This is a genomic window from Candidatus Polarisedimenticolaceae bacterium (genome assembly GCA_036275915.1).
GTDB lineage: Bacteria > Acidobacteriota > Polarisedimenticolia > Polarisedimenticolales > DASRJG01 > DASRJG01.
Genome location: DASUCV010000002.1, coordinates 1 through 57,671 on the forward strand (window position 1 = coordinate 1; position 57,671 = coordinate 57,671).

A 57,671-nucleotide genomic window follows, 5' to 3' on the forward strand; every position below is an offset into this window, starting at 1 on the left:
GAGGAAACGTCGGGTGTTGCCACCCGTAGAGGCTGCGCTGTCGGAGCATTCTCCAGAAGCCACCTCACGACGGTCGCTTCCTCATCCGAAATCGGACGCTGTTCTTTCTTCCTGTCTTCGTGCTTTTTCATGCAGCTTAACGCTAGCGGTAACGCGCGCGCCCGACGGCGAGGCGCGTACCGCAGTATGCACGCGCCGTGACGGCGGAGTGCGCCGCGTTCACCGCGTAGTTCGACTGCGAGCCACCGCGGCTCGACCGTTGGATCCTGCGGAGATCGTACAGGCGCTTGTTTCGAACGACGTAGAGCAAGTCGAAGCCCTGCTCCGTAGCCCGATGGCCTCGTGCGAATCCCAATGTCGACCCCGCAATGCGCGCTGCTGACGAATCGCTGGACCATGCGACGTTGATCGAGGGGCCCGACCCAACATGAACTTCCCATAGCGAGAACAAGGGTCGCGATTCTCCAGTCGATCGATTGCGGACCTCTACCCCACAGAAGCCCGTTTGCTCATGGAGGAACCAGGACCGCTCCTCGAACAGGTCGATCTCGTAGCTCCCATCTGGTGCGGCACTTTTGTGCGACCAGAGATCATCGGTGAAAGGCGCTTGCAAGAGAGCAGCGATGGGTTCGTGCTGGAGGATTGCGCTTGGAGCCTGATCCGCGGGTGGAACAAGTTCGTGGACCCGAGATGGGCATCCTATGCCAGCCACGAGGAGCAGTGTGATCGGCATTCCCCTTTTCATGGTCTTATCGAGCAGTCGAACGTAGCGCTAACCCGCGCGCGCGCCGAGCGGCACGGGCGCTTGCCGCTCTTTGCAAGCGCCGTGACGCGAGAGTGCGCGGCGGGTTGAGCGCACTGTTGGACAGCAAGCCCCTCACGTTCACTTCCGAGCCGCGTGCCCACCTGCGGTGACCGCGCGACGTGGTTGACTGCGGGAAAGTGTACGCCGCTTTCCGTGGCAACCAGCGGAGCAAAGGAGTTGGGCATTGCGACGGCACCGCGCCGGGAGGTACGTGCACGAAGCCAGGCGATAGCTGGGCCACCTGCCCGCGACCCTTCAAGTGCGGCGATGCTGGCCCGGCTGCCGAGTGGCACCCTCTCCTGGGCGAGCGTGGTTCGGCCGCGGCAGCGACCAGAAGACCCGGCGCGTTGAAAGCTGGAGGCCGGCGCGAGACCTGCGATGCGGGGGCCAAGAAGACCAGAGCTGAGCCAAACCGAAGGCGCAGTGTGAGCGATTCTTCCGGGAGCCTGTTGTGTGTAGTTAACCCTTCCAGTTCTGGTCGTCTGTCCAACGTTCGCGGTAACGCGCGCGCCCGACGGCGCGGCGCGTGCCGCAGTATGCACGCGCCGTGACGACGGAGTGCGGCGCGTTGACCGCGTTGTTGGGCCGCATGGCTAGTTCAGTCGGGCCATTGGGAGGCACACGCTTCGCCCTCTTTGGGACTCAGCATGGAGCGTACTTCGACGATACGAGCTTTCGTCAGCCTTGTGCGTTCAGTGAGGAAACACATTGGATAGACACTCCCGTACTCGCCTCGGTCGGGATGCGGCCATTCAGCCAGAAGTTGCGCGTCCCGGTACTTGACCCATGCGTCCTGAGCGGACCGCAGCTTCGTAAGTGAATCGGCCTTCCCCGACCCTTTCGCCTCAAGAGCTTTCAGGAGCGACGTGAGCTGGGCCTCCGCGGCCTTGAGATCTTTGTCAGCTGCCTCATGCAGGCCGACTTGCGTCAGTGAGTACGGTACGTCGCGCACGGATGCGGCGCCGAGAACTGCCGCCGTTACAACCAGACGTCCCAAGATTCTCTTCATGCAGTTCTCATGACGGCCCAACGTAGCGCTAACCCGCGCGCGCGCCGAGCGGCACGTGCGCTTGCCGCTTTTTGCAAGCGCCGTGACGCGAGAGTGCGCGGCGGGTTGAGCGCACTGTTGGACAGCAAGCCCTTCACGTTCACTTCCGAGCCGCGTGCCCACCTGCGGTGACCGCGCGACGTGGTTGACTGCCCGTAAGTTTACGCCGTCTCGCGTGGCAACCAGCGGAGCAAAGGAGTTGGGCATTGCGACGGCACCGCGCCGGGAGGTACGTGCACGAAGCCAGGCGATAGCTGGGCCACTTGCCGGCGACCCTTCAAGTGCGGCGATGCTGGCCCGGCTGCCGAGTGGCACCCTCTCCTGAGCGAGCGTGGTTCGGCCGCGGCAGCGACCGCCAAACCCGGTGCGTTGAGAGCCGGATGCCAGCGCGAGACCCGCGATGCGGGGGCCAGGAAGACCGAAGTTGGACTGAACCGAAGGCCCAGTGTGAGCGATTCGTCCGGGAGCCTGTTGTGTGTAGTTAACCCTTCAAGTTCTGGTCGTCTGTCCAACAAGAAATGGACAGGTCTCGGTATCTGTTCGCACCGCGATATCGCGCAGCGATATCGCGGTCGCAAATTCTTTGAGTCGTCTGCATCGTGCTCTCCTGTCGGCGCTTCGGAGCCGGCGCGATGGTCGATGTCTTTGTTATACCGCGAAATGCGGTCTCGGTAGCATGGTTAGCGGTCAGCGATGCGGTCAAAGGGACTTCGGATGCCGAGCCCTCCGGGACGCTGGAGTACGTGCGTATAGATCATCGTCGTCGCGACCTCGCGGTGACCGAGCAGTTCTTGGACCGTTCGGATGTCGTGCCCGTCTTCCAGGAGATGCGTCGCGAAAGAGTGCCGGAGGGTGTGGGGCGTCGCGTGCTTGGCGATCCGGGCGAGGCGGCAGGCGTCGTGAAATGCCTTCTGGAGAACCGATTCGTGGAGGTGGTGCCGTCGCACGTGACCCGTCTCGGCATCGGTGTAGTGACGCGTCGCGGGAAAGACCCATTGCCAGCTCCACTGGCGGCTAGCGTTCGGGTACTTGCGGACGAGAGCGGTCGGCAGCTCGACGTGGCCGGCACCGGAGTGAAGGTCGGCCTGGTGCTGCTCGAATGCCGCTGCGACTTGCTCCTTGAGCCGAGATTCGAGTCGCGCCGGAAGCATCGTGCGGCGGTCGCGGCCGCCTTTGCCTCGGCGGACCATGATCTCGTGACGCGCGAAGTCGACGTCCTGGATGCGGAGGCGGCAGCATTCGAGGAGACGCATGCCGGAGCCGTAGAGCATGCCGGCCATGAGCGCGGTGGGGCCGGACATCTTCTCGAGGACCTCGCGAACTTCGTCGCGTGACAAGACGACGGGAAGATGGAGCGGGCGCTTCGCGCGCACGATGTCCGAGAGCCATGGGAGATCCATCTCGAGCACTTCGCGATAGAGGAAGAGGATCGCGGCGAGTGCTTGGTTCTGCGTCGACGGCGCGACGTGCCGGTCGACGGCGAGCGACGTCAAGAATTGAGTGACTTCGCCCGGGCCGAGCTCGATCGGGTGGCGCTTTCCGCTCGCGATGATGAAACGCTTGATCCATCCGACGTAGGCGCGCTCGGTGCGGCGGCTGAAGTGGCGTGCGCGCACGGCCTCCCGCACCTGTTCGAGCAGTCTGGGACGGCGCGGCTCGACGAGTCCTGACACGGGCTCCTCCCTTGGGCGGCCGATGCTCGGCCGGATGTGCGGGGAGCCGCGACGTCGTGAGGCCCGACCTACATCAACGCCCAGATCCCCATCGCCGCGAGGCCGCCCGCCAACGTATTGGCGAAGTTGACGACCTCGTTGTCCACGGCTTTGACGCGTTCGAGGGTTGCGCCGAGGTAACTCTCCAGCGTGGTGCCGATGAAGGCGGCGGCGACGACGATCGCGGCGCCGGTCGGGGCGAGGAGGCCGGTGGCGAGGGCGGCGGCGGCGACGACGGCCGAGGCCGCGATGCCGGCCAGGGTGCCTTCGAGCGAGACGGCCCCGTCGGTGCCGGGCGGCACGCGTTTGAAGCTGGTGATCAGGTAGGTCGTGCGGCCGAACGCCTGGCCGATCTCGCTCGAGACGGTGTCGGCGGCGGCGGTCGCGAAGGCGGCGCACAGGGCGACGGTGAAGAGCGCGGGCCACGGCGTCGCGACGGCCAGGAAGGCGAAGACGACGCCGGCGGTCGTGTTGGCGAACGCGTTCTTGGCGCCGCGGCGGCCGCCGCGCTCCTGCGCGATACCGAGCGCCGCCTTCTTCGCGTAGCCGATCTTCGTGCAGGCGGTGCCGAGGACGAAGAAGACGAAGAGCAGGAGGAACGCCCGCCATCCGCCGAAGGCGTAGAGGGCCGTGCCGAGGCACCAGCCGGAGATCGCGCCGGACAGTCCGACGCCGCGCGCGGCGAAGGCGCCGACGGCGAGCGCGAGGTTGATCGCGCCGCCGATCAAGGCTTGCTGCGCGATCGACGGCCACGCGGCGAGGAGCAGCTCGGGATCGACGACGGTCGCCGTGTAGAGCGCCGCGCCGCCGACGAGCGGGACGAGGATGTTGTCGTCGATGCCGGTGGGGAGCGACTCGGCGAACGCCGCCAGCAGCGTCGCCGCGAAGCAGCCGCCGAGGAGGACGTTCGACGAGAAGAACGGGCCGTGCGCGCCGACCTCGAGGAACGACGGGCCGATCCACGTGACGGGCGCTTCGAGCGCGCCGATCTGCACCCAGCGGATCAGGAATGCCGCGGCGGCGGTGCCCCAGCCGACGAAGGCGAGGAAGCCGGACCACGTCTTGCCCGGGTTCCACGGAAGCTTGGGGCCGCGCGCGGTGACGCCGACGACGCTCGCCATGCCGTCGCCGAAGGCGATGAGACCCCACGTCGCGGCGGCCAGCTCGAGGCGGTTCCGGAACACGACGAGGAGCGCGAGCACGGCCGCTGGATACAGGACGATGCCGAGCGAGAAGCCGGCGTCGCGCTCGCTCTCTCGGAGAAGACTCTTGCGCGTGAGCCGGTGGAGCACCGCGAGGTTGAAGAGCAGCGCGACGCCCGCGCAGATCATCGCCTGCCACGGCGCAAGCCAGCGCAGTGCGAGAGCGAAGCCGCCCATGCCGACGTGAACGCTCTTCCTGAGCAGCTCGCCGCGGACGCTGTTCAAGGAGCTGCCTGCGGCGCGCGCGTGCCGGTCGCGGCGGGGGGCAGCAGGCCGCGGCCGCGGAGCCACGCGACGGTCTTGGCGATCCCCTCCTCGAGCGGGGTGATCGTGTAGCCGAGGTCGCGGCGGGCGCGGTCGCTCGCGTACGCCCACTCCCTTGCATAGATGCGGACGATCTCGTCGGTCAGCTCGGGCGGTGTGCCGAGCAGCTCGGCGCGCCAGCGCTGGAGCTTGCCGATCATGCCGGCGACGGCGTACGGGATCTTCAGCTTCGGCGGGGCGATGCCGGTCTCCTTCTCGAACGCGGCGAAGAGATCGACGAGCGTGCGGTTGTCGCCGCCGAGGATGTAGGCGCTGCCATCCTTCGCGCGCTCGAGCGCGGCGAGGAAGCCGTTCGTGACGTCGTCGACGAAGGCGAGCGACATGCGGCGGTCCCCCGCCCCGAGCATGCCGGGGAGCTTCCCGCGTGCGTGGAGGAGCAGGTTCTCTACGACATGGTTGCCGGCAGTCAACGTACCGGGGCCGTAGGTGACGCCTGGGTAGAGACGGACGAGGCGCGCGCCGTTCGCCGCCGCCTTGCGGGCGAGCGTGTCGGCGGCCCACTTCGTGCGCTCGTAGTCGTTGTGGGCGAAGTCGGTCGCGCGCGGCGTCTCCTCGTCGAATGTCGTGCCGTCGGTGGGGCCGAGCGCAATGAAGGAAGATGTATAGACGACGCGTGCGGACGCCTCCTCGGCGATCGCGAGCACGTTCTCGAGGCCGCCGACGTTGACCCTGTCGAAGACCGACCGGTCCTTCGCCCACGGCTTCACCATCGCGGCGCAGTGGACGATCGCGGCGCGATCCTCCATCGCGCGGCGCAGGGACGCCGGGTCGGTGACGTCGCCGGTGGCGACCGTCGCGGCCCGTGGCTTGTCGGCCCACGCGCTACCCTCGCGCACGAGGCCGCGCACGTCGTGCCCCGCGCTCGCGAGCCGCTGCGCGACGCATCCGCCGAGGAACCCGGTGACGCCGGTGATGAGGAGCTTCAACGAAGACTCCCGAGGTATCTCACCAGTGCATCCTTCCACGGCGGGAGCCGGTGCCCAAGAAGAGAATGCAGCTTGTCCGTGCCGAGGACGGAGTACGCGGGGCGGCGGAGGTCACCGTCGCGCGGCGGGCGCGTGCGCAGCTCGACCTTCTCGCCGAGGCCGGCCACCTCGACCACCGCGCGCGCCAGGTCGAGGCGGCTCACGCCGCCGTCGTTCACGGCGTGCACGATGCCGGAGACACCCTTGTCCATGAGATCGAGCAGGACCGGCGCGAGGTCGACGGCGTACGTCGGCGACGACACGGGAAGCTCGACGACCTCGAGGGCGCCCTCGCCCTTCGCGCGCGCGGCGGCGAGGATCTTGTCGACGTACGCCGGGCGCTCGGGGAGGCCGTACAGCGTCGACACGCGGACGATGAGCGCCTTGGGGTTCGCCGCCGTGACGCCGCGCTCGCCGTCGAGCTTCGACACGCCGTAGAACTGGAGCGGGTTCACCGCGTCTTCCTCGCGGTACGGCGCGTCCTGCTCGCCGTCGAAGACGTAGTCGGTCGAGATGTGGACGAGCGGGATCTCGACCGCCGCGCAGTACTCGGCGATCGCGTGCGGTGTCTCGGCGTTCAGGCGCTGGGCTCGGACGCGGTGCTCGGGGCGCTCGGCGGCGTCGACGTCGGTGAACCCCGCGACATTGATCACGCCGGAGATCTTCATGGAGAAGCGCCACTGCCAGATCGAGTAGTGATCGAACAGGTCGAGCGCGACGTGCGACGGCGCGTCGTGGGCGATCCCGCGCCGGTCCAGCTCCGCGGTGACCGCGCGGCCGAGGCGTCCGGTCGCGCCGAGGACGAGGAGGGGGCGCTTCACTGATTCGCCTGGTTGAAGTCGAACAGCTTGCCGATCCCACGCAGGTCGACGGCGAAGCGGAACTCCTTGCGGGGCGCGGTCGTGTAGTTGTACTGGAGGTACTCGGCGAGGAAGCCGCAGCACTGCGTGTAGTACTCCATGCGCCAGCGCTGATAAGGAAGCTTCTTCTCGCCCGGCTGCGGCGTGACGTTGTAGGTCGCGTCCATGCCGAGGCGGATCCGCTCGAGGAGCGGGCCGAAGTCGCCCTGGAAGCGGAGCTGAGTCGCGTCCTTCTTCGGGACGTAGATCGTCACATACGGGCACGTCGTCGGATCGATGTTCGTGCAGTTCGGGTCGCGAATCGATGTGGGCTGCAGCCCGAGCCCGGGGTGGTAGACCGCCGAGAAGAGGCCGCGCGCGAGCCGCTCGCGGAAGTTGCCGGAGACGGCGATCTCGCTGACGTTCTCGAAGAGGACGTCGTAGCGCGTCGACAGGCTGAAGTTGGCGTAGGTCTTCGGGTTGTAGCGCCCGGTCAGCGTCACCGCCGAGAACTTCGACATGTCGTCGATCTTGCCGTCGCCGTTCCGGTCGATCGTCGAGCCGTTCGAGTTCAGCGAGTAGGTCTGCAGCAGGTCGAGGCTCGCGATCTCGACCGGCTCGAGCGGCGCGGGCGGCTGACCCTCGGCCGGGGTCGTCCCGGGCGCCACCGCCTCCGCCGGCTGCTCGGGCGGCGTCGCCTCGGCGACCTCGCGGAGCTTTCCCGACTCCCCTTCCGGGGCGAGGATCTTCTCGCCGGTGAGGCCCGGCGCCTCGGGACCGGCGCGCGGCCGCTGTGCGATGAAGCGCGAGGTGAGGCCGTACGAGAGGGAGTTCGCGGTGATGCCGAATGCGTCGACGTCGTCGTAGACGATGACGTCGGAGGTCTTGTCGAACGATTGCTGGTACGTGTAGAGCAGGCGCGGCTCGATCGTGTTCTTGAGCTTCTTCTTCGTCTTGTTCCCGTCCTTGTCGGGCTTCCCGTCCTTCTCGAAGATCTTGTAGAGCTTCGGGCCGCGGATGTCGAGCGACGCGCCGAACAGGTTCCGCCAGAGCCCTTGCGAGAGGATCGTCGGGTTGGGAAGGACCCCGGTGGTCGGATCGGCCGGCCCCTGGTCCTGCTGCTTCGTCCAGTAGGTCGAGCGGTAGGTGACCGCCGGCGTGACGTCGAGCCACGGGGTCGGCGACCACGGTAGCGAGATCGTCGGGCTGACGTCGCCGCGCATGTAGTCGGTCTCGAGGCGCGCCCCCTTCTGGCGGATGTTGTCGAACGAGCTGACGAAGCTCAGGAAGAACGGCGACTTGCCGAGACGCGTGCTGCGGCCGCGCCACTGGATCTCGGGGAGGGTCGACTGGGTGAGCGTCGACTGCTGGGTCACGAGGTTGCCCGACGCATCCACGAACGTCGTGGGGGGGAAGAGCTGCTCGCGGTACTGCTCCTGGATGAGGAGCGAGGTCCACTTGCCGCTCTTCGTGAAGCTGACGCGGCCGAGGATCGTCGGCGTCGACGAGTAGGTCAGGTTGCGCACGAAGTCGGTGTAGTAGTTGAAGTCGCTGACGACGTCGATGTCGGAGACCATGCGGAAGCCGTTCAGGAACGTCTGGGTCTGCTTGAAGAGCGCCCGGTAGCGGCCGATGAAGGGTACCGGGTCGGGGACACCCGCGCTGTTCACGTTCTCCTCGCCGCTCACGCGGTCCCAGACGTAGTTGACCGTCGCCTCCATGTAGCCGTCGCGGTTCGGGACGACGCGCAGCTTCGCGCCCAGGCCCAGCCCGCCGATCGAGTACCACTGCGGGTCGAAGGTGACGTCGGCGCTCGGACCCAAGGGAACGAACACCGGGATCGAGAGGAGACGGCCGCGGGTCGTCGCGGTGCCGAACTCGGGAAAGAGGAGGCCCGGGGCGCGGTCGCGCTTCACCGGCCACATCAGCCACGGCAGGTAGAAGAACGGCACCTTGCCGACCGCGGGGCGAAGGTTGAAGAGATGGGCGTAGCCGTTGATCTTGATCTTCGCCTTCGTCACGTGGAACGACCAGTACGGGACCGGCTGGGTGCAGGTCGTCACCTGGGCGTGGTGGAGGACGACGTGGTCCTCGCCGATCGTGTCGACCTGGCGCGCCTCGAAGTAGAACTCGGGGTCGACCTGGCCGATGGCGTTCTCGATGACCCCCCTCGTGATGCGCTTCTGGGGATCGGGATCGTCCTTGATCCCCATGTCGTAGACCATCCGCGTGCCCGAGATGCGGTTCCCGTCCCAGACGATGAGGACGTTCCCCTCCGCCTCGACGATGTGACGCTCGCGGAAGGTGACGCGGTCGGCCTGGATGCGTCCGCCGCCCGACTCGATCGTCACCTCCCCTTCCGCGACGATGGTCCCGTCCTTCGCGTCCTGGCGGATCGTCAGGGCGGAGAGGCTGACGCCGGACGGGAGGCCGACCGCCTGCGTCTTGTCGGCGGTCCCCTTCATCGAGTCGGCGGGCGCCGGGCGCGCGGGCTTCGGGGTCTTCGCCGCGAGCGCGGCTTCCGTCGCGCCGAGGAGAACGAAGAGCACGATGAGGGCGTGAAGGCGCGGCGGCATAGGCGGGCCGCAGCGATCTTAGATCAGAACTGATCCAGGTACGAGATGAACGCACCCTCGGCGGTGTCGAGCGCGTCGGGCATCGTTAAGCTCTCGGGCGGGCGAATCATCGGGATCGCGCGCAGGCGCGGCTGCAGGCGCAGGCGCCAGCTCGGCACGAGCGGCCACCACGAGCGCGGGATCCACCCCCACACCGTCCGCGCCCCCGTGAGGTAGGCGTCTTCGGCACCCGCGGCGAGGATCCGCGCGAGGGTCGCGTCGCTGCCGTCGAACGCGGCGGCCTCGCGCAGGTTCCACTCGCCGGGGCCCAGGACGGCGACGAGGTAGCCGGCCGGGGCGCCGCCCTCCTCCGCGATCATGAAGCGCCGCTCGAGCCCCGACCCGTCGACGCGGCGGAAGAACGCCTCCGCGCGGAGGAGCAGGAACTCCCAGTGCGCGCGATCGCGGATGATCGCGATCGGACGGCCGTCACAGAACCGCGCGTGGGCCTCGCCGACGCGGTCGAGATCGGCCTGCGTCATCGTGCGGAGGCGCACCCGATGCTTCGGCTGCGCCGGAGGCGCCGCCAGCGTGCCGACGGCGTCCTCGCACGGGAGCGCCGCGAAGCCGAAGCCGGCGTAGTAGCCGACGCCGATGTCGGTGAAGAGGAACGCCGGCTCCGCGTCCGCGCCCGGCTCCTCGGCGAGAACGGCGCGGATGAGGTCCGCCGCGTAGCCGCGCCCGCGCAGCAGGCGCGGGGTGAAGACGGCCCCGATCGCGCGCGAGCGGAAGACCGACTCCCCGAGGCGGAGCTGCGGCCGGTACAGCTTGAGACTCGAGAGCACGCGGCCGTCGCCGTCGACCCACGCGCGCCACGCGTAGCACGAGCGCGCCCACGACGATTCGGCGAGCTCCTCCCACATGTCGACGTAGGCGGCGAGCGACAACCCCGCGCCCCACAGGGCGTGGGACTCTTTCAGGACCGCGCGCACCTGCTCGCGGCTCGGAATGACGGCGTGAGGCACGGGCTCAGTCTAGAGGCTAGGAGCGTCCGGCGCGTCGTGCGGGCAGGCGCATCGCTCGAGGCGCTTGTTGCAAGCGAAGCAGTACCCGTTCTTCGTGAAGTACTCGACCATCTCCTGTTGCCACGCGTCGATGATGGACAGACGGTCGAGGACGGTGAGGCGCCCGGACACGGTCCCGTCGAGCAGCCAGCCTCGCATGTTCGACAGCGAATCGTGGTACGCCTGTCGAAGGGTGAAGATCGTCATGGAAGAAATCTACCGAAGACCGGTGCCGATCTCCACAACTTTGCTAGGGGTATGCGGAGCGCCCGCAGCGGTCGGTGGCGCCTGTGGAAAAGTTGTGGAGCAACCCGCGGGACGCTCGCGCTGCGTGCTTTGACCCAAACCGGAGGGGAAAACTCCGCACCCGGCTCAAGTGAAGTGAACGCATCACTTAGCGGCCAAACGGACCTCTTGTCAGCGGGTCAAGCCGCACGATGCCGCATCAAAAAGAGTTTTCCACAGGCATTTGGGTGCTGGCATCCGGTCCTCCCTCGCCGTACTCTCGAAATATGAGAAAAATAAGGCTCATCACGGTCGCCTTCACGGCTCTCGTGCTGGCCTTGCCCGCCCTCGCCGTCACGATGAACGACGGCGTCCCGCTCTACACGAACGAGGACCTGAACAAGATGTTCGGTCCCCCTCCGAAAGGGCCGTCGGTCCCGGTGGACAAGAGCAAGCCCGAGGACTGGCTCGCGATCCAGCAATTCATCGACAACCAGTACACCCGCCTCGATGCGGAGCGTGAATACGAGATGCAGCGCCAGGCGATGGCCGGGACTTCGCCGCAAGAGCCGACCGGCGGTTCGACCTCCGGCTACTACGGCGCCTATTACCCCGGCTACTACCCGGGCTACTACAACAACTACTTCCACCCGTCCGGCCGCTACTACCGCCCGAACAATCCGCAGCTCCCGTTCGGGAATCGCCAGCTTCCGCGTGCGCTCCCGCCGGGTGGTCTCTACCCGACGCTGCAGTCGCACGCGACGTACCACCCGAACCGGCCGATCGTGAACAACCGGCCGATGGTCGCGCCGCGGACGCGCTAGCTCGAAAAGAAAACGGGGACCGCTTTCGCGGTCCCCGTCTGTCGACTGTCAACTGTCGACTGTTAACTTCTCACGCAAGGAACTCGCGAAGATCGCGGCACTCCTGCGCCGACTGGATCTTCTTGAGCGCCGTCGCCTCGATCTGACGGACGCGCTCGCGCGAGAGGCCCATGACGCGGCCGATCTCCTCGAGCGTGTACGGCATGTCGCGGCCGATCCCGAAGCGGAGGCGGATGATCTCCTCCTCGCGGGAGTTGAGCACGCGGAGCGTGGACTCGATCTTCTCGCGGAGCTCACGGTCGACCGTGCGCTCGAGCGGCGAGATCGCGTTCGGATCGGCGACGAACCGGAGCAAGCCCGGCGCGTCGTCGTCCGCCGAGAGGTCCTCGAGAGCCTGAGGCTCCTGCACGACGCCGAGGATCTCCTCGACCTTGACGACCGGCATCCGGAGCTTCTTCGCGATCTCTTGCGGCGTCGGCTTCCGGCCGAGCGTCTCGCCGAGCTCGCGGGCGACGCGGGCGATCTTCTTGATCTTCTCGTTGACGTGGACCGGGATGCGGATGATCCGCGCCTTGTCCGCGATCGCGCGCTCGATCGCCTGCTTGATCCACCAGTAGGCGTACGTCGAGAACTTGTTGCCGCGCTCGTACTCGAACTTCTCGACCGCCTTCATGAGACCGATGTTGCCTTCCTGGATCAGGTCCATGAAGGAGATCCCGTGGTTCAGGTACTTCTTCGCGATGTGGACCACGAGGCGAAGGTTCGCGAGGATCAACGCGTCGCGCGCATGATCGACGTGCTTCTTGTGGTCGCGCGCCGACTTGAAGGCGGCGGTCGCCTTGGCGTCGTGATGCTCCCGCGCGAAGGCAGCGAGCTTCCCGTAGAAGGTGAGCATGTCGTCGAGCGGCCACTCGCGGCCGCGCTTCGGCCCTTCGAAGTCGCCCTCGAGGACGTACTCCTTCGCGTAGGCCGGAAGCCTGAGCGCGATCTTGGCGAGGGACTCGCGCGCTTCCTGAAGCTCACGCGCCAGCTCGACCTCCTTCGTCTCGTCGATGAGGGGGGTCGCGCCCATCTCGCGGAGGTAGATCGGGAGGATCGCCGCCGTCGGCCGGTCGGTCGTGGTGACCGGCGCGTTCTTGTCCTTACCCTTCCGGCGGGCGGCCCTCTGCGCTTCCGCGATCTCGGCGCGCGCCTCGTCGGCCTCGGTGCGGACTGCGGGGTCGAATTCGAGCGTCTCGTCGATCATCGTCGCTTTGCGGGCCATGGGAGCCTCCTGAGTCGATACCCGGTTTCCCCTTATGAAAGAACCGCGCCAGTTTTGGGTCGCTGAGCCGGGATGAACGGTCCTTCATTCAAACTCCGGGGCGACGCGCTTTTTATGGGATTTCGAAAGCGTTACGGCAAGTCGGCTTTCTCGCCGCCGCGCCGGTTTGCCCGGTCGATCTGGCCGAGTTGACGCTCGAGGCCGGCGTCTGCGCCGTTGTGGCGTGGTCAGCCGCTTCGTCCGTGTGCTACCGTCTCGGGTTCATCGAGGGGCCGGATCCGATGCAGACCGTTCGTGTCGCGCTCGCCCAGATCGCCCCCAAACTCGGCCAGATCGCCCCCAACCTCGACACCCACGAGGAGACGATCGCCAAGGCGCGCCGCGAGAAGGCCGCCGTCGTCGTCTTCCCCGAGCTCTCCATGACCGGCTACCTCCTGCGCGACCAGGTGCAGGACGTCGCCCTCACGCTGAAGTCCCCCGCGTTTCGACGGCTCGTGCGCGCGTCGCGCGGGATCGACGTCATCGCCGGCTTCGTCGAGGAGGCCGCCGGCCACACCTTCCACAATGCCGCGGCCTATCTCTCCAAGGGCCGCGTCGTTCACGTGCACCGGAAGGTCTACCTCCCGACCTACGGGATGTTCGACGAGGGGCGCGACTTCGCCGCCGGCGAGGTCGTCCGTGCCTTCCCGACCTCCCATGGGACCTCCGGCATCCTCATCTGCGAGGACGCGTGGCACCCGACCTCGTCGTGGATCCTCGCGCAAGACGGCGCCGAGATCCTCTTCGTCCTCTCGAGCGGTCCGACACGCGGCACGAAGCCGAAGCGCGGGATCACGAGCGTCGAGGTCTGGCACGACCTCCTGCGGGCGACGGCCCAGTTCCAGACCTCGTACGTCGTCTACGTGAACCGTGTCGGGTTCGAGGACGGCCTCAACTTCGGCGGCGGCTCGGTCGCGATCGACCCGTTCGGCCGCGAGGTCGCCGGGCTTGCCGGGCTCACGCCGGGGCTCACCGTCGCCGAGCTCGACGCCGAGGCCCTGCGGCGCGCGCGCACCGTCTACCCGCTCCTCCGCGACGAGAAGATCGAGCTGGTCCATCGCGAGACGCTGCGCCTGAGGGAGAAGAAGTTCCTGCTGCCGCCGGCCCGGAAGACCGGGCGCCGGTGAGCCGCCGGACGCCGGACGAGCCCGACCTCTCGCTCGACCCCGAGGCGACCGTCCGGATTCTCGAGGGGTTCATCCGGGCGGAGGTCGAGCGCACCGGCAAGCGGCGCGTCGTCCTCGGGCTCTCCGGCGGGATCGACTCCGCCCTCGCCGCGTATCTCGCGGCGGGCGCCCTGGGCCGCGGCGGCGTGTTCGCCGTCCTCCTCCCCCATCGCGCGAGCAGCGCCGCGTCGATCGCCGACGCGGAGGCGGTCGTCGGAGCGCTCGGGATCCTCGCCGAGCGGTTCGACATCAGCCCGATGATCGACGGCTTCCTCGCATCGGCCGGGGACGTCGGCCGCCACCGGCTCGGCAACGTCATGGCGCGTGCGCGGATGACCGTGCTCTACGACCGCTCGGTCGAGCACGACGCCCTCGTCCTGGGGACGAGCAACAAGACCGAGCTCATGCTCGGCTACGGCACCCTGCACGGCGATCTCGCCTCGGCGCTCAACCCGCTCGGCGATCTCTACAAGACGCAGGTCCGCTCGCTCGCGCGGGCGGTCGGCGTGCCGAAGGCGATCGTGAGCAAGGCGCCGTCGGCCGACCTGTGGCCGAAGCAGACCGACGAGCGCGATCTCGGATTCAGCTACCGCGAGGCCGACGGGATCCTGGCGCTCCTCGTCGAGGCGCGGTTGTCGCCGGCGGCGATCGTCCGGCGCGGTTATCGCAAGGACACGGTCGAGCGCATCCAGCGGCTCCTCGTCGGCTCGCAGTACAAGCGCCGGATGCCGGTGATTGCTAAGGTCTCGGTGAGGTCTTTAGGGTGGGATTTCCGGTATCCGCGGGATTGGCGCTCGTAGCCCTGAGGGCGTGGCAGTCCTTGCAGCAGCGCTCGATCCAGATGAGCGAGTTCGAGGCGTTCTCCCAGTCCTTGCGCGACGCGAACTCACGCGCGTGGCTGAGGGCCGCGTGCATCGCGACGTCCTCGTCGACCATCGCGTGCGGCCACGCGTTGGGCTCGTCGTAGCCGAGGTGCCGGCAGCCGGCCTCGACCTTGTCGAGCGCGGCGCGCGCGGCCGTGAAGTCGCCGAACATGAGCCCCTTCGTCGCGTCCAAGACCCCTCGCTCGAGCCCCTTGGCGTCCGAGTGGACCGGCGCCGGCGAGGGCGACGGCGCGGCGGCGGCTGCCGCCACGAGGAGGATGCTTCCGAAAAAGCGGCCCATGGGCGAAACAAGATACCCTAGGTCGCATGATCGCGACGCTCGTCCTGGCCGCGCTCGTGGCGCAGGCGGCCGATTACCGCATCGATCCGCAGCAAGCGTCGGCCGGCTTCGACCTCAAGGCGACGCTGCACACGGTCCACGGGACGACGGCCAAGGTCAGCGGCCAGGTGAAGGCGATTCCCGAGGACGGCGGCGGCTTGGTCCTCTCCGGCCGCATCGAGATCGCGGCCGGATCCCTCGCGACCGGCAACACGAAGCGTGACGCGACGATGCACGGTGAGTCTCTCGACGTCGCGCACTTTCCCCTCATCGTCCTCGAGCCGGAACGATTCGCGCCATCGGCCCCGCCGGCGGACGGCGGCCGCGTCGCCGGCCGGATCCTTGGCCGGCTGACGATCCGCGGAACGACGCAGCCGGTCACGATCGAAGCGACGCTCGCCCCCGCGGGCGGCGGGATCGCGGCCGACGGGACGTTCGACGTCCGCTGGGCCGACTTCGGGATCCCCGATCCCTCCTTCTTCGTCGTCCACATCGAGCCGGTCGCCCACGCGCACTTCCAGGCGACGTTCCTCCCCGCGCCGTGACGGAACGTCCGGGGGGCGTTCTCCACGTCGTCGCGACGCCGATCGGCAATCTGGACGACCTCTCGCCGCGCGCCCGCGAGGCGCTCGCCTCGGCCTCGCTCGTCGCGTGCGAGGACACGCGGCGGACGGCGAAGCTCCTCGCCCGCTTCGAGCTGACCGTCCCGATGCTTCCGGTGCACAAGTTCAGCGAGCGCGAGACGCTCGCCGAGGTCCTCGCCGTGCTCGCGGAAGGGAAAGCCGTCGCGCTCGTCTCGGACGGCGGCACGCCGGCGATCTCGGACCCGGGGGCGCTCCTCGTCGAGGCGGCCCTCGACGCCGGGTTCCGTATCAGCCCGGTTCCGGGGCCGTCGGCCGTGGTGACGCTCCTCTCCGCGAGCGGCCTCCCCGCGGACCGGTTCGTCTTCGACGGATTCCTGCCGGCCCGCGAAGGCGAGAGGCGGAAGCGCCTGCGCGCGCTCGCCACCGAAACGCGCACGGTCGTCGTCTACGAGGCCCCGCACCGGATCCGCGCGGCGCTCGACGATCTCGCCTCGATCCTCGGCGCGCGCACCGTCGTCCTCGGGCGCGAGCTGACGAAGATCCACGAGACGATCGTCCGCGGGACCGCCGTGTCGATCGCAGCATCGCTCGGCGACGGCGAGGTCAGGGGCGAGATCGTGCTCGCGATCGCGGGAGCGGATGAAACCGGAAGCACCGCGCCGGAAGGCGACGAGACGCTGCGGCGGACCTGGGAAGAAGCGCTGGCGGCGGCGGACGGCGACGAGCGCGACGCCTTGAAGGCGGCGTCGAAGGCGCTCGGCCTCAAGAAACCGGAGGTGTGGCGTCGCCTGGCGGAGCTGGGGTTGGTCCGCGCTTGACGGCGCAGCCGGCGCACCCGCCCTTCGCCTTCTTCGGCGCCTTCGTCTCCGGGTCGTACTCGTACTTGAGGCAGCACATGAGGCGGCCGCACATCCCCGAGATCTTCGACGGGTTGAGCGAGAGCCCCTGCGCCTTCGCCATCTTGATCGAGATCGGCTCGAACCCCTTGAGGAAGGTCGAGCAGCAGAGCTGCTTGCCGCATGGGCCGCAGCCGCCCTTCATCGCCGCGTCCTCGCGGTCGCCGATCTGACGCATCTCGATGCGGAGGTGGTACTGCCCCGAGAGATCGCGCACGAGATCGCGGAAGTCGATCCGTCCCTCGGCGGTGAAGTAGAAGGTCATCTTGCGGCCGTCGAGCTGCCGCTCGACGCGGCCGAGCTTGATCGGCATCCGTCGCTCGGCGATCCGCTCGAGGCAGAAGGCGCGCGCCTCATCCTCGTCCGCGACCTTCCGCGCGTACGCCTCCTCGTCGTCGCGGCTGGCGCGGCGGACGATCTTCGGCAGGCGCGAGCCGGGGTTGTAGAACGGGTTCTCGAGGATCGCGGCGACGACGGTGCCGAGCTGCGGTCCCGCCTCCGTATCGACGAGACACGTCTCCCCGACCTCGAGCGCGTGACCCTGCGGGTCGCAGTGTCGCGTGCGCGGTGTCGCGCCCAGCCTCACCCCGATGACGTCCATACGGCATGTACTATACCGATTTCTCGAAGAAGGATGCGATGGCCGGACAAAAGTCGGGAAAGGACGAGGAGCTTGTCTACGCGCGCAACCGCGCCGCGTCCCACGAGTTCCACCTCCTCGACCGCTTCGAGGCCGGGGTCGTCCTCGTCGGCACCGAGGTCAAATCGATCCGTGCGGGCCGGGCGAACCTCAAGGACGGCTACGCCAAGGTCCAGGACGGCGAGGTCTTCCTCTACAACGCCCACGTCTCGCCGTACGAGCCGGGCCACCGCGAAAACGAGGACCCGGTGCGCACCCGCAAGCTCCTCCTGAACGCGCGCGAGATCCGCAAGCTCGCGAAGGAGACGAGCGTGCCCGGCGTGACGATCGTGCCGCTACGCTTCTACGCGAAGGCCGGCCGCATCAAGTGCGAGATCGCGCTCGCCAAGGGCAAGAAGACGTTCGACAAGCGCGAAGCGATCGCGAAGAAGGACGTCGAGCGCGAGATGGCGCGCGCGCGCGGCGCCAGAAGGTAAGACTACTTCTTCAGAACGAGCTGCTTGATCTCGGCGTTGTTCCCCGCCGCCTCCGCCTGAAACAGGATCGCGGCGTTCGCACCGGGAAGCTCGGGGATCTCGAAGCCGGCTTGGACGCGTCCATCTTGGCCGGTCATCCCCGCGAAGATCTCCTTCGGCTTCTCCTTCGTCGAGATCAGCTTCACCGACACCTTCGCGCCGGCGACGGGACGCTCGGACGCCTCCGCGATGACACGGAGCAGCATCTCGGGCTTCGTCCCCTCGATGAGCGTGAGCTGCTCGGCCATCTCGAGCCGGATCTGCTCGAGGCCGACCTCCGTCCCCAGGTACTCGAGCACGACCTCGTCCAGGCTCCGGTTCGTGATGATGTTGTAGCCGAACGGCTTGGGACCGTCGGGATCGAAACGCCCCGAGAGGATCTCGCGGATGATCGTCTGGTGCTGGGCCTCCATGCGGCGCGCCAGCTCGAAGTCGGAGAACTCGGGCGACTGCGCGAGGTCGGCGTAACCGGTCCGGCGCGAGGTGATGATCTCGCCCCCGGTGTAGACGAGGCTCTCGACGACCGGATTCGAGAGGCCGCGATCCTCCGTCTGGACGTGGAAGACCCGCCCGTCGTACTGGACATCGGTGTTGAATCCGGTGACCATTTCGTCGCTAAAGCTATTCAGGCCCCCCATCCGGGTCAAGACACGGCCAAACTCGGGGGTCCAGGCCCCGTATACTCCTGGGCGGACTAGGGGAAAGGGGCAACACATGAATACGGCGATCGCGCTACGCGACGTGGTGAAAGCCTTCGGCGATTTCAAGGCGGTCGACGGGGTCTCGTTCGAGATCCCCTCCGGCGAGATCTTCGGCCTCCTGGGCCCGAACGGCGCCGGGAAGTCGACGACGATCCGCATGATCATGGACATCATCCGTCCCGACTCGGGCTCGATCTCCGTGAACGGCAAGCCGTCGCCGGAGCATGTCAGGAACCAGGTCGGCTACCTCCCCGAGGAGCGCGGCCTCTATAAGAAGATGAAGGTGCTCGACGTCCTCGAGTTCCAGGGGAGCCTCAAGGGGTCGACCCCGCGGGACGCGCGCGCCGATGCGAAAACGTGGCTCGCCAAGCTCGAGATCTCAGACTGGGCCGACAAGAAGGTCGAGGAGCTGTCGAAGGGGATGCAGCAGAAGATCCAGTTCGCTGCCGCGGTGCTCGGCAAGCCACCGATCCTCATCCTCGACGAGCCGTTCTCGGGGATGGACCCGGTCAACCAGAACCTGTTCAAGGACCGGATCCTCGAGCTGAACCGCCAGGGCACGACGATCGTCTTCTCGACGCACCAGATGGAGACGGCCGAGCGCCTCTGCAAGGAGATCGCGCTCATCAACAAGGGCCGTCTCGTCCTCTCCGGTCCGCTCCACAAGATCAAGGAAGGGTTCGGCAAGAACTCGGTCCTCATCGAGTACGACGGCGACGGCGCGTTCCTCGCGGCGCTGCCCGGCGTCGCGCGCATCGACGCGTTCGGCTCGTACTCCGAGATCCGGCTCGAGGCGGGCGCCGACCCGCAATCGATCCTGCGCGCGGTGGCGGGGCGCTTGCGCGTGACGAAGTTCGAGCTCGTCGCCCCGACGCTCCACAACATCTTCATCGAGAAGGTCGGCGGCGTTCAGGCGCCGGTCCTGGAGAGGGTCGGCGATGCATAACATTCTGATGATCATCCGGCGCGAGTACAGGGAACGGGTGACGAAGAAGTCGTTCTGGATCGGAACGGCCATCTTCCCGCTCCTCATGGTCGGGTTCAGCTTTCTCCCGATGCTCCTGATCGGCCTCGGCGGCAACGATCAGAAGACGATCGCGCTCGTCGACGGCACCGGGAAGCTCCGCGACCGCCTGGTCCACGAGCTGGCCGACGAGAAGCTGAAGGACGGCAAGCTGCGCTACGTCGTCGAGGACGTGCCGGTGGGCGCGAACGCCGACGAGGCCCGGAAGCCCCTCGAGCAGCGCGTCCGGGACAAGCAGATCTACGGGATCCTCCAGGTGAGCCCCGATATCGAGAAGGACGGCGCCTTCCAGTTCTACGCTCGCACCGTCGGCGACATCAAGTCGGTCGAGGAGTTCCACAGCGCGCTCCGGCGCGCCGTCGTGAGCCTCCGCTTCGAGAACGCCCAGATCGCCGTGGACAAGTCGGTCATCCAGAAGATCACCGCCCCCGTCGACATGCAGACGAACGAGGTCTCGAACGCGGGCGGCAGCACGAAGAAGGGGTTCACCGAGGCGTACTTCGGGACGTTCATGTTCGTCCTGATCCTCTTCATGACGTTGCTGCTCTACGGCATCGCCATGATGCGCGGGATCCTCGAGGAGAAGTCGAGCCGCGTCATGGAGGTCCTGCTCGGCTCCGTCAGCCCGAACGAGCTGATGACCGGCAAGATCCTCGGGATCGGCCTCGTCGGGCTCACGCAGGTGGCGATCTACGCGCTGACGGCGGGGGCGGTGCGGATCTACTTCGCGTCGCAGGCCAACGCGGAGATGGCCGGCTTCCTGTCGAATTTCACCGGCGGCAAGATGGCGTTCTTCCTGATCTTCTTCCTGCTCGGCTACTTCATCTACACGGCGATGTTCGCGTGCATCGGGGCCGTCTGCAATTCGGAGCAGGAGGCGCAGAACCTCCAGCAACCCGTCCAGATGTGCCTCATGCTGCCGATGATGGCGACGATCTTCTTCGTCGGCCAGCCCGACTCGACGATCTCGGTCATCGTCTCGCTCATCCCGATCTTCACGCCGATGGTCATGTTCATGAGGATCTGCGTGCAGATGCCGCCGATGTGGCAAATCGTGCTGTCGATCGTCCTCACCACCGCCGCGACGTGGGTCCTCTTCCGCGGCGCCGCGAAGATCTTCCGGATCGGCATCCTGATGTACGGCAAGCGGCCGACGATCCCCGAGATCTTGAAGTGGGCCCGCACCTAAGGGGACATTAGACCGGGAACCTCATCCCGATCAGCTTGTAGGCAAGCCGCGCCGCGGTGAAGTCGGCGTGATGCAGCCCCGGTGAGGGCGCGAGCTCGACGAGGTCGCACGCGACCACGTTCGAGTGGCGGATCAACCTTTCGAGAAAACGGAGCGTCGGCCACCAGGCGCCGCCGCCGGGCTCGGGCGTGCCGGTCGCGGGGATGATCGCGGGGTCGAAGTAGTCGAGATCGATCGTGAGGTAGACCGGCTTCTCCTCGAGATCCTCGATGACGCGCTCGATCCAGTGGTCCGGCTCGAGCTCCCAGCCGTGGACGATGCGGTAGCCGGGGATCCCTGCCTTGATCCACTTCGCCTCGTCGACGCTGTAGTTCCTGATCCCGATCGCGACGAGCGGCACGCCGTAGTCGAGGCAGCGCGCCATCGCGCACGCGTGCGAGAAGCGGTCGCCCGCGTAGCTCTGCCGGAGATCGGCGTGGGCATCGAGCTGAACGACGACGAGGTCTTCGTTGCGCTTGGCCGCCGCAGCGACCGCCCCCGGCGTGATGGAGTGCTCCCCGCCGAGCATGACGACCCACTTGCCGGCGTCCATCAGCTCGCCCGTCTGCAGCTCGATGCGGCGGAGGACGTCTTCGGCCGATCCCGACACGTCGAGCGCGGGCGCGGTCCAGAGGCCGGCGTGGAACGGCTCGAAGCCGAGCTGCTCGTCGTAGAGCTCGACCTGCGCGGAGGCTCGGAGGATCGCGTCGGGGCCGCCACGCGTGCCGCCGCCGTAGGAGACCGTCGCCTCGTAGGGAACCGGCAGCACCGCCACGCCGGCGTCGTTGAAGGAAGCGGCGGCCTCGTCGCCGCCGAACGGAGGGACGCGCGTGTCGTCGTGGGTCATGCGCGCATCATAGACAAGGAACGGACGCGGGCCGGGGCTGCCTCCTCGAAAGTGCCCCGACCCGCGTCCGGCGGCGTGAAGGTTCCACCGGCAGCGGGGGTCCCGGACCCACCACCGGCGGGCGGGAGCGAACGCTCCCTTCCGCGATCGGCGACAAGGGCAACGACGATGCCAGCCGTTGCGCCGCGCCGCGTCGCGATTTCATCGTCCATCGATCGTCCACACCGTCCGCCGCTGCGTCCGGTTGGTACAATGCGCGCCCGCATGGCGAAGAAGGCGACGATTCAGGCGCGCTCCGCGCAGCTCGGTCTGTTCGAGGCGCCGATCGTCTCGGCGTCGCCGAAGAGCACGCCGAAGAGTGCGCCGGCGCCGGTCGCGGCGAAGAAGACGAAGGCCGAGCCCAAGGAGCGCCGCGAGGACGCGACCTCGATGGCGGCGCGCCAGCGCGACATCTCGATCTCCGAGTTCTTCACGAAGAACCGGCACCTCCTCGGCTTCGACAACCCGCAGAAGGCGCTCCTCACCGCGATCAAGGAGGCGGTCGACAACTCGCTCGACGCCTGCGAGGAGGCGGGTATCCTGCCGGAGCTGATCGTCGAGATCCAGGAGCTGGGGGAAGACCGGTTCCGGATCGCGGTCGAGGACAACGGCCCGGGGATCGTCCAGCAGCAGATCCCCAAGATCTTCGGCAAGCTCCTCTACGGCTCGAAGTTCCACCGCCTCAAGCAGCAGCGCGGCCAGCAGGGCATCGGGATCTCCGCTGCCGGCATGTACGGGATGCTCACGACCGGCAAGCCGGTCCGCGCGATCTCCAAGATCGGGCCGCGCAAGCCGGCCCACCTCTTCGAGATCGCGATCGACACGCAGAAGAACGCACCGGTCGTCCACAAGGACGTCGAGACCGAGTGGGACAAGGACCACGGCACCCGCGTCGAGATCGAGCTCGAGGCGACGTACAAGAAGGGGCGCCGCTCCGTCGACGATTACGTCGAGCAGACGGCGCTCGCGAACCCGCACGTCACGATGCGCTACGTGGCGCCAAAGGAAGACGTGAAGGTCTTCGAGCGGGTCACGCAAGAGCTTCCCGTCGCGTCGAAGGAGATCAAGCCGCACCCGTACGGGGTCGAGCTCGGCATCCTCCTCCGGATGGCGAAGGACAGCGCGTCGCGCTCGCTGCGCGGCATGCTCTCCGAGGACTTCTCGCGCGTCAGCTCCGGGGTCGCCGATCAGATCTGCAAGGAGGCGGGCTTGCGCCCCGACGCCGACCCGCGCCGCCTCTCGACCGCGCAGGTCGAGGCGCTCTTCCGCGCGGTGCCGAAGGTCAAGATCATGGCGCCGCCCACGGCGTGCCTCTCGCCGATCGGGCAGGAGCTCCTGGAGAAGGGTCTCCAGACTCGGGTCCCTTGCGACTTCGCGACCGCCGTGACGCGTCCGCCCTCGGTCTACCGCGGGAACCCGTTCCAGGTCGAGATCGGCCTCGCCTACGGCGGCCAGCTCCCGGCCGAGGAGCTGATGGAGCTCTACCGCTTCGCGAACCGCGTCCCCTTGCAGTACCAGCAGTCGGCGTGCGCGATCACGAAGGCGGCGACGTCGATCGACTGGCGGTCGTACGGGCTCCAGCAGTCGCGCGGCGCGCTCCCGGCCGGCCCGGCGGTCCTCTCCGTCCACATCGCGTCGGTGTGGGTGCCCTTCACCTCCGAGTCGAAGGAGGCGGTGGCGTCGTACCCCGAGATCGTGAAGGAGATCCGCCTCGGCCTGATGGAGGCCGGCCGCCGCCTCGGCGCCTTCGTCCGCCACCGCCGCCGCGTCGCCGACGAGGAGAAGAAGCGCTCCTACATCGAGAAGTACATCCCGCACATCGCGGACGGGCTCCAGCAGATCCTCGGCCTCTCGAACGCCCGCCGCAACAAGACGGTCGACGACCTCAAGGTCATCCTCGAGAAGACCCGCAAGATCTGAAGAACGAAGAGGGGACAGCTTCCGAAACTCGCAGCTCAGAGTTTCGGCAGCTGTCCCCTCTTCGCGTGAAGCCGGAAGACGAGGACGAAGTACCCCACGGCGAGCGAGGCACCGACGCACCACCAGGTGAGCGCGATCGCGAGGCCGGGGCGATCGTTCGCGGCGGACATCACCGTCAGCGACTGCGACGGGTCGATCGACGAGCGAAGGACGTCGGGGTAGAAGAGCGCCGCCGTCGCCGCCATGAGGCCGACGAGGAAGGCGCACGACCCGAGGAACGCACGCGTGTCGCGGGCACGACGGCTCGCGACGGCCGCGATCGTCAATCCCACCATCGCCAGCACGCCGCCGAGCCACGCGACGGGACGTGACCGCAGCGGCGCGAAGAAGTCCGGAGAGGCGAGCCTCGTCGCCGCGGTGACGAGCACCCACGCGACGGCAACCACCGGGAAGCCGCGCGTGGCGACGCGGCGCGCGCGAGATTGCAGCTCGCCGTCGCACTTCCACGCGAGGAACGCGGCGCCGTGCGTCGTGAGCGCGACGAGCGCGAAGAGGCCGGTCGCGACCGTGTACCAGTCGAGGATGCCGACGGGGTTCCTCGCGGTCCAATCGGTGAAGAGTGCGAGCGAGAACCAGCCGCGCTCGTCGATCGGCACGCCGCGCACGAGGTTCCCGAGCGCCGCGCCGAGGAGGACGGCGAGGGCGGCGCTGGCGGCCGAGAAGACGACGTCCCAGAACGAGCGCCACAGCGGCGCCGCGACGTGGTTGCGGAACTCGATCGAGATCCCGCGCAGGATCAGCGTCCACAGCACGAGGAAGATCGCGAAGTAGAAGCCGGAGAGCCCGGCGGCGAGCGCCTTCGGGAAGGCGACGAGGAGCGTGCCCCCGGCGACCAGGAGGCAGACCTCGTTCCCGTCCCAGTACGGCCCGATCGCGGCGAGGATCCTCCCCCGCTCTTCGCCGTCCCGTCCCGCGACGAAGTGCAGCGCGCCCGCCCCGAGGTCGAACCCGTCGAGCACGACGTACGCCGTGAGCATGAGCGCCACGATCGCGAACCAGATCTCAATCATGCGGGCCGTGCGCGATCTCGCGTCCCACGAGCGCGACGAAGAGGAGGCCGAGGGCGAGGTAGAGGCCGCAGAACCCGATGAGGGTGAAGAGCGCGGTGCCGGAGGTCACCTCCGGGCTCGAGGCGTCGGCGGTCCTGAGGAGCTCGTAGACGACCCACGGCTGCCGGCCCAGCTCGGCGGTCATCCAGCCCGCGGTGTTCGCGATGTAGGGGAACGGGAACGCGAGCATGAGCGCCCAGAGGAGCGGACGCGTGGTGACGAGGCGCCCGCGCCAGGCGAAGAGGGTGGCCGCGCCCATGAGAGCGATGAAGATCGTGCCGAGGCCGACCATGACGTGGAAGGCGTAGTAGAGCAGCTCGATGTTGTCGGGCCAGCTCGACTCCGGGAACGCGTCGAGCCCCTGGACCTCGCTCTCGAAGGTGCCGTACGCGAGGAAGCTCAGCGCCCACGGGATGTGGATCGCGTTGTCGAGGCGGCGCGCGGGCACGTTCGGCTGACCGATCACGGCGATGCCAGCGCGGGGGCCGCTCTCGAAACGACCCTCCATCGCGGCGAGCGCGACCGGCTGATAACGCGCGACGAGCTTCGCCTGGCGGTCGCCGGTCGGGAAGGCGACGAGGAGGCTCGCGACGAGACCGGAGACGACACCCACACGCAGGAAGCGCGCGGCCGCGCCCTGGTGGCGCCCGGCGAGCGTGTAGTACGCGCCGACCGCGGCGACGACGAACGAGCCGGTGACGACCGCCGCGATCATGTTGTGCGCGTACGCCGCGATCGCCCAAGGGTTCAGCAGGAACTCACCGAAGCGCGCGAGGTGGAGCGCGCCGTCGGAGCCGACCTCGTGGCCGGCGGGGTGCTGCATGAAGCTGTTCGTCGCGATGATGAAGTAACCCGAGAGCCAGCTCCCGATCCACAGCGCGATCGCGACCGCGTAGTGGCCCTTCCGACCGAGCCGCTCCTCGCCGAAGAGGAGCAGGCTCAGGAACGACGACTCGAGGAAGAAGGCGAAGAGCCCCTCCATCGCCAGCGTGTGGCCGACGACCGGCCCGGCGTAGGACGCGAACCGGGCCCAGTTCGTCCCGAACTGGAACTCCATCGGGATGCCGGTGACGACCCCCATCGCGAAGTTGAGGCCGAAGATCCGGATCCAGAACCGCGCCGCGTCGTTCCAGGCGTCGCCCCCGGGCCGGAGGCCCATCGTCTTCATGACGGCGATGAGGAGCGCGAGGCCCATCGTGAGCTGCGGGAAGAGGTAGTGGTAGACGAGGGTGAATGCGAATTGGAGGCGGTGCCAGAAGAGCGCGTCGCCGCCGCTCATGAGCCGGAGTATACACTTGGGAGGACGGCATTTTTCGAGGGATGGACGACGGTGGCAAGGACGAGGCATCACGGCGAAGACGGCGACGGGACCGCGGCCGGAACGCGATCGCCCTCGGCGCCGCGTTTGGCGGACGGGATTCGCGAGGCGATCCTGCGCGGAGTCTACCCGTCGGGCGTGAAGCTCCGGCAGGAAGAGCTGGCCGCGCGGCTCGGCTGCAGCGTCATCCCGCTCCGGGAAGCGCTCCACACGCTCGCCTCCGAGGGCCTCGTGGAGTTCCTTCCCAATCGCGGCGCGCGCGTCAAGCCGATCTCGTCGCGCGAGCTCCGGGAGATGGCCGAGGTGCGCTCGACGCTCGCCGCCGCCGCCATGAAGCGCGCGTCGTCGAAGATCACGCCGGCGGTCGTCGCGCAGGCGCGCGCCATCGTCGAGAAGATGGACCGCGCCCGCGATCCCCTCGCCCAGGTCCGCCTCTACGCGGATTTCCACGAGGTGATCCTCGCGCCGGCCGACCGGCCCTACCTCGTGGCGACGATCCGCGGGATCATCCTCTCGGGGCTTCGTTACATGCCGGTGTGGATGCAGGCGTGGGAGGCGTCTGGCATCCAAGAGGCGCCAGGCTTCGGCCCCGTCATCGACGCGCTCGAGAGGAAGGACCTGAAGAGCGCGATCCGCCTCCTCGCGAAAACGTGGGAAGCGCAGGAAGAGCTGCTGGCCTCGTTCCTCGAAAAGCGCGAACGGAAATAAGGGGACAGCTACCGAATTTCCTCACGGCTCTTCGGCGGCGAGACGCTCCCAGGTCGCGTAGAGCTCCGTGAGACGATCCGCGATCTCGACCTTCTCGCGGCCGATCTCGCGCGCACGCTCCGGATCGCGGTAGAGATCGGGGTCGGCCTGGAGCGTGTCGATCGCGCGGGTGCGCGTCTCCAGGCGATCGATCTCGCTCTCGACCGGGCCGATCTTCTCCTCGTGTGACTTGCGAAGCCGGTAGCGGCGGTTGCGCTCCTCGGCCTCTTGGCGCTTCGCGTCCTTCTTGGGATCGGCCTTCTTCGCTTCCTCGACCATCGCGGTTTCGGCCGGCACATGACGCTCGAGGAAGGTGTCGTAGTCGCCCGGGAAGACGACGGCGGCGCCGCCGCCGACCTCCGCGATCGTCGTCGCGACGCGGTTGATGAAGTACCGGTCGTGCGAGATGACGACGAGGGCGCCTTCGTACTCGTCGAGGGCGTCTTCCAGGACCTCGCGGCTCGCGAGGTCGAGGTGGTTCGTCGGCTCGTCGAGGAGGAGGAGGTTCGACGGGCGGATGAGGAGGCGCGCGAGCGCGAGACGCGCCTTCTCACCTCCCGAGAGCACGCCGACCTTCTTGTCCACGTCGTCGCCGGAGAACAGGAAGCTGCCGAGGAGGGTGCGCAGGCGCTGGCGCTGACCTGCCTCGGCGACCTGCTCCAGCGTCTCGATGAGGGTGAGCGACGGATCGAGCGCCTCGAGCTGATGCTGCGCGTAGTACTGGAGCGTGACGTTGTGGCCGATCTCGAGGAGGCCGCCGTCGGGCGCGACGCGGCCCGCCGCCATCTTGAGGAGCGTCGACTTCCCCGCCCCATTCGGCCCGACGAGAGCGACCCGCTCCGCGCGGCGGAGGAGGAGGTCGAGCGAGGTGAAGACGGCGTTGTCGCCGTACGCCTTCGTCACGCTCTCGGCGCGCAGCACGATGTCGCCCGAGCGCGGCGCCGGCGGAAAGCCGAAGCGCACCTTCTTCGTGCGGCTCGGCGCATCGATGCGCTCGATCTTCTCGAGCGCCTTGACGCGCGACTGGACCTGCTTCGCCTTCGTGTTCTTGTAGCGGAAACGCTCGATGAAGCGCTCGACCTTCGCGATCTCGCGCGCCTGATGCTTTGCGGCCTGCTCTTGCGCGGCGAGCCTCGCCTCGCGCTCGAGGAGATAGTCGTCGTAGCCGCCCGGGAACTCCGTGAGGCGCCCGCGGTCCAGCTCGACGATCTCCTTGACCATGCGGTTCAGGAAGTAGCGGTCGTGGGAGACGACGAGGAACGCGCCGCGCCAGCCGTCGAGGAACCGCTCGAGCCAATCGATCGCCTCGAGGTCGAGGTGGTTCGTCGGCTCGTCCAGGAGAAGGAGATCGGGCTCGGCGAGGAGGAGCCGCGCGAGCGCGACACGCATCCTCCACCCGCCCGACAGGAGCGCGAGCGGCTCGTCGAACCGCTCCACCGGCACGCGAAGCCCGCTCAGGATAGCGCGGGCGCGCGTCTCGACCTCGTCGCCGCCGATCGCCTCGAAGCGATGCCGGAGATCGCCGTAGGCCGTCGCGAGGCGCTCGCTTTCGCTCCCCGCCTCCGCCATCCGCCGCTCGAGGTCGGCGAGCGCGGCCTCCATCCGGCGGAGCTCGGCGAAGCCGCCCTGCACCGTCTCGAGGACGGTCCCGTCGCCGACCGTCTCGACTTCCTGGGGGAGGTAGCCGATGCGGACCGTGCCCGCCCGGTGGATCGCGCCGGCGTCGGGGAGGTCCTCCTCGGCGATGAGACGGAGGAGCGTCGTCTTCCCCGCGCCGTTCGGCCCGACGAGTCCGTAGCGCGCCTCCTTCGGGATCAGCCAGGACAGGCCGTCGAAGACGATACGCGCCCCGAACCGCCTTTGAATGCGGTCGAGATGGATCATCCCTTCTGCCAGAGATCGCGGAAGAGTCGCGCGGAGTCCGGCGCGAATCCCGCGTAGTGATTGTTGAAATACGCGAGCACCGTTCCGCGTCCGTGCACGCGGAGCTGGCGCGCCCAGCGCGCCATCTCGGACGACTTGTCGGCGGCGAGGGCGCTCCACGCGCCGGCGCGTCCCGCGCTCTCCTGGAGCGACGCGACGTGGGCGTCCATCTTCTTGTGGTCGCCGATGAAGCGGACGTACGCCGTCTCGGTCGTGAGCAGGCCGTCCTGCGCGAAGAGGCGCTCCGGCTGCGGCATCGTGTAGTAGGCCGAGAGCGCGAGCGTGACCCCGTGCGCGCGCAAGAGGTCGAGGAGCGCAGGCCCGACCCACGTCGCGTTGCGCACCTCGACGGCGAGCGCCCGCTCGCGCGGCCACAGCTCGAGGAACGCGCCGAGCCGCGCGCGGAACGACGCCCCGGTCGCGTACTCGTCGGGGTCCTTTCCCTTGGCGACGTAGGCGAACTGCGCGAGGACCGGCCCCAGGCGGTCGCCGAGATGTCCCATCACGTCGACGAATTCCTGGACCTGGGCTCCGCAATCGACGAGCCCGCGCTCGTGGGTGATCTCCTGGGGCATCTTCGCCGCGAAGACGAACCCCGGAGGCAGCCGATCGCGCCAGCCGTCGACCGTCTTCGCCGAGGGGCACCGGTAGAACGTCGCGTCGCACTCCACCGTGTCGAATTCGTTTGCGTAATGCGCGAGAAACGAGGCCGGCACCGAGCCCTCGGGGTAGAACGGCCCGACCCAGTCGGCGGACGACCAGGACGACGTGCCGATGCGAAGCGACGCTTGGGACATGGCGCTCCTGGCCCCCGGGAAACCGGGAATTATATTCCGCGGGGATGCGTGCCTCACGGTCCCTCCTCGTCCTCGGCCTCGGCCTCGGCCTGCTCGGCACAGGCGGCGTCCGCGCGGAGACCCTCGAATACGCGATCGAGGTCAAGGACGGGCAGCCGGCGACCTTCGAGGTTCCGTTCGCGGTCCCTTACGTCGGCACCGTCGTTCTCGACGCGCAGTGGACCGGGCCGCGCCTCCTGTTTTTCGGCGTGGACCTTCCCGGTCATCCCGGTTTCGGCCGGCGCTCGGGACCGTCGCCGCAGCGCGTCCAGTTCCAGGCGACCGACCCCGATGTCGTGAACCACACCGGGTTCCGTCTGACGATCAAGGCGCTTCCCGCGCGCGGGGAAGCGACGGGCCGTCTCAAGATCACCGTGCCTGATTCGCCCGAGGTCGTCGCCGCGCGCGAGGCGATCCTCCATCCGCCTCCGCCCCCTCCCCCGCCGCCGCCGGCGTGGACGCTCGCGAAGGCGGCGCCCGCGAACGCGTCGGCCGACATGGCGGCGCTCTTCCGTGCCGTGGAGACCTACCGCGCGGGCGTTCTGGCCAACGGTGAGCACCCCGTCGACGACTGCCGGTGGCAGATCGATTTCCTGATCGACGCGACGGCGATGCGCGACCGGCTCGCGGCCGGCGGCGCGCCTCCCGACGTGCCCGCGCTCCGCTACTTCGGACGCATCACCGATGTCATCGGCTCGGTCGAGTCGCTGCGCTCGTCCAAGGACCCCATCCTCGCCGGCCCCGTGCCGGGCGACGTGAACGACCGGCGCGCGTGGCTCGTCGCCCGCTACGAGCTGACGCGCCCGATCGAGCGCTCCCTCGATCAGCTCGGCGAGCTCTTGAAGGGCGGGCACGCGCCGAGCCTGGAGAAGACCGTCTGGGTGCCGCGCCTCACCGCGTGCGTGATGGCCTCCGAGCGCTACTTCGACGAGCGTGTGAAGCTCGGGTCGGACGAGGACGCGTCGAACCGCGAGCTCACCCGCGCCCAGTGGCCGCATATCCAGTCGGCATCGGCGGTCCTGCGCGCGCTCGCCCCCTGGCTCCGCGAGCCCGAGGCCTCCCCGCGCTGAATTCCTCCGCGATTTGACGGTCCTCGCGTGGTCTCCTAAGGTGCGTGGGATGAAATCGAAGGTTGCGATCCTCCGTGTCTCCCCCGACCGCGTGCTCGATCAGATCGACCGGCTCTGCACGCTGGGCGGGATGCGCGAGGCGCTCGCACCGGGCAAGACCACGATCCTCAAGGACAACATCTCGTGGCATTTCCCCTTTCCCGCCGCGAACACGACCCCGTGGCAGCTCGAGGGAACGATCCGGGCGCTTCGCGCCGCGGGGCTGAACGATCAGGTCTGCGTCCAGAACCAGACGGTCGTCACCGACGCGTTCAAGGGCGAGGATCTCAATCACTACGTTCCCGTGTTGAATTCCTACGGCGTGCCGATCCGCTACAACTTCCGGCCGGCCGACATGACGTGGGTCCGCTACACGCCGAAGGCGAAGCTCCACGTCCTCGACACGATCTTCCCCGAAGGCATTCACATCCCCGACTTCTTCTTCGGTAAGAACATCGTCCACCTGCCGACGGTGAAGTGCCACATCTACACGACGACGACCGGCGCCATGAAGAACGCATTCGGCGGCCTCCTCCACAACCACCGTCACTACACGCATTCGTGGATCCACCGCACGCTCGTCGACCTGCTCGCGATCCAGAAGGAGATCCACAGCGGGATCTTCGCCGTGATGGACGGTACGACCGCCGGCAACGGCCCGGGACCGCGCACGATGTACCCCGAGGTCAAGAACGTGATGCTCGCGTCGGCGGATCAGACCGCGATCGACGCCGTCGCCGCCAAGCTCATGGGGTTCGACCCGCTCTCGATCGAGTACATCCGGGTCGCCCACGAGGACGGCCTCGGTGTCGGCGACCCGCGCGAGATCGAGATCGTCGGGGACGCGGAGGTCGCGCAGGAGTCGTGGGGCTTCAAGGTCGGCGACAACGGGGCGTCGCTCGTCGGCGACCTCCTCTGGTTCTCGCCGCTCAAGCGCTTCCAGAAGCTCTTCTTCCGTACCCCCCTCGTGAACCTCTTCATCTTCGGATCGGAGAGCTACCACGACTACTACCGCTGGCCGCTCAAGGATCGAAAGATCTTCGAGGAGTGGCGGGTCGGCACGCCCTGGGGCGCCTTGTTCGACCGCTATGGAAAAGAGTCGATAGTCGGTAGTCAGTAGTTACTTCCCGTCTCCTCTTACATTCCCGTAATCGCCGCGCTCGAAGAAGTGCCTAGGCAAAACTTGCACTTCTAATATCCATTCCTAGATTTTTTGACAATGTGGAATGGGCCGACAAGGACGACCTGGTTCGTCGCGGCGTGCGCTTCGCGCTCGTCGTGGCGATCGTCGTGGCGAGCGCGCGCGTGACGCGCGCTCAGGTCCTCACGACGATCACGCTCGACGGGAACATGGCGGACTGGGCGCCGATCCTCTCGGACCCGAATCAGAAATCGATCGACGGTCCCGCGCCGGGCGCCGGTGTGGATCGCGACGCACCGGTCGGCTCGACGGGGCGTGACCTCACAGGGTTCGCGTGGACGTGGGATTCGACCTATCTCTACTTCTACGTCTCCCGCGCCGCCTCGGACAGCAACCGGCAGCGCTTCTGGTACTACCTCGACACGAACGAAGACAACCGGATGGCGACCGGCGAGTACGTCGTCGGCGTGAGCTGGCAGGGCAGCAACCGCAGCACCGACATCGAGCTCTACCGCTACAACGCGGTCGCCGCAGGCGCGGGCGACTCGCTCGGCGACGCGAACGGATTCGCCGACGGCTACGACATGCCCGGCTCCGTCACGTCGCTCGGCATCGTCGAGTCCGGAACGTTCGGCGCCGCCAACGGCGTCGAGATGGAATCGCGCATCGCGTGGTCGCGTCTCGGCGTCGCCGCGGGAACGCCGGTGCGCTTCCACGTCGCGGCCTCGAACGGCACCAACATTCCCATGAGCGTCCAGGACAACATGGGCGGTCCGGGCGGGCTCGTCGGCACGACCCGCATCGTCGGCGTACGGCTCGACCCCGATCGCGCGATCACCACGATCTCGCCCGGCCAGGCGATCGCGGCGCACGTCGCGACCAACCTCGGATCGAACACCGACACGATCAATTTCTCGTGGACGGTCTCCGGCGCGCTCGTGCCGACGTCGGTCGTGCTGCGCGCCGACACGAACGGGAACGGCGTCCTCGACGCCGGCGAGCCGCTGCTCACCGACACCGACGGCGACGGGCGCGTCGACACCGGCGCGCTCGCGAAGAACGCCAATTTCTCGATCCTCGCGGTCGCGACCATCCCCGGGGCCCAGCCCGACGGGCGCTCGTGCACGCTGACGATCACCGCGTCGTCGAGCAAGAAGCCCTCGATCACCGATCCCGCGACCGACACGATCACGATCGCGACGCCGTCCGTCACGCTCGTCAAGTCGGTCGATCGCGCCACCGCGAAGCCGGGCGACGTGCTCACGTACTCGATCACCTACACCGGAGGCGGGAGCGCGAGCGCGCTCGCCGTCACCGTCACCGATCCGGTTCCCGCGCAGGTCGCGTACGTCGCCGGCTCGGCGTCGGGCGCGGGCACCACGATCACCTACAGCCACGACGGCGGCACGACGTACGACGCCTCCGACGCGGCACCGGTCACGAACATCAAGTGGGTCAGGACATCGCCGCTTGCGCCCGGGGGGTCGGGCACGGCGTCGTTTCGAGCGGCGGTCCGCTAGCCGCTCCGTCATTTCCAAGAGGGAGAACGAACGATGAGGAGCAAGGGAAGAACCATGACGGCGCTCGCCGCTCTGGGGCTCGCCGTCGCGGCCTACGCGTCGGTGCCCAAGGTCGAGGTGACCGTCCAGGCGCAGAAGGAAGTCGTCAGGACCGACGCGTCCGGCAAGAAAGCGGTCGAGCTGAAGCCGGCCGAAGAGGCGGCGGCGGGCGACACGATTCTCTACACGCTGCGGGCGAGCAACACCGGCACCGGCCCCGCGATGAGCCCGAAGATCGAGGACCCGATCCCCGTCGGAACGGTCCTCGTGCTCGATTCGGTCGCCAAGGACGGCTACGCCATCGAGGCGAGCCTCGACGGCGGGAAGACCTGGCAGACGTTCCCCGCCACGGTCACCCGCACGAACACTAAGGGCATGTCCGAGACCGTCCCGGCTCCCGCGGAGACCTACACCACGTTGCGTTGGGTCCTGAACGGCCCGCTCCAGCCGGGTGACGGCAAGGACGTGTCGTTCAAGGTCCGCATTCGATAACCGGAGGAGAAGACCATGACTGTCCGCTCGAGCATTGTCCTTCGCCTGACCGTCCTGGCCTTCGCCGGTGCGGTCCTGGCCACTCCGTCGTGGGCGATCGGGACGCGCGCCACCACGGCGATCACCAACCAGGCCCACGTGACCTTCCAGGACACGAACGGCAACCCGCTGTCCCAGAACTCGAACACCGTGACGACGATCGTCAGCCAGGTCGGCGGCGTCGACGTCGCGCCGAACAACGGCCCGATCACCCTGGCCCCGGGCACGACGCACTACTTCCCGCACACCGTGACGAACACCGGTAACTACGACGACTACGCGAACCTCACCGCGGTCTCGGCAGGCGCGTGGCCGGTCGCCATCTATCGCGACGTCAACAACAACGGGACCTACGAGGCCGGCACCGACGTCCTCCTCACGGACAGCCCCGGCGACCCGGACAGCATCCCCGATTCGGGGCTCCTCGCGAACGACGGGCTCATGCACATCCTCATCGCGGTCACGGTACCGGCGGGCACTCCCGACGGCACCGGCGACGTCACGACGACGACGGGCGTCTCCGTCTTCGACGGGACGAAGAACGACACGGCGACCGACACGATCAACGTGACCTCGCCGAACGTCTCGGTCGTGAAGTCGGTCGCGCCGGTCGGCAACCAGCCGCCCGGAACGGTCCTGACCTACACGGTCGTCGTGACGAACAACGGCACGAGCGCGGCGTCGAACGTGATCCTGACCGATCCGATCCCGGCGAACACGACGTACAACGCCGGCACGATCACGTACAACGCGGCGGCGCGGACGGACGGCGCCGACGCGGACAACGCGGACTACAACGTGACGAACGCCGGGCAGATCACGGTGAACGTCGGCACGCTCGCCGCGAGCGGCGGGACGGCGACCGTGACCTTCCGGGTCCACATCAACTGATCGATCGATAGCCAGCTCTCGTCGCGGGGCGGGGTGCGCTCGTGCGCCCCCGCCCCGCGGCGTCCGTTTCACACATCGTCGCGGACGGGGTCCGTCGGGGGGACCGTCCGCACTCCTCGGAGTCGCCGAAGCCGTGACTGCAGGACCCGTTCGCCCTCCCGATGCCGCCGGCTCCCTTCATTGGGACGCGCGCGCGGGCGTCTGCGCGCGGACTCTGTTCCGCGCGTGCGCGACGGCTCTCGTCCTGCTGCTCGCCTTCCCCGCCCTCGCCGCGACGGCGCCGGGGACCTCGATCGTCAACACGGCGCATGTGCGCGCCGACTCGACCGACGTGACCTCGAACACCGTCGCGACGACGGTGGCGACCCTGACGGCATTCGACCCTCTGCGCCTCTCCGTGTCGCCCGCCGGCGCCGTCGCCCCGGGCACGCTGCTCACCTACACCGTGACCGCGGTGAACAACAGCGGCGTCGACCTGCCCGACGCGACGATCCGCCTGCCGTTCGACACCGACCTCGTCGATCCCTCGTTCCCCGCGGGAGGTGGCGCCGCGGGAAGTCCTCCGGCGACGGGGAGCTGGGACCCGGCCTCGCGCACCGCCATCTGGACGGCCGGAGCGGTCCTTCGAGGCGCCACCGTGACCGTGAAGATCACCGCGCGCGTCCGGCCCGACGCGACGACCGACGACGCCGTCGACGAGACCGCCGAGGCGACGTCGTCCCTCGCCGCCGGTCCGCTCGCGAGCAACGCGGTCCACACGCCGATCGTCTCGCCGCTCCTGCGCGTCACGAAGATCGCCGACCGCTCCACGGTCGCGCCCGGGGACGGCGTCGGCTTCGAGCTGACGGTGACGCACACCGGCACCGCGACGCCGCTCGCGTCGGTCGTGGCGATCGACCGCCTGCCGGCCGCGCTGCGCTACGTCGCCGGGACCGCCCGCCTCGACGGCAACGCCGCGCCCGATCCGTCGATCGGCGGCGACGGGGTCACGCTGCGGTTCGCGCTCCCCGACATGGCGCCGGGCGATACGCACGTGCTCCGCCTCGGCGCGCGCGTCGGGCCGACCGCGGCCGAGGGCGAGATCGTGAACCAGGCGCACGGCGAGGCGGTGACCCAGGGCGGGAACGCCCTCGTTAGCGCCACCGCCTCGGCGGCGGTGCGCGTCATCCCGGGACCGTTCCAGCAAGAGGCCGCGGTGGTGGGCCGCGTCTTCGTCGACGACGACGGCGACGGCCGGCCGGGAGACGGCGAGCCCGGCGTCCCCGGCGTTCTCGTCGTCTTCGAAGATGGCCGCGGCGCGGTCACGGACGTCTCGGGGCGCTGGCACCTCGAGGGCGTGAGGCCGGGCCTGCACGTCGTGCGAATCGATCCGGGGTCGCTGCCACCGCCGCTCGCCCCGGCGTGCGGCGGCGGCGATTGGGCCGGCGGCTGCGACAGCCGCTACCTCGAGACCCGCGCCGCCGGGCTCGTGATCGCCGACTTCCCGGTGAAGCCGGGACACGTGCCGCGCTGCACCGTCGCGAGCGGCCACGGACGTCTCGTCGTGCCGCTCGTCTCCCTCGATCCGGCGGGGCCCGCGGGATCGGCGCGCGCGCACGCCGTTCTCGAGGCGGCCGCCGCGTACGTCGTCGACCAGGGCGAGACCTTCCCGGGCTCGGTCACCCTCGTGTGCGAGGGCGATCACCCCGAGATCACTTCGTGGCAGGAGACACTCCGCGGACTCGTCGCCCAGCGCGCGAACGCGGCTCCCGATCCCGCCGTCCACGGCCTGCAGAGGCTCGAGCCTCAGCCGACGGCTGCGGCGACGTCACCGCCGGAAGCGCCGAAGGATCCGCTGGAAGACTTGGTGCGCAAGGCGCCCGCGGCCGCGGCGATCGCGTTCCCGCCGGACGGCGCGCGCGCGCCGCGCGAGTTCACGAACGTCGAGGTCGTCTACCCGCTGGGGTCGCGGCTCGATCTCACCGTGAACGGCAGCCTCGTCCCGATGGATCTCGTCGGCGCGACGTCCACGCTGCCCGCGCGACAGATCTCCGCCTCGCGCTTCGTCGGCGTGCGCTTGAGGCCGGGCGTGAACGTCCTCGAGCTCCGCGCGTCGCCGCCGGGCGCCGATCCCGCCTCGATCGAGCCGGTGCGCACGACCGTTTACCTGCCGGGCGCGACCGTCGCGCTCGAGGTCGCGGCCGCGGAATCCCGCTGCGTCGCCGACGGCGTGACGCCGTGCACCGTCCGCATCCAGGGTCTCGACGACGGCGGCATGCGCTCGGGGGACGAGCCGCTCGTCACCGTCGTCGTCGAGGGCGCGCACGCGCTCGACGCCGACGCCGACCCGCGCGCCGAGGGGCTCCAGGTGCGGATGACGCAGGGGCTCGCCGTCGTGCGCCTGGCGCCGCCCTCGACGCCGGGGCGGATCCGCGTCTTCGCGCAGATCGAGCGAACGACGGCCGAAGCGTTCGTCGACGCGGTTCCGGCCGGCGGCGGCTGGCGCGTCGCCGGGCTCGCCGAAGGCCATCTCGCCGGCGACGCCGGTGTCGAAGGCGACGGCGGACTCCCGCCGGGCGTCCAGGACAACATCTCGGACTCCGGCGGACGGCTCGCCCTCTTTGCGCAGGGACCCGTCCTCGATCAATCGCACCTCACGGTCGCGATCGACACCGCGCGGAAGCACGACGACTACCGCCTCTTCGACCGCTTCCGCCCGGACGCCTTCTTCCCCGTCTACGGCGACACCGGCCCCACGCTCGACGCGGCGGCGCGGCAGGGCCCGCTCTTCGTCCGCTTCGACGGCCCCGCCGGCTTCGTCGCGGCGGGCGACTTCGAGACCGGGTTCACGCACACGGAGCTGGCGCGCTACGACCGCCGCCTCACCGGCGCCTGGGGACGCGCGGGGAACGACCGCGTTTCCGTCGAAGCGTTCGCGGCCGACACCGGCCAGCAGGCGATCCGCGACACCTTCTCGCCCGACGGCACCTCGGGTCCGTACCTGCTGAGCCGGCGGCCGGTCGTCGCGTACTCGCAGACCGTCATCTTCGAGGTCCGCGATCGCTGGCGGCCGGACCAAGTCCTCCGGCGGATCGTGAAGCAACCCGACCTCGACTACGCGCTCGACCCCGAGGCGGGAACGATCCTCTTCCGTGGCCCGGTGAGCCCGTTCGATCCCGACCTGAACCCGATCGACGTCGTCGTCCTCTACGAGGCGCGGACGGGAAGCTCCGACCAGATCGCGGCCGGCGCACGGCTCGTCGCGCATCCCACCCCCGACATCGACGCCGGCGCCACCGCCGTCCACGAGGGCCACGCCGGCTCCGATCTCGACATGGTCGGCGTCGACGTCGTCTGGCGCGCGCGGCCCGGAACCACGATCGCCGCGGAGTCGGCGGCGACCCGTCAGGCCGACGACACCGCCGTCGCCTATCGCTTCGACGCGACCTCGCAACCGAACGACGCCTTCCGCTGGGAGGCGCACTACCACGACATCCCCGCCGGCTTCGCGAACCCGTCGTTCCTCTCCGCCGCGGACACGGGCGGACAGCGGGCGTCGATCCTCGCCGGCTGGCAATCGAAGGGACCGTGGCGCGTCAAGGGCGAGGCGCTCTGGCAGGACGATCAGGTCAACCATCTCGAGCGCACGTCGGGCGCCGTCGGCTTCGAGCGGCACACCGACGTCCTCACCTTCAGCGGAGCCGTCCGCGGCGTCTCCTTCGACAACGCGGGCGTTTCCGACAGCTCGCTCCTCCTCGAAGCCGGCGTGAAGGGCAAGCTCGCGCCGCGCTGGACCGGCGAGCTGTTCCGCGCCCAGAACATCGCGGGCACGATCACCCCCGGATATCCGGATCGCACGGCCATCGGCGTGTCGTGGGAGATCAAGGACGGCCGGCGCTTCGTCCTCCGTCACGAGATCGAATCGGGCGGCGACTTCCCCACGCACAACCGCACCGTCGCCGGCCTCGAGAGCCGCATCGGCGCGAACACGCGCGCGCTCGTGAACTACACGCTCGAGGGAGGCGCCGCGGGCACCGCGCTCCGCGCGTCGAGCGGCGTCGAGACCGTGCTCCCGCTGACGCCGGTCAGCTCGCTCACCGCATCGGCCGCCGTCGTCGACACGTCGCGCGGCGACGGCACCGCCGACTTCGTCGCCCTCGCGGGGGGCTACGAGTACCGCGCCGGCACGTCGCTCGTCTCGACGCGGTATGAGGTCAACTTCAACCACGTCGACGTCCGACATCTGCTCACCGCCGGCGGCGCCTTCCGTCTCTCGGACCCGTGGACGCTCTTCGTCCGCGAGCAGGTCTTCCTGAGCGATCCCAGCACGGGTTCGGCCTCCGCGCGCGCCGAAGGGCTCTTCGGCACCGCCTATCGCCCGCTCACGGGCCCGTTCCAGTTCCTGTTCCGCCTCGACAACACGATCGCCGGCGGCAGTCCGATCACCGCGGGCGGCGTAACGCCGGGCGGCGTCGCCTCACAGCCCGCGGCGTCGCTGGCGACACCGCCGCGCGACCCCGGCGAGCCCGGCCTCGGCACCGATTACGCTCGTTACGGCGCCTTCGCGACGCGCGACAGCGTCGCCTTCAACTTCGCCGCCGGCTTCCGCATCGACGCGCGCAACCGTCTCGCCTCGACCCTCGTCTTCAAGCACGCGGGCCCGGAGGCCGACACCGGCATTCCCGGCTCGACGACGTGGCTCCTCTCGCTCCACTACACCGCGTGGGTGAAGGAGCGCTGGACCGTCGGCGCGAGCGCGCGGCAGTTCACCGTGCACGAGACCGGCCTGACCTCGTACGGCGAGGGCGTCGAGCTCGGCTACCTCGCGATCAAGAACCTGTGGGTGACCGGCGGCTACAACTTCGCCGGCTTCAAGGACACCAACTTCTCGTCCGCCGAGCGCACCGAGAGCGGGCCGTTCCTCTCGCTCCGCTTCAAGTTCGACGAGAAGAGCCTGGCGTCGATCAAGGACTTGAGGCTCGACAAGCCGTGATCTCACTCCGGCATCGAAGTGCCCCAGTAGTTCGCGTCGAAGAACGGGGCGTAGTCCTTGCCGGAGAGGACGCGGAGAAGGTCCGCGACCAGCTTGGTCGAGCCCGCCTTGCCGTGCAGCGTCTTCTGGTACGACTTCAGGAACGTCAGGAACTTCTCGTCGCCCAGCTCCTCGTGCAGTCGTGTCAGCAGCCACGGACCCTTCGCGTAGAGCAGGCCGAATCGGTCCTCGAAGCCCGTCGTGGGATCCTTCCACGAGATCCGGTTCGCGAGCGCGATCGGGGCGACTCGCGTGGCGTTCTTCGCCCGCAGCTTCCAGGTCGCCTTCAAGTTGTCGAATACCCCCTTGCCTTGCGCGCGCTTGATCATGAGTCCAGCGGAGTACTCCGCGAACGACTCGGACAGCCACGTCTCCTCCGGACCGGGCCATCGCAGGGCGTGTCCCCACCACTGGTGCGCGATCTCGTGCGCGAACCGCTCGTTGACGCCCTGCGTGTAGAAATGTGCGATGTCCGGCGGTAGCGCTCGCTCGAACGCTTCGTTCGTGATGAGCATCATCCCGAGCGGCGCCTGTCCCCAGCCGAGGTCGTTCACCTGCACGATGTTGAGCTCCGGGACCGGGAACGGACCCAGGAAGCGCTGCATGTGATCGATCATCGCGAACGCAAGCTCGGAGAGCTGCTCCTGCGAGCGGGCGTTTTTCCCGGCATACGTGGCGACGCGCACGGTCAGCCCGTCGCGGCTCGTCTCGTTCACTTGGTAGTTCCCGGCGATGACCGCGACGAGACCGCTCGCAAGCTCCGAGCGAACCTCGAGGACGTTGTCGTCGCCGTCCTCGCTGCGCTTCACCGTCGAGCCGGAGGCCAGCGCACGGAACGGCTTCTTGACCCGGATGACGCCGTGGGTCGTGTACTGCCGCCCCGCGAACGGCGGCTGAGGAAACAGCTCTTCTCCTTCCAGGATCCAGTAGTTGTCGCCGCCGGGTCGAACGAGATAGTCGCCTTCGATGCGGAACACGACCGTCACCGGCCGGTCCTTCGCGGCTGCGCGGCCGAGATCGACGAGGAGCCTCGAGTTCTCCTGCGCGAAGGCAAGCGGCGCTCCTTGCGCATCCGCCACGGACGCCACGTGGTAGTGCCGCTCGGTCGAGTTTCCGGGTCCCGACCGGACGAGGATCGGCCCTGGGATCTCGAACTTCAGGACGCGAAGCCGTTCCCTGGCCGGCACGATCGTCGTGCGCGCGACGATCGACACGAAATCTCCGGAGGTCGCCGTCAGCTCGTAGTCGGCTGCGGTCATGAGGAACGCCGGGGCGGCCGGTGCACGACGATCTCTTCCGATCGGCTGCTCCGAGAGCGTCGTCGAGCGCGGCCACTTGCGCCGCGCATCGTCGTCGGTTTGTGGCGCGCCGAGGATCTCCAGGGACTCCGACCGCTCGTCGACGGCGTCGTAGGTGTAGACGAGCGGCCCGTCGCCACCGCCGATTTCGACGCGCACCGTCGGCGGCGTCACGCCGTCGAGCATCGCAGCACCCACCAGACGAGCCGTCGATCCGCCGTCGTACTTCTCGAATGCGCCGCTGTGATCCCGGAAGCGATTCCGGATGGCCTCGACCGGCGGAGAGGCTCCGTCCCCCGCGAGAGGCGGAGCCTCACCCGATGTCGCCCACAGAATCGTCGCCGCGGTGCCGTCGATCGCGACGCCGCCCTCGACGTCCGCGACGTCGACGCGCCCCTCGGTCTTCGCATTGAATCGGAGAACCGGGTACTCGACGGGATCGTGGGAGACGTATCGAAATTTCGCGTTGCCCGCATAGAACCAGCCGGCCTTCGCTGACCCCAGGATGAGAGGACACACGGTGCCACCGGCGAGCTGGATCTCGAAGTTGCCTTGGGCAAGGCGACCCGTGGGCACCACGACGCACGACTCACCGAGGCTCGCCTCGGAGAGGGACGACGGCGATGACGCTGGCGGCGCGTCCGCGAGCGCGGCCGAAGCGCACGAGCAGACGATGAGATGGACCACGGCACGGTTCGCGACACGCATGAACGCCCCCTGAAAGACGGTTGGCGTTATTGTGCGCTGACCGGGGCCCCGAGTAGCGGGCTATCTGGACTCAGACCGAGAAAACGCGCCCCTCCGGCCTCAGCGTGCGCGACTCGTTCTCGTAGAGGTAGGCCTCGATCGCGTGGCGGTCCTGAGGGCCGAACTTCTCGAACTCGAGGCCCATGCCGCTCGAGGGGACGGTGCGGACGACGCGACCGATGACGTGGACGTTCCCCTGGGACGTGGGGAGCGGGAACGAGAGCGCGCAGCGCATGCCGATGTCGATGGGAGCCGGCGTGCTCACGAAGAGGCCCGAAGGCGAGAGGTCCTGCGAGTAGCCCAGGAGAAGCGGCGACGAACCGTCGAGATAGACGGGCGTGCGCAGCGGCACGCGCGGGCGGCGCGTGTAGCACCACACGCGGTTGCGGCCGAGGGCGCGCGCCTCTTTCAACGCCTCGTGCGCGCGGCTCAGGAGGTCGGTCTCATTGTCGGCGTCGGTCGGGTAGGACGCGGCGCCGAGCGAGAGCGTCACGCCGAAGGTGACGTCCGGGTCCCACAGCGCGGTGAAGCGGGTGCGCTCGACGTTCGAGCGGAGGCGCGCGGCGATCTGGCGCGCGCTGCCGCGGCCGAGGCCGGGGAGGATCACGGCGAAGTCGTCGTCCTCGACGCGGGCGACGAGGTCGCCGTCGCGCACGATCGCGCGGAGGACGCCGGCCAGCTTGCGGAGCACGTTGGTCGCAGCCTCGCGCCCGTGCGCGTCGACGACCTTGCGGAGATGATCGACGTCGGCGACGACGACGGCGAGCGGACGGCCGGTCGACGACGCTTCGCGCATCTCGACGCCGAGGCGCTCGAGGAACGTCTCGCGCGCGGCGAGGCCGGTCAGCGGGTCGCGGCCCGCCGAGCTGGGGCGCTCGGATTCGGCGCGTGAGACGACACGCAACACCGACACGGTGTAGCGGTTCGGGGCGGCGGCGCTCTGGGTGACCGTCGCTTCCACGTCGATGACGTGGCCGTCGCGACCGAGGAGGGCCATCTCGACCGAGTCTCGGGCCGCGGCCGGATCGAAGGCGCCGTCGGCGAGGAGGCGCGCGCCCGCGAGGCGGCCCACGACGTCGGCCGCCGTCCAGCCGGTCAGACGCTCCATGTCGCCGTCGAACCCGACGATCGTGCCCTTGACGTCGATGAGGAAGGAACCGCCGGCCTGAGCTCGCTCGTGACGCATCGCACCCCCCGAAAACGTAATCGCGGCGGAACATAGGTCCCGGCCGCGGTGCGGGCAACTTAGAATCCGGGCCCATGACCTGGCTCCGCCGGACGCTTTGGGCCGCCGTCGCCGTCCTCGGGGCGTTCTCGTTCGGAATGATCGCGATCGTGCGGCACGAGCCGGTCTCGGCGGGGCATCTGCTCGTGGCCGCGGTGTGCTGCTACCTGATCGGGTACCGGTTCTATTCGAAGTTCATCGCGGCGAAGGTGCTGGCCCTGAACGACCGCCGCACGACGCCCGCGGTGCGCCTCGCCGACGGAAGGGACTTCGTGCCGACGCACCGGTGGGTGGTGTTCGGGCACCACTTCGCGGCGATCGCGGGTCCCGGTCCGCTCCTGGGGCCGACTCTGGCCGCGCAGTTCGGCTACCTGCCGGGGACGATCTGGATCCTGGCCGGCGTGCTCCTCGGCGGCGCGGTCCAAGACTTCGTCATCCTCGCGGCGTCGCTCCGGCGCGACGGGCGCTCGCTCGCACGCATGACGCGCGACGTTCTGGGCCCGTGGGGGGCGGCGGCGGGGACGCTCGGGATCGTGCTCATCATGATCATCCTCATCGCGGTGCTGGCGCTCGTCGTCGTGAACCTCCTCGCCGAGTCGCCGTGGGGGCTCTTCACCTGCGCGGCGACGATCCCGATCGCGATGCTCATGGGCGGGGTCATGCGGGGGCATGGCCAGTCGACCCCGCGCGTGGCGATCGCGACGGCGATCGGCGTCGGCCTCCTCGCGGTCGCGCTCCTCGCGGGGCACGGCGTCGCGGCGCACGCGACGTGGGGCCCGGCGTTCACGCTCGGGCGCGTTCCGCTCGCCTGGGCGGTCATCGCGTATGGCCTCGCGGCGTCGATCCTCCCGATCTGGCTGCTCCTGGCACCACGCGACTACCTCTCGACGTTCGTCAAGCTCGGGACGATCGGCCTGCTTGCGGTCGGGATCGCTTGGGTGCGTCCCGAGCTGAAGCTCCCGGCCGTCACCGTGTTCGCCTCGGGGACCGGGCCGCTCTTCGGGGGACGGGTCTTCCCGTTCTGCTTCATCACGATCGCGTGCGGGGCCGTCTCCGGCTTCCACGCGCTCGTCGCATCGGGAACGACGCCCAAGCTCCTGACACGCGAGACCGACGCGCGCATGGTCGGCTACGGCAGCATGCTCCTCGAGAGCTTCGTCGCGATCATGGCCATGATCGCGGCGGCGTCGCTGCCGCCCGGGCAGTACTTCGCGATCAACTCGCGGATGACGCCCGAGTGGATCACCTCGCAGGGCTTCCCCGTGACCGCGGCTGAGATGCAGGCGCTCGCCGCCCACGTCGGCGAGGCGACGCTCACCGCGCGCACCGGCGGGTCGGCCTCGCTCGCCGTGGGGATGGCGTCGATCTTCCATGGGGTCTTCGGCGGCGATCGTGCGGCGGCGCTCTGGTACCACTTCGCGGTCATGTTCGAGGTGCTGTTCATCCTGACGACGCTCGATGCCGGGACGCGGGCGGGCCGCTACCTGCTCCAGGACGCGCTGGCCCGAGCGAGCCCGCGCCTCGCGGGGTCGAGCTGGGCGGCGAACGTCGCGACGAGCGCCGCGTTCGTCGCGGCGTGGGGCTACTTCCTGCGCGCGGGGGTCGACGACCCGAAGGGCGGCATCCGCGCGCTGTGGCCGCTCTTCGGGCTCTCGAACCAGCTCCTCGCTGCGACCGCGCTCGCCGTCGCGACGACGATCCTCGTGCGGACCGGCCGCGCCCGATACGCCTGGGTCACCGCCGTCCCGCTGGCGTTTCTCCTCATCGTCACGATGACCGCCGGGGTGGAGCTCATCGGGAGCTCCGACCCGGCGCTGGGATTCCTCGCCAAGGCGGCGCATCCCGGGACCGACGCGCGCGACGCGTGGAACGCCCGGCTCGACGCCGTGGTCGCCGCGGTCTTCCTCGTGCTCGTGGCGACCGTCGTGCTCTCGGCCGCGCGGCAATGGCGCCGGGTCGCCCTCGGGCTCGTGCCGGTCGAGCCCGACGCGGCTCCCGAGGGCGGCGGCGCGGCGTTCGGCGAGATTCCTCCGGTTGGCGGGCGGACCCGCTGTTGCTAGCATCGTCGGCCGGGAGGGGGCGATGGCTGGAAATCCTCTGGTCCGCGAAAAGATCGATCAGGTTCCCGCGATCCTCACCGAGCTCGGGCTCGATTGCTGGATGCTCTTCACGCGCGAGAGCGCGGAGATGCACGATCCGTCGCTCGATCTCGTCGTCGGCACGAACGTCACGTGGCACTCGGCGTTCCTCCTGACGCGCCGCGGCGACCGCGTCGCGATCGTCGGCAGCCTCGACAAGGCGAACGTCGCGATGCACGGGCACTACGCCGAGATCGTCCCGTACACGCAGGGGATCACCGAGGATTTGAGGCGCCTCCTCGCCCGTCTCGACCCGAAGACGATCGCGATCAACTACTCGGTCAACGATCACGCCGCCGACGGGATCACGCACGGCCAGTGGCTGTCGCTCCAGGCCAGCCTCGAGGGAACGCCCTATCCGCCGCGGCTCGTCAGCTCCGAGCGGCTCATCGCCGCGCTCCGCGGCCGCAAGACCGCCGGCGAGCGGCAACGCATCCGCGCCGCGTGCGAGGTCACCGTCGAAATCTTCGAGGCGGTGACGCCGAAGCTCAAGGCCGGCGTCACCGAGAAGCAGTTCGCCTCGATGGTCACGGACGAGATGCGCCGCCGCGCGCTGGCACCCGCGTGGGACGAGGAGCACTGCCCCGCCGTGTTCACCGGTCCCGACTCGGCCGGCGCGCACGCCGGCCCGACCGACCGGCCGATCGAGCCCGGCCACATCGTCAACATCGACTTCGGCGTCCGGAAGGACGGCTACTGCTCCGACCTGCAACGCACCTGGTACGTGCTCAAGCCCGGCGAGACGCGCGCCCCCGACGCCGTCCAGAAGGGGTTCGACACGATCCTGCGCTCGATCAAGGACGCGGCCCGCGCGATCCGCCCGGGGAAGACCGGCGCCGAGATCGACGACGTCGCCCGCGGCGTCGTGACGACCGCCGGCTACGACGAGTACCCGCACGGGACGGGACACCAGATCGGCCGCGTCGCGCACGACGGCGGCGGAGGCCTCCTGCCCCGCTGGGAGCGCTACGGGAACACGCCGATGCTGCCGATCGAGCCCGGGCAGTGCTACACGATCGAGCCGCGGCTCACGGTGCCCGGCCACGGCATCGCCACGTGCGAGGACATCGTCGCCGTGACCGACAGCGGCGCCGAGTTCCTCTCGAAGTCGCAGGATCGCCTGTGGCTCGTGGGGCCGGCCTAGTCCCGTGCGTCCCGCGGTCATCCACGGTGTCGAGCACTCGCTCCGCCTGAAGAACCGATTGCTCGGCCTCGGCTGGCACAAGGATCCCCTCCGCCACTTCGGCCCCGGGGGGATCGACGAGGCCGAGGCCGCGTGCGTCGCCGCGGGGGGCGACCTGCTCGCGTTCGTGAGACCTCCCGGTCCCGTCGCCCCCTCGGGCCTCTCGGTGCGGCCGCTCAAGAACGGCACGCGCGAGATCGTCTTCGACTCGCCGCTGCCCTCCGGGCACGGCGCCAACGACCGCGTGGTGGCGCGGATCTTCCCGGCGCGGCGCGCGCGCAAAGACAAGAAGGCTCTCGTCTTCCATCATCCGCTGCTGCAACGCCACTGGGCGTTGTGGGAGTGGTTCCTGGCGCCGCTGCGCGAGCGCTTTCCCGTCGTCATGATGGCGGCGCCGTATCACTTCGAGCGTGCGCCGTCCGGATGGTTCTCCGGAGAGGGAACGGTCAACCCGAACCCGTGGCGCCTTTACGCGGCGCTCCGGCAGTGGGCGTGGGACCAGAAGGCGCTCCACGCGGCGCTCGTCGAAGCGGCGGGCCTGACGCCCGCCGCCGTCGTGGGGTTCAGCCTCGGCGCGTTCCAGACGCTCCTCGCGGCGGCGGCCGGCGAGCTCGACGGTTTGCTCCTCGTGTCGATCGCGTCGACGAATCGGTACGCCCACGGCCTCCGCCACGGCGTCCTCGGTCGCGGCACGCTCGAGGGACTACGCCGCGCGGGGATCGACGAGGAGCGGCTCGACCGGATGGTCGACGCGATCCAGCTCGAGCGCTACGTCCCCCGCCTCAACGGGCGCCCGGTCCTGTACATCGCCGGGCGTCACGACCTCGTCGACCCGCCGCCGTCCGCCGAGCGTCTGGAGGCCGCGCTCCGGCCCGCCCGCTCGGTCTGGCTCGAGTCCGGTCACGGCACCGTCCTGCTCGAGCGCGCGCGGGTCGCCCGCGAGGTCTTCGCGTTCCTCGACGGGACGACGAGGGCCGCGACGCCGGAGTGAACGGTCAGCGCGACCGTTCGCGCGGCGGCCAGGTTCGAGAGGCCGAGCGACCCCGGGAGCAGACGCTTTCTCGAAAGCTTCCAGCGTGTCCCGCGCAAGGAGACCTGCGCCGGACCGTTGAGCGCGAAGACCGAGACGAGCCTTCGACGCGGCACGCGCAGCGTGACGTCGCGGGCCGTGACGACGACGAGGGCTCGCCGGTCGATCGCGACGACCGCGGCGAGGCGCTTCGCGGCACGCCCCGCTTCGAAGAGGTTCGCCCACTCGTGATCGATGCGGCCGCCGAGCAGGCCGGCGACGACGACCAGGCGCACGCGACGGGGGATCGCCTCGGCGAGCGCGCCGGCAAAATCGCTGAAGTCCTTCTCCCGGGGAAAGCGGATCCGCTTCAGTCCGTGAACGCTCGAGCGCACGGAATCGAAGTCGCCGGCGATCACCGCCGGTCGCCGTCGGAGCGCGACGAACGCGGCCAGTCCGCCGTCGACGGCGATGGAGAGCGGGGCGTCGTCGTAACGGCGCGCGAGCGCGAGCGCGAGGACGAGATCACGCGAGCTCGCGCCCTCGAGGGCGAGCACCGCCGTCCGCGCGGACGGGGCATCGAGCTCGATGAAGGGCAGCGTGCGGGTCATGGGCCTCAATGAAAAAGCCCCGGGGCGAACCCCGGGGCCTTTGGATTTCCGGCTTCAGTTGAGATCAGCCGACGCGAGTGACGTTCTCGGCCTGAGGACCCTTGGGCCCTTCCTTGATCTCGAACTCGACCTCCATCCCTTCGTCGAGCGTCTTGTACCCCTCGGCGTGGATGGCCGAGTAGTGCACGAAAACGTCGGGACCATCCTCACGCGCGATGAACCCGTACCCCTTGCTGTTGTTGAACCACTTCACTTTGCCCTTAGCCACTTCTGAACCTCCAATTCCTAATCGCGAGCCGATCACTTGTTCGGGACGCGGGCCTTCCGGCATCCCGGGGCGACGCCGCGTAACCCCCTGATACAAAAAGACCACCTGGTCGCCATGTCTCCCGCGCCAGGTGGTCCGATGGAACCGGGCGAAACGCTGCGACGCACCGGGGGCAGTGTAAAGCCAACCCCGGGGGCGTGCAAGGGACGGGCGGTTCTTACGCCTCGGTCGGAGCCGGGATCGTCGTGGTCGGCTCGTCCTCGGCTTCCTCGTCGGTGGTCCGGCGCTCGGGGCGATCCCCGACCGGCACCTCCGCCGCCTTCCGCGCCCTCTCGTGGAGGGCGGGGCCGAAGGCGATGTCGAGCACCTGCTCGATCTCCGAGACGAACTTGAACGTGAGGACCGCCCGCACCGCAGTGGAGACGTCCTCGAGATCCTTTTCGTTCTTGTCCGGGAGGATCACGACGCGGATCCCCGCCGACTTCGCGGCGATCACCTTCTCCTTGATGCCGCCGACCGGGAGAACCTTCCCGCGGAGGGTGATCTCGCCGGTCATCGCCAGCTCGTCCGGCACCGGCAGGCCGGTGAGGAGCGAGACGAGCGAGACGGTGAGCGTCACGCCGGCGGACGGGCCGTCCTTCGGCGTGGCGCCGGCAGGCACGTGGATGTGGAAATCGCTGCGGTCGAAGAGACCGTCGTCGATCCCGAGCGCCCTCGCGTTCGAGCGGATCCACGAGAGCGCGGCGAGCGCCGACTCCCGCATGACGTCGCCCAGGCGGCCGGTGATCGTGATCTTCCCGCGCCCCTTCATCATGGTCGACTCGACGAAGAGGATCTCGCCGCCGACCGACGTCCAGGCGAGGCCGACGGCGACGCCGCTCCGGTCGGTGCGCTCCGCGATCTCGCGGAAGAACCGCACGGGGCCGAGGAACTCGGAGACGTTCTCCTGGGTGACGACGACCTTCGCCGCTTCCCCTTCGACGACCTTCCTCGCCACCTTGCGGCAGACGTTCGCGATCTCGCGCTCGAGGTTACGGACGCCCGCCTCGCGCGTGTAGTCGTTGACGATGGCGCGGAGTCCGCTCTCGGTGAACTCGATGCGCTCTTCGTTGAGGCCGTGCTCCTCGATCTGGCGGCGCACGATGTGCGTCCGCGCGATCTCGAGCTTCTCCTCTTCCGTGTATCCGGGGAGGCGCAGCACCTCCATGCGGTCTCGGAGCGCCGGCGGGATCGTGTCGAGCACGTTCGCGGTCGTGATGAAGAAGACCTTGCTCAGGTCGAACGGCACCTCGAGGTAGTGGTCGGAGAAGGCGTGGTTCTGCTCGGGGTCGAGCACCTCAAGGAGCGCCGACGACGGGTCGCCGCGGAAATCGGTCCCCACCTTGTCGATCTCGTCGAGGATGATGACGGGGTTCCGCGTCCCGGCGCGCTTCAGGCCCTGGATGACGCGGCCCGGAAGCGAGCCGATGTAGGTCCGGCGGTGGCCGCGGATCTCCGCCTCGTCGCGGATGCCGCCGAGCGAGATGCGGCCGAACTTCCGGCCCATCGCCCGCGCGATCGACTTGCCGAGCGACGTCTTGCCGACGCCGGGAGGCCCCGCGAGGCAGAGGATCGGGCCCTTGAGGTCTTTCTTGAGCGCACGCACGGAGAGGAACTCGAGGATGCGGTCCTTGACCTTCTCGAGGTCGTAGTGATCCTCGTCGAGGATCTGCCGCGCCTCCTTGACGTCGACCTTGTCCTCGGTCTCGGCCGACCAGGGGAGCGACACGAGCCAGTCGAGGTACGTGCGCGAGACCGTGTACTCGGCCGCCTGCGGCGGCATCTTGCTCAGCCGGTCGAGCTCCTTCTCGGCGACCTTCTTCGCTTCCTCGGGCATGCCGGCAGCTTCGATCTTCTTCTTGAACTCCTCGATCTCCTGCCCGCGGTCGTCGTCCTCGCCGAGCTCCTTCTGGATCGCCTTCATCTGCTCGCGGAGGTAGTACTGACGCTGCGTCTTGCCCACCTCGTCGGCGACCTGCGACTGGATGCGGCTCGAGATCTCCTGGAGCTCGACCTCGCGGGTCGTGATCTCGACGAGCTTCTGGATCCGGTCCTTCACGTTGTTGCGCTCGAGGAGACCGATCTTCTCCTCGACGGGGATGTTGAGCACCGACGCGGCGAGGTCGGACAGGCGCGCAGGATCGCCGGCGCCGGCCGAGAGGACCATCTCGCCGAGATCGTTCGAGATGTTCTGCGAGTTCTGCACGAGGCGCTGGAACTGGTTGATGAGGCTCCGCACGAGCGCGTCGAGGTCGACGGTCGCGTCGAGATGCTCCTCGAGCGCGGTCACCGCCACCTTCATGAACGGTTCCGTCGCGACGAACCGGTCGACGCGGATCCGCCTCAGGCCCTGGATGATCAAGTTGACGTTGTTGCCATTCAGCTTGACGACCTTGAGGATCTTCGCCGCGGTCCCGATGCGGTACATCCCCGCGGGATCCGGATCGTCCTCCGACGGGTTCCGCTGGGAGACGACGGCGATGAGCTTGCTCTCCCCCACGACGTCGTCGAGGAGGTTGAGCGTCTTCCTGCGGCCGACCGAGATCGGCATGATCGCGTGCGGGAACAGCACGCTGTTCCGTAGCGGAAGAACGCCGAGCTCGGGGGGAACGCTGATGTTCTCTAAGGATGCCATGGGGCCTCTCGCGGCACGGCTCGTCGCCGGCCGGTTAGATAGTAAGCGCCCCGGGGGCGTAAGACCACCACCGGGGCGCGACCGACGTCGAGGCTTGACTCAGGCTGCTTGGATCGCCACCTTCTTCGGCTTTGCGGCTTCCGCCTTGGGCACCGTCACCTCGAGGATCCCATCCTTGTAGGTGGCCGTGACCTTCGCCCCGTCCACGTTCTTCGGCAGCGTGAAGCTGCGGGTGAACGTCCCGTGGACGCGCTCGCGGCGGTACATGTCGGTCTCGTCCTGCTTGCGCTCGCCGCTGATCGTCAGGACGCCGTCCTCGACGTGAACGTCGAGGTTCTCGCGATCGATGCCGGGCAGCTCGGCCTTGAACGTGAGCTGATCTCCCTTCTCGAAAACGTCCACGGGCGGTGCCCAGGTGCGGCTCTGAACCAGGTCCTGGAACGGATCCCAACGCACGAGTCTCATGGTTTTTTGCTCTCCCTTGTCACCCTTGACTTACTTTTTGTTGGTGACGCCTCCGGGTTAAGACGGAGGCGCGGAAGTGTCAAGGAGAGTCGACGGTCGATCACCGTCGACTGGTGACTATCCGATCAGCTTCTCGTGATGGAGCGCCGTCAAATTCGCCGGAAGCGGGCGGTAATCGAGAGGCTCGAGCGCGAAGGCGCCGCGGCCCTGGGTGTGGGAGCGGAGCGCGGTCAGGTAGCCGAACATGTCGGCGATGGGGGCGACGCCGCGGACGATCGTCACGCCGGTGCCCCCCGCCGTGTCCATGACGACGGCGCGGCGCTGCTGGAGCGTCTTCATGACGGCGCCCAGGTACTCGTCCGGGATACGGATCTCCAGGCGCCCGTACGGCTCGAGGACGATCGCTCCCGCCTGCTTGAGCGCCTCGCGGAAGGCGTGGCTCGCCGCGGAGTTGATCGCGATCTCCGGCTGGCCCGCGTCCGAGAAGGCGGCGTCTTCGATCGTGGCCTTGAGGCCGGTGACCGGGTAGCCGTAGAGGCCGCCGCCGTCAGCCGCATTCGCGACGCTGTCGACGAGCGCCGGCACGAACGACTGAGGAATCGCGCCCGGGGCGAGGCCGGAGACGACGTCGGGCCGGGCGCCGGGATCGGCGAGCGGCTCGATCCTGAGCTTGACCTTCGCGTAGAGCTGCTCCCCGGCGACCTGGCGCTGGTAGGTCGCGACGCCTTGGGCCGGCGCGCGAATCGTCTCGCGGAACGACACGCGCGGCTTCCCCCACCCCAGCTTGACGCCGAAGTCCCGCTCGATCCGCTTGAGCGTGACGTCGAGGTGCAACTCGCCCATCCCCGACAGGATCTGCTGGCCTGTGTCCGGGTCGATCGCGGTGCGCAGCGTCGGGTCCTCCCGCTGCAGCCTCGGGATCAGATCGGCGAGCTTGTCGCGGTCGGCGCTCGTCTTCGGCTCGATCGCCACCGAGACGACCGTCGTCGGGAAGCGGATCGGCTCGAGGAGGACGGGGCGCCCTTCCTCGCAGAGCGTGTCGCCGGTCACCGAGCGGTGGAGGCCGGCGACCGCGACGATGTCGCCCGCCTCGAGCGTCTCCACCGGCTCGCCGCGATCGGCATGCATGCGCAGCACGCGACGCAACCGCTCGCGGTCGCGCGTGCGCGGGTTCCACGCGCGCTCACCGGCTTCGAGGGTCCCGGAATAGACGCGAAGGAAGAAGAGGTCGGCCGACGCGTCGGCCTGGATCTTGAAGACGAGCGCCGAGAACGGCGCCTTGTCCTCGGGCGGCCTCTCGACGGCGCTCCCGTCCTTCGGGTCGGTCCCTTGAGCGGGGCCGACGTCGAGCGGCGACGGGAGATAGGCGCACACCGCGTCGAGGAGCGGCTGGATCCCCGCGTTCCGGAGCGCCGCACCGCAGAGGACGGGGACCGCCTTGTGCCCGACGGTGACGGCGCGGAGCGCGGCGTGGAGGTCGTCTTGGCCGATGGGAGTTTCCGCGAGGTACAGCTCGGCGAGCGGCTCGTGGAGATCGGCCAGCTTCTCGATCATCGAGGCGCGCGCCGCGGCGACGTCGGCGGTCATGTGCGCCGGAACCGGAGCGGCGACGACCTCACGCCCCAACGACCCCTGGTCGAAGGTGAGATGCCGCTCGGCGATGAGATCGACGACGCCGGCGAAAGTCTCGGCGGCGCCGTCGGGGATCTGGATCGGGATCGCCTTGGCGCCGAGACGCTCCTCGATCCCCCGCACCGCGGCGGCGAAGTCGGCGCCGATGCGGTCCATCTTGTTGACGAAGGCGAGCCGCGGGACGTGGTAGCGGTCGGCCTGGAGCCAGACGGTCTCGGACTGCGGCTCGACCCCCTCGACCCCGTCGAAGATGACGACGGCGCCGTCGAGCACGCGGAGCGCGCGCTCGACCTCCGCGGTGAAGTCGACGTGACCGGGGGTGTCGATCAGATTGATGCGGTGACCGGCCCACGAGAGCGTCGTTGCCGCGGCCGAGATCGTGATGCCGCGATCGCGCTCGTCTTCCCGGAAGTCCATGATCGCTTGGCCGTCATGGACCTCGCCCATCTTGTGGCTGCGGCCGGAGTAGAAGAGGAAGCGCTCGCTCGTCGTCGTCTTGCCCGCATCGATGTGGGCAACGATTCCGATGTTGCGAATGCATTCCTTCGGGAACGGGGGCACGGCCGACCTCGCACTCCGTCAGTTCAGGTAGCTGCCCCCGTCGCGATCCGACCCGCCCCCGGCCCCGTCGGCCTCGGGCTCGGCCTCGATCCGCTGGCGCTCGTCCTCGATCGCACGAAGGATCTCTTCTTCCTCGGGGATCCTGATGTTGTGGATCGATCCGAGGAGAAGCACCGCCTGCCCGACCAGCGCCGGGTCCTCGTCGAGCCATTCGCGGAGCGGGTCGATGAGCTCCTTCGTTCCGAAGAGGCTGATCCACTCGGCGGTCGACCCCGGGCCCACCTCGTCCATGAACCACTCGAGGTGCGTCGTCACGACCTCGTAGCTGCCCCGCGACCCGAGATCGCAGAGGAGGACGAGGAGGCTGTGGGCCGCGTCGGGGTCGAGCGAGCGCGCGTCGAGCTTCGCCTTGGCGGGCGCGACGATCGCGTCCCCCATCGCGGAGAGCGCACGCTCGGCCGCCCCGTAGACGTAGGAGTTCTCGTCGGAGAGGTACTCCATGACCTCGGGGATGAAATGCACCGCCTTCAGCTCGCCGAGCATCTCGAGGGCCACGACCTTGGGGAAGAACGGGCCCTGCGCCTCGAGCATCCTGAGGCACCAGTCCTGCGCCTTCGCCGAGCGCGGCTCGTCCTCGCGGCAGAGCACGGCGACGGCGGAGGGGAGGTCCGGCACGAGGAACGCGGTCTCGACCTCCGCGAGCTTGAGAAGCTTGTCCAGGTCGCCGCGCGCGCGCTTCAAGGCGAGCGCCGGATTCATGTAGCGCGCGATCGCGAACGCGGCGGAGAGCTGGAAGCCGACGACCCACTGCTGGAACTGGTGGCCGAGCTTCTCGGACTCCTCGAGCATCGAAGGCGACGCGAACGCGCCGACCGCCGCGGAGAGGCGCTGCGGAACATCGTCTTCGGGATCCGCAGGAAGCTTCGACGCGGCCGCGCGCGACCAGTCGCCGATCGCGCGGATGATCTCGGCGTGATCGCCGACACGGAAGCGTTGGGCGATCTGCTTGATCGTCGTCTCGCCCATCGCGGCCAGGACGTCGCAGTCGTAGCCGGACTCGACCGCCTTGATCGTCTTCCGAAGCTCGATGCGTCCGGACGGCCCGGTGCGGAAGCACCAGGCACAGTCGTCCACCATGAGCGCGTCCATCAGGGTGCGGAATCCCTCGCCGGCGCGATGCGCGCCGCGCCACTGGAGCGCGGTCACGAAACGCGCGAGGATCTCCGGGATCTCCTGCGCCTCGACGATCTTGAGCACGCCGCGGAATGCTTGAGGCTCGGCGAGCAACTCGCCCTTCTTCTGGACGAACTCGCGGACGAGATCGCGCGCATGCAGCGTGCCGAGATCGGCGAGCGCCTCGACGATGATCGCGACCGCGGCATCGTTGAGGTCGCCGCGATGGAGCACGGTCGCGGCGAGGTCGACCGTTCCCGGATAACCGAGGCGCGCGAGCGCCTGGAGGCAGTGGCCGGGGACCGTTCCGCGCAGGAGCTTGAACCCCCGCAGGAGGATCGCGTGATGGTTCGCCGAGCCGTGCTCGCCGAGATGGCGGGCGACGCGCTCGGGAGTGGCGTCGTGATCGTCGAGGACGAAGCCGGAGATCGCGTCACAGCAGGATTCGGGGTAGTGCCGGATGAGGCGGTCGATCGCCCAATAGCGGACCTCGGCGTCGTCCCATTTGATGAAACGGGTCAGCTCGTCGAAGCCCCAGATGAGATCGGACACAGGGCCAGCACCTCCCGGAGCGGATTCTACCAGGCGCGACCTCAGGGGGGCGTCGTACGATGGACCGCGATGCGCTGGATCGTCGGGGATGTCCACGGGTGCGCCCGCGAGCTCGAGGACCTCCTCAATCACATCGGTTTCTCGGCCGGGCGCGACCAGCTGTGGAGCGCCGGCGATCTGGTCAACACCGGACCGGACTCGCTCGCGGCGCTCCGGCTCTGGCGCGACGCGGGAGGACGAACCGTCCTCGGCAACCACGACGTCTACGCGCTCCTCGCTCGCTCCGGCAGCGCGCCGCGGCGGAGGGACCGTCTCGACGAGCTCTTCGCGGCGGCGGATGCGGACGATCTCCTGGAGCGCCTGCGCGCGTCGCCCGCGATGCACGACTTCGGCGGCGTCTTGCTCGTCCACGCCGGCCTCCACCCGCGGTGGCTCGACCTCGACGCCGTCGCCGCGCGCGTCGCCGCGCAGCCGCACGACGACGGCTGGCTCCGGAGCGACGACGTGACGTTCCTCACCCGCGTCCGGTGCTGCGACGCGTTCGGCGAGCGCGCGCGTTTCACGGGCCGGCCGGAGGACGCGCCTCCCCCGTTCAAGCCGTGGGACGCCTTCTACACCGGCGAGGATCTCGTCGTGCACGGCCACTGGGCGATGCGCGGCTTCTACCGCTCCGAGCGCACGCTCGGCCTCGACTCCGCGTGCGTGTACGGCGGACGCCTCACGGCCTGGTGCCCCGAGGAGGACCGCATCGCGTCCGTCCCCTGCCGGAGCCCGCGCGGCTATCTCGTCTAGAGCTAGACCCGCCGGATGTACTCGAAGTCGATCGGCTGCCCCTTGACGCCGCGGTCGGGCGCGCCGATCCAGTTCGCCATCTTGCCGGGCTCGAGGACCGGCTGCATGAGCTGCTGCACGTACGCGCGGTCGGAGTCCTTCGGCAGCCACTCGTACTTGCGCCGCTCCCACGCCTCCGCGTCGATCGGATGCCCCTGCGGATCGAAGTGGGATCCGGCGTAGATCCCCATCGTCCGATTGAAGCGGCGGCTCGGGAGCGTGATCGTGTAATCGATCCCGCTCTCCTTGATCATCCGGTTCCAGCGGTCGACGCCGCGCTGGTTATCGTCGATGTAGGCGTCCCGAAGGACCTCGTTCATCGCGTTCCGCAAGGGAACCTCGCGCTCCGCCATCTTGCCGTCGTCCAGGATCGGGATCCGGTACGTGCCGTGGAGCGCGATGTGGTCGCCGAACTGCTCCTCGTGCTCGCGGCCTTTCAACCCCGACGCGAAGTAGTCCGCCGCGTTCGACGAGATCTCGCCGCCGAAGAGGTCGAGGCTCGAGGAGTACCAGAAGTTCACGTACTTCTGGACGGTGTCGAGGTCGATCCCGCCCTGGCCTCGCACGTCCTCGTTCGGGTCCTGCTTCATGAGCTCGCACGCTCTCTTCACGACGCGCCCGACCCCCGTCTCGCCGACGAACATGTGGTGCGCCTCTTCGGTGAGCATGAAGCGCGTCGTGCGGGCGAGCGGGTCGAAGCCGCTCTCGGCGAGCGCGTACAGCTGATACTTGCCGTCGCGGTCGGTGAACATCGTGAACATGAAGAAGGAGAGCCAGTCCGTGATCGGCTCGTTGAAGGTCGAGAGGATCCGCGGCTTGTCGACGTCGCCCGAGCGGCGCTCGAGCAGGTCTTCGGCCTCCTCGCGTCCATCGCGGCCGAAGTAGGCGTGGAGCAGGTAGACCATCGCCCAGAGGTGGCGCCCCTCCTCGACGTTGACCTGGAAGAGGTTGCGGCAGTCGTACATCGAGGGGGCGCTGTTGCACAGGAGGCGCTGCTGCTCGACCGAGGCCGGCTCGGTGTCGCCCTGCGTCACGATGATGCGGCGCAAGGCGTTCCGGAACTCGCCGGGGACGTCCTGCCAAGCGGGGTTCCCGTAGAAATCGCCGAAGCCGATCTTCCGGTCGGGCTCGGGCGGCGTGAGGAAGATGCCCCACTTGTAGTCGGGCATCTTCACGTAGTCGAAGTGCGCCCAACCCTTCGCGTCGACCGAGATCGCGGTGCGCAGATAGATCTCGTCGGCCTGGTAGTCGGTCGGCCCGGCCTCGCCCCACCACCTCAGGTAATCCGGGAGCCACTTCTCGAGCGCGCGCAGGAGCCGCTTGTCCTGCGAGAGGTTGACGTTGTTCGGGATCTTCTCGTGGAGCTGCATCACGTTCTCCGGAAGTCGAAGGCGGGCCGCTCGGGCTTGCCGTAGAGGGTGAGCGCGCCGCGCTCGCCGACGGCGTTGGGACGCTGGAAGACCCAGTTCTGCCACGCCGAGAGGCGCGCGAAGATCTTGC

At 68.9% G+C, this 57,671-nt stretch carries 47 protein-coding genes (1 of these 47 running past the window's edge); 20 read left to right on the plus strand and 27 right to left on the minus strand.

All coding sequences use genetic code 11. The annotated features are described in order from the left end of the window. Positions 1–1,403 precede the first annotated feature (1,403 nt). The 8 genes from VFV19_00760 to VFV19_00795 all read right to left on the minus strand — a co-directional run bounded on the left by VFV19_00760 (position 1,404) and on the right by VFV19_00795 (position 10,721). The gene (locus tag VFV19_00760; protein HEX4822820.1) at positions 1,404–1,814 is read right to left on the minus strand and encodes a lysozyme inhibitor LprI family protein; all 411 of its coding nucleotides are present in this window, start codon (positions 1,812–1,814) and stop codon (positions 1,404–1,406) included. 719 nt (positions 1,815–2,533) lie between these two features. Further along, the gene (locus VFV19_00765) at positions 2,534–3,526 is read right to left on the minus strand and encodes an integron integrase (GenBank protein ID HEX4822821.1); all 993 of its coding nucleotides are present in this window, start codon (positions 3,524–3,526) and stop codon (positions 2,534–2,536) included. A gap of 68 nt (positions 3,527–3,594) precedes the next feature. Further along, the gene (locus VFV19_00770) at positions 3,595–4,992 is read right to left on the minus strand and encodes a DUF92 domain-containing protein (GenBank protein ID HEX4822822.1); all 1,398 of its coding nucleotides are present in this window, start codon (positions 4,990–4,992) and stop codon (positions 3,595–3,597) included. After that, a complete protein-coding gene (locus VFV19_00775; protein ID HEX4822823.1) occupies positions 4,989–6,017 on the minus strand; it encodes an NAD-dependent epimerase/dehydratase family protein in 1,029 nt (342 codons plus the stop codon). The genes VFV19_00770 and VFV19_00775 overlap by 4 nt, the downstream gene beginning before the upstream one ends. Further along, positions 6,014–6,877 (minus strand): NAD(P)-dependent oxidoreductase, encoded by an 864-nt coding sequence (locus VFV19_00780; GenBank protein HEX4822824.1) that lies wholly within the window; start codon positions 6,875–6,877, stop codon positions 6,014–6,016. The genes VFV19_00775 and VFV19_00780 overlap by 4 nt, the downstream gene beginning before the upstream one ends. Continuing rightward, positions 6,874–9,471 (minus strand): LPS assembly protein LptD, encoded by a 2,598-nt coding sequence (gene lptD / locus VFV19_00785; GenBank protein HEX4822825.1) that lies wholly within the window; start codon positions 9,469–9,471, stop codon positions 6,874–6,876. Before lptD ends, VFV19_00780 begins: the two co-directional genes overlap by 4 nt. Positions 9,472–9,494: 23 nt before the next feature. Beyond that, positions 9,495–10,475 carry a GNAT family N-acetyltransferase gene (locus VFV19_00790; GenBank protein HEX4822826.1) on the minus strand — a complete coding sequence of 327 codons (981 nt, stop codon included), beginning with the start codon at positions 10,473–10,475 and terminating at the stop codon, positions 9,495–9,497. A 9-nt stretch (positions 10,476–10,484) separates the two neighbouring features. Beyond that, on the minus strand, positions 10,485–10,721 hold the full coding sequence (locus tag VFV19_00795; GenBank protein ID HEX4822827.1) for a hypothetical protein: 237 nt from the start codon (positions 10,719–10,721) through the stop codon (positions 10,485–10,487). A gap of 305 nt (positions 10,722–11,026) precedes the next feature. On the opposite strand from VFV19_00795, the gene VFV19_00800 reads away from it, so the two are divergent. After that, a complete protein-coding gene (locus VFV19_00800) occupies positions 11,027–11,563 on the plus strand; it encodes a hypothetical protein (GenBank protein ID HEX4822828.1) in 537 nt (178 codons plus the stop codon). Between the two features lie 70 nt (positions 11,564–11,633). On the opposite strand, the gene VFV19_00805 is transcribed toward VFV19_00800, so the two are convergent. Continuing rightward, positions 11,634–12,827, minus strand: coding sequence for a sigma-70 family RNA polymerase sigma factor (locus VFV19_00805; protein ID HEX4822829.1), 1,194 nt, complete (start codon positions 12,825–12,827; stop codon positions 11,634–11,636). Positions 12,828–13,108: 281 nt separating this feature from the next. On the opposite strand from VFV19_00805, the gene VFV19_00810 reads away from it, so the two are divergent. Together VFV19_00810 and VFV19_00815 are read left to right on the plus strand one after the other, a co-directional pair. Next, positions 13,109–13,993 (plus strand): nitrilase-related carbon-nitrogen hydrolase, encoded by an 885-nt coding sequence (locus VFV19_00810; protein ID HEX4822830.1) that lies wholly within the window; start codon positions 13,109–13,111, stop codon positions 13,991–13,993. Further along, on the plus strand, positions 13,990–14,832 hold the full coding sequence (locus VFV19_00815; protein HEX4822831.1) for an NAD+ synthase: 843 nt from the start codon (positions 13,990–13,992) through the stop codon (positions 14,830–14,832). The genes VFV19_00810 and VFV19_00815 overlap by 4 nt, the downstream gene beginning before the upstream one ends. Here VFV19_00815 and VFV19_00820 read toward each other — a convergent pair. Next, positions 14,771–15,196: a hypothetical protein gene (locus VFV19_00820; protein HEX4822832.1), complete on the minus strand. Its 426-nt coding sequence runs from the start codon at positions 15,194–15,196 to the stop codon at positions 14,771–14,773. The two genes, VFV19_00815 and VFV19_00820, sit on opposite strands and share 62 nt — an antisense overlap. Positions 15,197–15,222: 26 nt before the next feature. Between VFV19_00820 and VFV19_00825 the strand changes: the two genes are divergently transcribed. Next, positions 15,223–15,780: a YceI family protein gene (locus VFV19_00825; GenBank protein ID HEX4822833.1), complete on the plus strand. Its 558-nt coding sequence runs from the start codon at positions 15,223–15,225 to the stop codon at positions 15,778–15,780. Next, complete coding sequence (gene rsmI, locus VFV19_00830) at positions 15,777–16,637, plus strand: 16S rRNA (cytidine(1402)-2'-O)-methyltransferase (protein HEX4822834.1); 861 nt, start codon at positions 15,777–15,779, stop codon at positions 16,635–16,637. The genes VFV19_00825 and rsmI overlap by 4 nt, the downstream gene beginning before the upstream one ends. Here the strand turns inward: rsmI and ricT are convergent. Beyond that, a complete protein-coding gene (gene ricT, locus VFV19_00835; GenBank protein ID HEX4822835.1) occupies positions 16,582–17,316 on the minus strand; it encodes a regulatory iron-sulfur-containing complex subunit RicT in 735 nt (244 codons plus the stop codon). The genes rsmI and ricT overlap by 56 nt on opposite strands. A gap of 38 nt (positions 17,317–17,354) precedes the next feature. On the opposite strand from ricT, the gene smpB reads away from it, so the two are divergent. Continuing rightward, positions 17,355–17,831 (plus strand): SsrA-binding protein SmpB, encoded by a 477-nt coding sequence (gene smpB / locus VFV19_00840; protein ID HEX4822836.1) that lies wholly within the window; start codon positions 17,355–17,357, stop codon positions 17,829–17,831. 2 nt (positions 17,832–17,833) lie between these two features. Here smpB and VFV19_00845 read toward each other — a convergent pair whose 3' ends face one another. Beyond that, on the minus strand, positions 17,834–18,478 hold the full coding sequence (locus tag VFV19_00845; GenBank protein HEX4822837.1) for a hypothetical protein: 645 nt from the start codon (positions 18,476–18,478) through the stop codon (positions 17,834–17,836). Positions 18,479–18,584: 106 nt separating this feature from the next. On the opposite strand from VFV19_00845, the gene VFV19_00850 reads away from it, so the two are divergent. Together VFV19_00850 and VFV19_00855 are read left to right on the plus strand one after the other, a co-directional pair. Then, on the plus strand, positions 18,585–19,517 hold the full coding sequence (locus VFV19_00850; GenBank protein HEX4822838.1) for an ATP-binding cassette domain-containing protein: 933 nt from the start codon (positions 18,585–18,587) through the stop codon (positions 19,515–19,517). Then, a complete protein-coding gene (locus tag VFV19_00855) occupies positions 19,510–20,784 on the plus strand; it encodes an ABC transporter permease (protein HEX4822839.1) in 1,275 nt (424 codons plus the stop codon). The genes VFV19_00850 and VFV19_00855 overlap by 8 nt, the downstream gene beginning before the upstream one ends. A gap of 7 nt (positions 20,785–20,791) precedes the next feature. Here the strand turns inward: VFV19_00855 and speB are convergent, their stop codons facing one another. Further along, complete coding sequence (gene speB / locus VFV19_00860; protein HEX4822840.1) at positions 20,792–21,670, minus strand: agmatinase; 879 nt, start codon at positions 21,668–21,670, stop codon at positions 20,792–20,794. Positions 21,671–21,934: 264 nt separating this feature from the next. Here speB and VFV19_00865 point away from each other — a divergent pair, with 264 nt between their 5' ends. Further along, entirely contained in the window at positions 21,935–23,629 is a 1,695-nt protein-coding gene (locus VFV19_00865; protein HEX4822841.1) for a DNA topoisomerase VI subunit B, read from the plus strand. A gap of 35 nt (positions 23,630–23,664) precedes the next feature. On the opposite strand, the gene cydB is transcribed toward VFV19_00865, so the two are convergent. Continuing rightward, positions 23,665–24,699 carry a cytochrome d ubiquinol oxidase subunit II gene (gene cydB / locus VFV19_00870; GenBank protein HEX4822842.1) on the minus strand — a complete coding sequence of 345 codons (1,035 nt, stop codon included), beginning with the start codon at positions 24,697–24,699 and terminating at the stop codon, positions 23,665–23,667. After that, a complete protein-coding gene (locus VFV19_00875; protein HEX4822843.1) occupies positions 24,692–26,017 on the minus strand; it encodes a cytochrome ubiquinol oxidase subunit I in 1,326 nt (441 codons plus the stop codon). The genes cydB and VFV19_00875 overlap by 8 nt, the downstream gene beginning before the upstream one ends. Positions 26,018–26,068: 51 nt before the next feature. Between VFV19_00875 and VFV19_00880 the strand changes: the two genes are divergently transcribed. After that, positions 26,069–26,764 carry a GntR family transcriptional regulator gene (locus tag VFV19_00880; GenBank protein HEX4822844.1) on the plus strand — a complete coding sequence of 232 codons (696 nt, stop codon included), beginning with the start codon at positions 26,069–26,071 and terminating at the stop codon, positions 26,762–26,764. Positions 26,765–26,785: 21 nt separating this feature from the next. Here the strand turns inward: VFV19_00880 and VFV19_00885 are convergent, their stop codons facing one another. Beyond that, positions 26,786–28,687, minus strand: a complete 1,902-nt coding sequence (locus VFV19_00885) for an ABC-F family ATP-binding cassette domain-containing protein (GenBank protein ID HEX4822845.1) — start codon at positions 28,685–28,687, stop codon at positions 26,786–26,788. Further along, positions 28,684–29,523, minus strand: coding sequence for a DUF72 domain-containing protein (locus VFV19_00890; GenBank protein ID HEX4822846.1), 840 nt, complete (start codon positions 29,521–29,523; stop codon positions 28,684–28,686). The genes VFV19_00885 and VFV19_00890 overlap by 4 nt, the downstream gene beginning before the upstream one ends. A gap of 44 nt (positions 29,524–29,567) precedes the next feature. On the opposite strand from VFV19_00890, the gene VFV19_00895 reads away from it, so the two are divergent. From VFV19_00895 to VFV19_00920, 6 genes are all read left to right on the plus strand, one after another. After that, positions 29,568–30,632 carry a hypothetical protein gene (locus VFV19_00895; protein HEX4822847.1) on the plus strand — a complete coding sequence of 355 codons (1,065 nt, stop codon included), beginning with the start codon at positions 29,568–29,570 and terminating at the stop codon, positions 30,630–30,632. A gap of 49 nt (positions 30,633–30,681) precedes the next feature. Further along, positions 30,682–31,791 carry a DUF362 domain-containing protein gene (locus tag VFV19_00900; protein ID HEX4822848.1) on the plus strand — a complete coding sequence of 370 codons (1,110 nt, stop codon included), beginning with the start codon at positions 30,682–30,684 and terminating at the stop codon, positions 31,789–31,791. A 101-nt stretch (positions 31,792–31,892) separates the two neighbouring features. Continuing rightward, positions 31,893–33,332 carry a hypothetical protein gene (locus VFV19_00905; GenBank protein HEX4822849.1) on the plus strand — a complete coding sequence of 480 codons (1,440 nt, stop codon included), beginning with the start codon at positions 31,893–31,895 and terminating at the stop codon, positions 33,330–33,332. A 33-nt stretch (positions 33,333–33,365) separates the two neighbouring features. After that, the gene (locus VFV19_00910) at positions 33,366–33,863 is read left to right on the plus strand and encodes a hypothetical protein (protein ID HEX4822850.1); all 498 of its coding nucleotides are present in this window, start codon (positions 33,366–33,368) and stop codon (positions 33,861–33,863) included. A 15-nt stretch (positions 33,864–33,878) separates the two neighbouring features. After that, a complete protein-coding gene (locus tag VFV19_00915) occupies positions 33,879–34,793 on the plus strand; it encodes a hypothetical protein (GenBank protein ID HEX4822851.1) in 915 nt (304 codons plus the stop codon). Positions 34,794–34,926: 133 nt separating this feature from the next. Next, positions 34,927–39,765 carry a hypothetical protein gene (locus VFV19_00920; protein ID HEX4822852.1) on the plus strand — a complete coding sequence of 1,613 codons (4,839 nt, stop codon included), beginning with the start codon at positions 34,927–34,929 and terminating at the stop codon, positions 39,763–39,765. Positions 39,766–39,767: 2 nt separating this feature from the next. On the opposite strand, the gene VFV19_00925 is transcribed toward VFV19_00920, so the two are convergent. Then, positions 39,768–41,810, minus strand: a complete 2,043-nt coding sequence (locus VFV19_00925; protein HEX4822853.1) for a M1 family aminopeptidase — start codon at positions 41,808–41,810, stop codon at positions 39,768–39,770. 70 nt (positions 41,811–41,880) lie between these two features. Continuing rightward, positions 41,881–43,035 (minus strand): diguanylate cyclase, encoded by a 1,155-nt coding sequence (locus VFV19_00930; protein ID HEX4822854.1) that lies wholly within the window; start codon positions 43,033–43,035, stop codon positions 41,881–41,883. 74 nt (positions 43,036–43,109) lie between these two features. On the opposite strand from VFV19_00930, the gene VFV19_00935 reads away from it, so the two are divergent. The 3 genes from VFV19_00935 to VFV19_00945 are packed head-to-tail and all read left to right on the plus strand — an operon-like array spanning position 43,110 to position 47,386. Continuing rightward, positions 43,110–45,134: a carbon starvation CstA family protein gene (locus VFV19_00935; GenBank protein ID HEX4822855.1), complete on the plus strand. Its 2,025-nt coding sequence runs from the start codon at positions 43,110–43,112 to the stop codon at positions 45,132–45,134. Positions 45,135–45,156: 22 nt separating this feature from the next. Beyond that, positions 45,157–46,356: a Xaa-Pro peptidase family protein gene (locus VFV19_00940; protein HEX4822856.1), complete on the plus strand. Its 1,200-nt coding sequence runs from the start codon at positions 45,157–45,159 to the stop codon at positions 46,354–46,356. Positions 46,357–46,360: 4 nt separating this feature from the next. Then, positions 46,361–47,386 carry a hypothetical protein gene (locus VFV19_00945; protein HEX4822857.1) on the plus strand — a complete coding sequence of 342 codons (1,026 nt, stop codon included), beginning with the start codon at positions 46,361–46,363 and terminating at the stop codon, positions 47,384–47,386. Here the strand turns inward: VFV19_00945 and VFV19_00950 are convergent. The 6 genes from VFV19_00950 to VFV19_00975 form a co-directional block, all read right to left on the minus strand. Beyond that, entirely contained in the window at positions 47,296–48,015 is a 720-nt protein-coding gene (locus VFV19_00950) for a thiamine diphosphokinase (GenBank protein HEX4822858.1), read from the minus strand. The two genes, VFV19_00945 and VFV19_00950, sit on opposite strands and share 91 nt — an antisense overlap. 64 nt (positions 48,016–48,079) lie before the next feature. Then, positions 48,080–48,283, minus strand: a complete 204-nt coding sequence (locus VFV19_00955) for a cold shock domain-containing protein (protein HEX4822859.1) — start codon at positions 48,281–48,283, stop codon at positions 48,080–48,082. Between the two features lie 217 nt (positions 48,284–48,500). Beyond that, positions 48,501–50,957 (minus strand): endopeptidase La, encoded by a 2,457-nt coding sequence (gene lon / locus VFV19_00960; protein ID HEX4822860.1) that lies wholly within the window; start codon positions 50,955–50,957, stop codon positions 48,501–48,503. Between the two features lie 99 nt (positions 50,958–51,056). Then, positions 51,057–51,422 (minus strand): Hsp20/alpha crystallin family protein, encoded by a 366-nt coding sequence (locus VFV19_00965; protein ID HEX4822861.1) that lies wholly within the window; start codon positions 51,420–51,422, stop codon positions 51,057–51,059. A 117-nt stretch (positions 51,423–51,539) separates the two neighbouring features. After that, entirely contained in the window at positions 51,540–53,615 is a 2,076-nt protein-coding gene (fusA, locus tag VFV19_00970) for an elongation factor G (GenBank protein ID HEX4822862.1), read from the minus strand. Between the two features lie 18 nt (positions 53,616–53,633). Then, positions 53,634–55,340 carry a hypothetical protein gene (locus VFV19_00975; GenBank protein ID HEX4822863.1) on the minus strand — a complete coding sequence of 569 codons (1,707 nt, stop codon included), beginning with the start codon at positions 55,338–55,340 and terminating at the stop codon, positions 53,634–53,636. Between the two features lie 69 nt (positions 55,341–55,409). Between VFV19_00975 and VFV19_00980 the strand changes: the two genes are divergently transcribed. Continuing rightward, on the plus strand, positions 55,410–56,132 hold the full coding sequence (locus VFV19_00980) for a metallophosphoesterase (GenBank protein ID HEX4822864.1): 723 nt from the start codon (positions 55,410–55,412) through the stop codon (positions 56,130–56,132). A 2-nt stretch (positions 56,133–56,134) separates the two neighbouring features. On the opposite strand, the gene boxB is transcribed toward VFV19_00980, so the two are convergent. Both boxB and boxC read right to left on the minus strand, forming a co-directional pair. Then, positions 56,135–57,541 (minus strand): benzoyl-CoA 2,3-epoxidase subunit BoxB, encoded by a 1,407-nt coding sequence (gene boxB, locus VFV19_00985; protein ID HEX4822865.1) that lies wholly within the window; start codon positions 57,539–57,541, stop codon positions 56,135–56,137. Then, positions 57,541–57,671, minus strand: the end of a protein-coding gene (gene boxC, locus VFV19_00990) for a 2,3-epoxybenzoyl-CoA dihydrolase (GenBank protein ID HEX4822866.1). It continues 1,522 nt past the right edge of the window; 131 of the gene's 1,653 nt are visible here — the last part of the coding sequence; its start codon lies off the right edge, out of view — the gene reads right to left on this strand; the stop codon is at positions 57,541–57,543. The genes boxB and boxC overlap by 1 nt, the downstream gene beginning before the upstream one ends.

Bases quoted from the DNA above. Each gene is read 5' to 3' on its own strand.
- VFV19_00825 (HEX4822833.1), top strand. From the start codon at position 15,223: ATGATCGCGACGCTCGTCCTGGCCGCGCTCGTGGCGCAGGCGGCCGAT.
- ricT (HEX4822835.1), bottom strand. From the start codon at position 17,316: ATGGACGTCATCGGGGTGAGGCTGGGCGCGACACCGCGCACGCGACAC.
- speB (HEX4822840.1), bottom strand. From the start codon at position 21,670: ATGACCCACGACGACACGCGCGTCCCTCCGTTCGGCGGCGACGAGGCC.
- VFV19_00930 (HEX4822854.1), bottom strand. From the start codon at position 43,035: ATGCGTCACGAGCGAGCTCAGGCCGGCGGTTCCTTCCTCATCGACGTC.
- lptD (HEX4822825.1), bottom strand. From the start codon at position 9,471: ATGCCGCCGCGCCTTCACGCCCTCATCGTGCTCTTCGTTCTCCTCGGC.
- VFV19_00760 (HEX4822820.1), bottom strand. From the start codon at position 1,814: ATGAAGAGAATCTTGGGACGTCTGGTTGTAACGGCGGCAGTTCTCGGC.
- smpB (HEX4822836.1), top strand. From the start codon at position 17,355: ATGGCCGGACAAAAGTCGGGAAAGGACGAGGAGCTTGTCTACGCGCGC.
- VFV19_00820 (HEX4822832.1), bottom strand. From the start codon at position 15,196: ATGGGCCGCTTTTTCGGAAGCATCCTCCTCGTGGCGGCAGCCGCCGCC.
- VFV19_00855 (HEX4822839.1), top strand. From the start codon at position 19,510: ATGCATAACATTCTGATGATCATCCGGCGCGAGTACAGGGAACGGGTG.
- VFV19_00935 (HEX4822855.1), top strand. From the start codon at position 43,110: ATGACCTGGCTCCGCCGGACGCTTTGGGCCGCCGTCGCCGTCCTCGGG.
- VFV19_00810 (HEX4822830.1), top strand. From the start codon at position 13,109: ATGCAGACCGTTCGTGTCGCGCTCGCCCAGATCGCCCCCAAACTCGGC.
- VFV19_00865 (HEX4822841.1), top strand. From the start codon at position 21,935: ATGGCGAAGAAGGCGACGATTCAGGCGCGCTCCGCGCAGCTCGGTCTG.
- VFV19_00900 (HEX4822848.1), top strand. From the start codon at position 30,682: ATGAAATCGAAGGTTGCGATCCTCCGTGTCTCCCCCGACCGCGTGCTC.
- VFV19_00805 (HEX4822829.1), bottom strand. From the start codon at position 12,827: ATGGCCCGCAAAGCGACGATGATCGACGAGACGCTCGAATTCGACCCC.
- VFV19_00890 (HEX4822846.1), bottom strand. From the start codon at position 29,523: ATGTCCCAAGCGTCGCTTCGCATCGGCACGTCGTCCTGGTCGTCCGCC.
- VFV19_00845 (HEX4822837.1), bottom strand. From the start codon at position 18,478: ATGGTCACCGGATTCAACACCGATGTCCAGTACGACGGGCGGGTCTTC.
- VFV19_00925 (HEX4822853.1), bottom strand. From the start codon at position 41,810: ATGCGTGTCGCGAACCGTGCCGTGGTCCATCTCATCGTCTGCTCGTGC.
- boxB (HEX4822865.1), bottom strand. From the start codon at position 57,541: ATGCAGCTCCACGAGAAGATCCCGAACAACGTCAACCTCTCGCAGGAC.
- VFV19_00965 (HEX4822861.1), bottom strand. From the start codon at position 51,422: ATGAGACTCGTGCGTTGGGATCCGTTCCAGGACCTGGTTCAGAGCCGC.
- VFV19_00885 (HEX4822845.1), bottom strand. From the start codon at position 28,687: ATGATCCATCTCGACCGCATTCAAAGGCGGTTCGGGGCGCGTATCGTC.
- VFV19_00875 (HEX4822843.1), bottom strand. From the start codon at position 26,017: ATGAGCGGCGGCGACGCGCTCTTCTGGCACCGCCTCCAATTCGCATTC.
- cydB (HEX4822842.1), bottom strand. From the start codon at position 24,699: ATGATTGAGATCTGGTTCGCGATCGTGGCGCTCATGCTCACGGCGTAC.
- VFV19_00850 (HEX4822838.1), top strand. From the start codon at position 18,585: ATGAATACGGCGATCGCGCTACGCGACGTGGTGAAAGCCTTCGGCGAT.
- VFV19_00895 (HEX4822847.1), top strand. From the start codon at position 29,568: ATGCGTGCCTCACGGTCCCTCCTCGTCCTCGGCCTCGGCCTCGGCCTG.
- VFV19_00980 (HEX4822864.1), top strand. From the start codon at position 55,410: ATGCGCTGGATCGTCGGGGATGTCCACGGGTGCGCCCGCGAGCTCGAG.
- VFV19_00800 (HEX4822828.1), top strand. From the start codon at position 11,027: ATGAGAAAAATAAGGCTCATCACGGTCGCCTTCACGGCTCTCGTGCTG.
- VFV19_00950 (HEX4822858.1), bottom strand. From the start codon at position 48,015: ATGACCCGCACGCTGCCCTTCATCGAGCTCGATGCCCCGTCCGCGCGG.
- lon (HEX4822860.1), bottom strand. From the start codon at position 50,957: ATGGCATCCTTAGAGAACATCAGCGTTCCCCCCGAGCTCGGCGTTCTT.
- VFV19_00910 (HEX4822850.1), top strand. From the start codon at position 33,366: ATGAGGAGCAAGGGAAGAACCATGACGGCGCTCGCCGCTCTGGGGCTC.
- VFV19_00915 (HEX4822851.1), top strand. From the start codon at position 33,879: ATGACTGTCCGCTCGAGCATTGTCCTTCGCCTGACCGTCCTGGCCTTC.
- VFV19_00795 (HEX4822827.1), bottom strand. From the start codon at position 10,721: ATGACGATCTTCACCCTTCGACAGGCGTACCACGATTCGCTGTCGAAC.
- VFV19_00940 (HEX4822856.1), top strand. From the start codon at position 45,157: ATGGCTGGAAATCCTCTGGTCCGCGAAAAGATCGATCAGGTTCCCGCG.